Annotated in this window: 51 protein-coding genes and 11 pseudogenes (2 of these 62 running past the window's edge); 33 read left to right on the top strand and 29 right to left on the bottom strand. The window is 56.5% G+C overall.

Annotated features, from left to right (window positions below):
* The 3 genes from nifD to ACS4RR_RS25965 all read right to left on the bottom strand — a co-directional run.
* Nucleotides 1–893, bottom strand: partial view of a nitrogenase molybdenum-iron protein alpha chain gene (gene nifD / locus ACS4RR_RS25975; protein WP_456190219.1) — the 5' portion only. Its footprint begins 604 nt before the window's first position; only the first 893 of its 1,497 coding nucleotides appear in the window; its start codon is at nt 891–893; its stop codon lies off the left edge, out of view.
* A gap of 102 nt (nt 894–995) precedes the next feature.
* Nucleotides 996–1,889 carry a nitrogenase iron protein gene (gene nifH, locus ACS4RR_RS25970; RefSeq protein ID WP_011654205.1) on the bottom strand — a complete coding sequence of 298 codons (894 nt, stop codon included), beginning with the start codon at nt 1,887–1,889 and terminating at the stop codon, nt 996–998.
* A 589-nt stretch (nt 1,890–2,478) separates the two neighbouring features.
* Nucleotides 2,479–3,783, bottom strand: a complete 1,305-nt coding sequence (locus ACS4RR_RS25965; RefSeq protein WP_456190367.1) for an asparagine synthase-related protein — start codon at nt 3,781–3,783, stop codon at nt 2,479–2,481.
* On the opposite strand from ACS4RR_RS25965, the gene ACS4RR_RS25960 reads away from it, so the two are divergent.
* The 3 genes from ACS4RR_RS25960 (at nt 3,763) to ACS4RR_RS25950 (ending at nt 5,651) form a co-directional block, all read left to right on the top strand.
* Nucleotides 3,763–4,404 carry a RhiA family protein gene (locus tag ACS4RR_RS25960; protein ID WP_456190218.1) on the top strand — a complete coding sequence of 214 codons (642 nt, stop codon included), beginning with the start codon at nt 3,763–3,765 and terminating at the stop codon, nt 4,402–4,404. The two genes, ACS4RR_RS25965 and ACS4RR_RS25960, sit on opposite strands and share 21 nt — an antisense overlap.
* Before the next feature lie 49 nt (nt 4,405–4,453).
* The gene (locus ACS4RR_RS25955) at nt 4,454–5,113 is read left to right on the top strand and encodes a phage tail protein (protein WP_131604695.1); all 660 of its coding nucleotides are present in this window, start codon (nt 4,454–4,456) and stop codon (nt 5,111–5,113) included.
* Between the two features lie 88 nt (nt 5,114–5,201).
* Nucleotides 5,202–5,651 carry a protein rhiC gene (locus ACS4RR_RS25950; RefSeq protein ID WP_131664060.1) on the top strand — a complete coding sequence of 150 codons (450 nt, stop codon included), beginning with the start codon at nt 5,202–5,204 and terminating at the stop codon, nt 5,649–5,651.
* 218 nt (nt 5,652–5,869) lie between these two features.
* Here the strand turns inward: ACS4RR_RS25950 and ACS4RR_RS25945 are convergent, their stop codons facing one another.
* The gene (locus ACS4RR_RS25945) at nt 5,870–6,613 is read right to left on the bottom strand and encodes a helix-turn-helix transcriptional regulator (RefSeq protein ID WP_456190217.1); all 744 of its coding nucleotides are present in this window, start codon (nt 6,611–6,613) and stop codon (nt 5,870–5,872) included.
* A gap of 358 nt (nt 6,614–6,971) precedes the next feature.
* Here ACS4RR_RS25945 and ACS4RR_RS25940 point away from each other — a divergent pair.
* A pseudogene (locus ACS4RR_RS25940) lies at nt 6,972–7,114 on the top strand (IS6 family transposase); the annotation flags it as partial.
* Here the strand turns inward: ACS4RR_RS25940 and ACS4RR_RS25935 are convergent.
* The gene (locus ACS4RR_RS25935) at nt 7,111–7,761 is read right to left on the bottom strand and encodes an outer membrane protein (RefSeq protein ID WP_456190216.1); all 651 of its coding nucleotides are present in this window, start codon (nt 7,759–7,761) and stop codon (nt 7,111–7,113) included. The pseudogene ACS4RR_RS25940 and the gene ACS4RR_RS25935 sit on opposite strands and share 4 nt — an antisense overlap.
* Before the next feature lie 919 nt (nt 7,762–8,680).
* Here ACS4RR_RS25935 and ACS4RR_RS25930 point away from each other — a divergent pair.
* From ACS4RR_RS25930 to ACS4RR_RS25915, 4 genes and pseudogenes are all read left to right on the top strand, one after another.
* A pseudogene (locus ACS4RR_RS25930) lies at nt 8,681–8,873 on the top strand (SfnB family sulfur acquisition oxidoreductase); the annotation flags it as partial.
* 286 nt (nt 8,874–9,159) lie between these two features.
* Entirely contained in the window at nt 9,160–10,014 is an 855-nt protein-coding gene (locus ACS4RR_RS25925; protein WP_011654216.1) for a calcium-binding protein, read from the top strand.
* A 358-nt stretch (nt 10,015–10,372) separates the two neighbouring features.
* Nucleotides 10,373–10,717 carry a Mu transposase domain-containing protein gene (locus tag ACS4RR_RS25920; RefSeq protein WP_456190366.1) on the top strand — a complete coding sequence of 115 codons (345 nt, stop codon included), beginning with the start codon at nt 10,373–10,375 and terminating at the stop codon, nt 10,715–10,717.
* Nucleotides 10,638–11,034 (top strand): annotated as a pseudogene (locus ACS4RR_RS25915) (ATP-binding protein); the annotation flags it as partial. The gene ACS4RR_RS25920 and the pseudogene ACS4RR_RS25915, both read left to right, overlap by 80 nt.
* Nucleotides 11,035–11,168: 134 nt before the next feature.
* Here the strand turns inward: ACS4RR_RS25915 and ACS4RR_RS25910 are convergent.
* From ACS4RR_RS25910 to ACS4RR_RS25875, 8 genes and pseudogenes are all read right to left on the bottom strand, one after another.
* A pseudogene (locus ACS4RR_RS25910) lies at nt 11,169–11,485 on the bottom strand (IS110 family transposase); the annotation flags it as partial.
* A gap of 205 nt (nt 11,486–11,690) precedes the next feature.
* Nucleotides 11,691–13,139 carry an efflux transporter outer membrane subunit gene (locus tag ACS4RR_RS25905; protein WP_456190215.1) on the bottom strand — a complete coding sequence of 483 codons (1,449 nt, stop codon included), beginning with the start codon at nt 13,137–13,139 and terminating at the stop codon, nt 11,691–11,693.
* 167 nt (nt 13,140–13,306) lie between these two features.
* Nucleotides 13,307–13,792, bottom strand: coding sequence for a MaoC family dehydratase (locus tag ACS4RR_RS25900; RefSeq protein WP_011654219.1), 486 nt, complete (start codon nt 13,790–13,792; stop codon nt 13,307–13,309).
* A 77-nt stretch (nt 13,793–13,869) separates the two neighbouring features.
* Nucleotides 13,870–15,696 carry a glutamine--fructose-6-phosphate transaminase (isomerizing) gene (gene glmS / locus ACS4RR_RS25895; protein ID WP_456190214.1) on the bottom strand — a complete coding sequence of 609 codons (1,827 nt, stop codon included), beginning with the start codon at nt 15,694–15,696 and terminating at the stop codon, nt 13,870–13,872.
* A 571-nt stretch (nt 15,697–16,267) separates the two neighbouring features.
* Nucleotides 16,268–16,840, bottom strand: a complete 573-nt coding sequence (gene nodL / locus ACS4RR_RS25890; RefSeq protein ID WP_003551796.1) for a nodulation O-acetyltransferase NodL — start codon at nt 16,838–16,840, stop codon at nt 16,268–16,270.
* Between the two features lie 593 nt (nt 16,841–17,433).
* Nucleotides 17,434–18,645, bottom strand: coding sequence for a beta-ketoacyl-[acyl-carrier-protein] synthase family protein (locus ACS4RR_RS25885; protein WP_003551798.1), 1,212 nt, complete (start codon nt 18,643–18,645; stop codon nt 17,434–17,436).
* Nucleotides 18,646–18,924 (bottom strand): acyl carrier protein, encoded by a 279-nt coding sequence (locus ACS4RR_RS25880; RefSeq protein ID WP_011654221.1) that lies wholly within the window; start codon nt 18,922–18,924, stop codon nt 18,646–18,648. It lies immediately after the preceding gene.
* A gap of 645 nt (nt 18,925–19,569) precedes the next feature.
* The gene (locus tag ACS4RR_RS25875) at nt 19,570–20,502 is read right to left on the bottom strand and encodes a LysR family transcriptional regulator (protein ID WP_003551803.1); all 933 of its coding nucleotides are present in this window, start codon (nt 20,500–20,502) and stop codon (nt 19,570–19,572) included.
* 258 nt (nt 20,503–20,760) lie between these two features.
* Between ACS4RR_RS25875 and ACS4RR_RS25870 the strand changes: the two genes are divergently transcribed.
* From ACS4RR_RS25870 to ACS4RR_RS25820, 11 genes and pseudogenes are all read left to right on the top strand, one after another.
* Nucleotides 20,761–21,351 (top strand): NodA family N-acyltransferase, encoded by a 591-nt coding sequence (locus tag ACS4RR_RS25870; RefSeq protein ID WP_003551805.1) that lies wholly within the window; start codon nt 20,761–20,763, stop codon nt 21,349–21,351.
* Nucleotides 21,348–21,998, top strand: coding sequence for a chitooligosaccharide deacetylase NodB (gene nodB, locus ACS4RR_RS25865; RefSeq protein WP_011654222.1), 651 nt, complete (start codon nt 21,348–21,350; stop codon nt 21,996–21,998). Before ACS4RR_RS25870 ends, nodB begins: the two co-directional genes overlap by 4 nt.
* Before the next feature lie 22 nt (nt 21,999–22,020).
* Nucleotides 22,021–23,298, top strand: a complete 1,278-nt coding sequence (gene nodC / locus ACS4RR_RS25860) for a chitooligosaccharide synthase NodC (RefSeq protein ID WP_456190213.1) — start codon at nt 22,021–22,023, stop codon at nt 23,296–23,298.
* Nucleotides 23,299–23,335: 37 nt separating this feature from the next.
* Nucleotides 23,336–24,370, top strand: a complete 1,035-nt coding sequence (gene nodI, locus ACS4RR_RS25855) for a nodulation factor ABC transporter ATP-binding protein NodI (RefSeq protein ID WP_011654224.1) — start codon at nt 23,336–23,338, stop codon at nt 24,368–24,370.
* Between the two features lie 3 nt (nt 24,371–24,373).
* The gene (gene nodJ / locus ACS4RR_RS25850) at nt 24,374–25,153 is read left to right on the top strand and encodes a nodulation factor ABC transporter permease subunit NodJ (protein ID WP_131604687.1); all 780 of its coding nucleotides are present in this window, start codon (nt 24,374–24,376) and stop codon (nt 25,151–25,153) included.
* A gap of 7 nt (nt 25,154–25,160) precedes the next feature.
* Nucleotides 25,161–25,329, top strand: a pseudogene (locus tag ACS4RR_RS25845) (DUF982 domain-containing protein); the annotation flags it as partial.
* 70 nt (nt 25,330–25,399) lie between these two features.
* Nucleotides 25,400–25,831: an IS66-like element accessory protein TnpA gene (tnpA, locus tag ACS4RR_RS25840; RefSeq protein WP_204333213.1), complete on the top strand. Its 432-nt coding sequence runs from the start codon at nt 25,400–25,402 to the stop codon at nt 25,829–25,831.
* Nucleotides 25,828–26,184 carry an IS66 family insertion sequence element accessory protein TnpB gene (gene tnpB, locus ACS4RR_RS25835; RefSeq protein WP_456190212.1) on the top strand — a complete coding sequence of 119 codons (357 nt, stop codon included), beginning with the start codon at nt 25,828–25,830 and terminating at the stop codon, nt 26,182–26,184. The genes tnpA and tnpB overlap by 4 nt, the downstream gene beginning before the upstream one ends.
* A 71-nt stretch (nt 26,185–26,255) precedes the next feature.
* A pseudogene (gene tnpC, locus ACS4RR_RS25830) lies at nt 26,256–27,542 on the top strand (IS66 family transposase); the annotation flags it as partial.
* A 66-nt stretch (nt 27,543–27,608) separates the two neighbouring features.
* On the top strand, nt 27,609–27,836 hold the full coding sequence (locus ACS4RR_RS25825) for a hypothetical protein (protein ID WP_064697618.1): 228 nt from the start codon (nt 27,609–27,611) through the stop codon (nt 27,834–27,836).
* Between the two features lie 47 nt (nt 27,837–27,883).
* Nucleotides 27,884–28,019: pseudogene (locus ACS4RR_RS25820) on the top strand (DUF982 domain-containing protein); the annotation flags it as partial.
* A 96-nt stretch (nt 28,020–28,115) separates the two neighbouring features.
* Here the strand turns inward: ACS4RR_RS25820 and ACS4RR_RS25815 are convergent.
* The 9 genes and pseudogenes from ACS4RR_RS25815 to ACS4RR_RS25775 all read right to left on the bottom strand — a co-directional run bounded on the left by ACS4RR_RS25815 (nt 28,116) and on the right by ACS4RR_RS25775 (nt 36,583).
* Nucleotides 28,116–28,841, bottom strand: a pseudogene (locus tag ACS4RR_RS25815) (hypothetical protein).
* Nucleotides 28,842–28,977: 136 nt separating this feature from the next.
* Nucleotides 28,978–29,184: a putative nitrogen fixation protein NifT gene (gene nifT / locus ACS4RR_RS25810; protein WP_456190211.1), complete on the bottom strand. Its 207-nt coding sequence runs from the start codon at nt 29,182–29,184 to the stop codon at nt 28,978–28,980.
* A gap of 135 nt (nt 29,185–29,319) precedes the next feature.
* Nucleotides 29,320–29,514, bottom strand: coding sequence for a 4Fe-4S binding protein (locus ACS4RR_RS25805; RefSeq protein WP_003551816.1), 195 nt, complete (start codon nt 29,512–29,514; stop codon nt 29,320–29,322).
* Between the two features lie 15 nt (nt 29,515–29,529).
* On the bottom strand, nt 29,530–31,023 hold the full coding sequence (nifB, locus tag ACS4RR_RS25800; RefSeq protein ID WP_456190210.1) for a nitrogenase cofactor biosynthesis protein NifB: 1,494 nt from the start codon (nt 31,021–31,023) through the stop codon (nt 29,530–29,532).
* A gap of 197 nt (nt 31,024–31,220) precedes the next feature.
* On the bottom strand, nt 31,221–32,780 hold the full coding sequence (gene nifA / locus ACS4RR_RS25795) for a nif-specific transcriptional activator NifA (protein WP_456190365.1): 1,560 nt from the start codon (nt 32,778–32,780) through the stop codon (nt 31,221–31,223).
* Between the two features lie 195 nt (nt 32,781–32,975).
* Entirely contained in the window at nt 32,976–33,272 is a 297-nt protein-coding gene (locus ACS4RR_RS25790; RefSeq protein WP_011654233.1) for a ferredoxin family protein, read from the bottom strand.
* An 11-nt stretch (nt 33,273–33,283) separates the two neighbouring features.
* Nucleotides 33,284–34,591, bottom strand: coding sequence for an NAD(P)-binding protein (locus ACS4RR_RS25785; protein WP_456190209.1), 1,308 nt, complete (start codon nt 34,589–34,591; stop codon nt 33,284–33,286).
* Nucleotides 34,578–35,714, bottom strand: coding sequence for an electron transfer flavoprotein subunit alpha/FixB family protein (locus ACS4RR_RS25780; RefSeq protein WP_011654235.1), 1,137 nt, complete (start codon nt 35,712–35,714; stop codon nt 34,578–34,580). Before ACS4RR_RS25780 ends, ACS4RR_RS25785 begins: the two co-directional genes overlap by 14 nt.
* Before the next feature lie 17 nt (nt 35,715–35,731).
* On the bottom strand, nt 35,732–36,583 hold the full coding sequence (locus ACS4RR_RS25775; protein ID WP_456190208.1) for an electron transfer flavoprotein subunit beta/FixA family protein: 852 nt from the start codon (nt 36,581–36,583) through the stop codon (nt 35,732–35,734).
* A 1,062-nt stretch (nt 36,584–37,645) separates the two neighbouring features.
* Between ACS4RR_RS25775 and ACS4RR_RS25770 the strand changes: the two genes are divergently transcribed.
* The 13 genes and pseudogenes from ACS4RR_RS25770 (at nt 37,646) to ACS4RR_RS25710 (ending at nt 49,937) form a co-directional block, all read left to right on the top strand.
* Nucleotides 37,646–38,317 (top strand): hypothetical protein, encoded by a 672-nt coding sequence (locus ACS4RR_RS25770; RefSeq protein WP_011654237.1) that lies wholly within the window; start codon nt 37,646–37,648, stop codon nt 38,315–38,317.
* A gap of 3 nt (nt 38,318–38,320) precedes the next feature.
* The gene (locus ACS4RR_RS25765) at nt 38,321–39,154 is read left to right on the top strand and encodes a hypothetical protein (RefSeq protein ID WP_011654238.1); all 834 of its coding nucleotides are present in this window, start codon (nt 38,321–38,323) and stop codon (nt 39,152–39,154) included.
* Nucleotides 39,155–40,096: 942 nt separating this feature from the next.
* A pseudogene (locus tag ACS4RR_RS25760) lies at nt 40,097–40,580 on the top strand (IS5 family transposase); the annotation flags it as partial.
* A 401-nt stretch (nt 40,581–40,981) separates the two neighbouring features.
* Nucleotides 40,982–42,604: a cytochrome-c oxidase, cbb3-type subunit I gene (gene ccoN, locus ACS4RR_RS25755; protein ID WP_456190207.1), complete on the top strand. Its 1,623-nt coding sequence runs from the start codon at nt 40,982–40,984 to the stop codon at nt 42,602–42,604.
* 8 nt (nt 42,605–42,612) lie between these two features.
* Entirely contained in the window at nt 42,613–43,347 is a 735-nt protein-coding gene (gene ccoO, locus ACS4RR_RS25750; RefSeq protein WP_020048099.1) for a cytochrome-c oxidase, cbb3-type subunit II, read from the top strand.
* 8 nt (nt 43,348–43,355) lie between these two features.
* Nucleotides 43,356–43,508: a CcoQ/FixQ family Cbb3-type cytochrome c oxidase assembly chaperone gene (locus ACS4RR_RS25745; RefSeq protein WP_003568501.1), complete on the top strand. Its 153-nt coding sequence runs from the start codon at nt 43,356–43,358 to the stop codon at nt 43,506–43,508.
* 1 nt (nt 43,509) lies between these two features.
* A complete protein-coding gene (gene ccoP, locus ACS4RR_RS25740) occupies nt 43,510–44,373 on the top strand; it encodes a cytochrome-c oxidase, cbb3-type subunit III (protein WP_456190206.1) in 864 nt (287 codons plus the stop codon).
* An 11-nt stretch (nt 44,374–44,384) separates the two neighbouring features.
* On the top strand, nt 44,385–44,570 hold the full coding sequence (locus ACS4RR_RS25735) for a hypothetical protein (RefSeq protein WP_456190205.1): 186 nt from the start codon (nt 44,385–44,387) through the stop codon (nt 44,568–44,570).
* Nucleotides 44,571–44,743: 173 nt separating this feature from the next.
* Entirely contained in the window at nt 44,744–46,312 is a 1,569-nt protein-coding gene (gene ccoG / locus ACS4RR_RS25730) for a cytochrome c oxidase accessory protein CcoG (RefSeq protein WP_456190204.1), read from the top strand.
* On the top strand, nt 46,309–46,794 hold the full coding sequence (locus ACS4RR_RS25725) for a FixH family protein (protein ID WP_011654243.1): 486 nt from the start codon (nt 46,309–46,311) through the stop codon (nt 46,792–46,794). Before ccoG ends, ACS4RR_RS25725 begins: the two co-directional genes overlap by 4 nt.
* Nucleotides 46,791–49,076, top strand: coding sequence for a cation-translocating P-type ATPase (locus tag ACS4RR_RS25720; protein WP_131711129.1), 2,286 nt, complete (start codon nt 46,791–46,793; stop codon nt 49,074–49,076). Before ACS4RR_RS25725 ends, ACS4RR_RS25720 begins: the two co-directional genes overlap by 4 nt.
* On the top strand, nt 49,073–49,231 hold the full coding sequence (gene ccoS / locus ACS4RR_RS25715; protein WP_003549679.1) for a cbb3-type cytochrome oxidase assembly protein CcoS: 159 nt from the start codon (nt 49,073–49,075) through the stop codon (nt 49,229–49,231). The genes ACS4RR_RS25720 and ccoS overlap by 4 nt, the downstream gene beginning before the upstream one ends.
* A 34-nt stretch (nt 49,232–49,265) precedes the next feature.
* A complete protein-coding gene (locus tag ACS4RR_RS25710) occupies nt 49,266–49,937 on the top strand; it encodes a Crp/Fnr family transcriptional regulator (protein WP_011654245.1) in 672 nt (223 codons plus the stop codon).
* Between the two features lie 358 nt (nt 49,938–50,295).
* On the opposite strand, the gene ACS4RR_RS25705 is transcribed toward ACS4RR_RS25710, so the two are convergent.
* From ACS4RR_RS25705 to ACS4RR_RS25685, 5 genes and pseudogenes are all read right to left on the bottom strand, one after another.
* Nucleotides 50,296–51,009 carry a GntR family transcriptional regulator gene (locus ACS4RR_RS25705; protein WP_003549684.1) on the bottom strand — a complete coding sequence of 238 codons (714 nt, stop codon included), beginning with the start codon at nt 51,007–51,009 and terminating at the stop codon, nt 50,296–50,298.
* 618 nt (nt 51,010–51,627) lie between these two features.
* Nucleotides 51,628–51,996, bottom strand: a pseudogene (locus ACS4RR_RS25700) (IS66 family transposase); the annotation flags it as partial.
* Between the two features lie 318 nt (nt 51,997–52,314).
* Nucleotides 52,315–52,692 (bottom strand): DUF5615 family PIN-like protein, encoded by a 378-nt coding sequence (locus ACS4RR_RS25695; protein ID WP_131643049.1) that lies wholly within the window; start codon nt 52,690–52,692, stop codon nt 52,315–52,317.
* Complete coding sequence (locus ACS4RR_RS25690) at nt 52,689–53,321, bottom strand: DUF433 domain-containing protein (RefSeq protein ID WP_222351348.1); 633 nt, start codon at nt 53,319–53,321, stop codon at nt 52,689–52,691. The genes ACS4RR_RS25695 and ACS4RR_RS25690 overlap by 4 nt, the downstream gene beginning before the upstream one ends.
* A gap of 520 nt (nt 53,322–53,841) precedes the next feature.
* On the bottom strand, nt 53,842–54,543 hold the full coding sequence (locus tag ACS4RR_RS25685; RefSeq protein ID WP_456190203.1) for an acid phosphatase: 702 nt from the start codon (nt 54,541–54,543) through the stop codon (nt 53,842–53,844).
* 309 nt (nt 54,544–54,852) lie between these two features.
* On the opposite strand from ACS4RR_RS25685, the pseudogene ACS4RR_RS25680 reads away from it, so the two are divergent.
* Nucleotides 54,853–55,023 (top strand): annotated as a pseudogene (locus tag ACS4RR_RS25680) (hypothetical protein); the annotation flags it as partial.
* 471 nt (nt 55,024–55,494) lie between these two features.
* Here ACS4RR_RS25680 and ACS4RR_RS25675 read toward each other — a convergent pair.
* Nucleotides 55,495–55,800: a DUF982 domain-containing protein gene (locus ACS4RR_RS25675; protein WP_456190202.1), complete on the bottom strand. Its 306-nt coding sequence runs from the start codon at nt 55,798–55,800 to the stop codon at nt 55,495–55,497.
* 440 nt (nt 55,801–56,240) lie between these two features.
* A protein-coding gene (locus ACS4RR_RS25670) for a LysR family transcriptional regulator (RefSeq protein WP_456190201.1) crosses the window boundary here: on the bottom strand, nt 56,241–57,040 show its 3' portion. 103 nt of this gene lie beyond the right edge of the window; only the last 800 of its 903 coding nucleotides appear in the window; its start codon lies beyond the right edge, outside the window — the gene reads right to left on this strand; it ends in the stop codon at nt 56,241–56,243.

Raw genomic sequence — 57,040 nt, 5'->3', positions numbered from 1 at the left:
TATTTTTCCTCCATGTGCCTGGAGATATAATTCATCGACCGATAGCAGTGAATGAGGTTGAGTGCCGCTCTCGGCGCGCGCTCCACTTCGGCGAGAGTTGCATCTCCGGACCAGTTGCCGACCACGCGCAATCCGATCTCCTCGAGCAGGATGCGCGAGGCCCATGCGTCGCCGCCAATGTTATAGTCGCCTATGACATTTACGTCGTAGGGACCTGGATCGAATTTTATGTCTTTCTTGTCGAAGACCCAATCTCGAATTGCGTCGTTGGCGATGTGGTGGCCAAGCGATTGCGACACGCCACGGAAGCCTTCGCAGCGTACCGGCACGACGGTCGTCGCGTGTTCTTTGGCCTTTTTTCGCGCTACGGCCTCGATATCGTCGCCAATCAGGCCGATCGGACATTCTGATTGCAGGGTGACGCCATTGCTTAGCGGAAAAAGTTCAGCGATCTCATCGATGACCTTTTCCAATTTCTTGTCACCACCGAAAACAATGTCCTTTTCCTGAAAATCGGATGTAAATTGCATCGTTACGAACGTGTCGATGCCCGTCAGGCCGACGTAATAGTTGCGACGTTGCGACCAGGAATATTGACCGCAACCCACAGGCCCGTGTGAAATGTGAACCATATCCTTGATTGGTCCCCAGACGACACCTTTCGAACCGGCATAGGCGCAGCCGCGGATCGTCATCACGCCTGGAACAGACTTGATATTCGACTTTACCTCGCATTCGCTAATCGCGTTTGGGTCCTCGCCGGCGTCCTTTTCGCTCGTTGCCAGGCTAAGGTGTTTACTTCGGCGTTTCGCTGCTTTGTCCGGATATTGCGACAGCACATCCGCTATAAGCTTCGCATGTAAATCACTGTCATTGGCGTATTTGAAGGTCATTAACCCAACCCCTTGGAAAATCCGGCTGAAGCCACATCGGCGAAACCTCCCTCACGGGATGGCGGGTGCTTTGCGTGTCGCTGCGCGCTCGTGTCAGTGTGATCACTGGGCAGCTTTCAACTTGGCATCCCTGGCTTGAAGTTCGGCAAGCATCTGCTCGTCGGTCTTCATGATCCCGAAATCGAGAAGCATGTCCTCAAGCTCTTCCATGGTGATGGGGGTCGGGATGGTGCCTTTGCCAGAATTGTCATGTATTCTTTGGGCAAGTGTTCGGTACTCGGCCGCTTGCTGAGAGTCCGGCGCATATTGGATCACCGTCATCTTTCTAAGCTCGGCGTGTTGGACAATGTTGTCGCGTGGCACGAAATGGATGAGCTTGGAATTGAGTTTGGCAGCCAGCGCTTCGGCGAGGTCGAGTTCGCGATCGGTTTGACGCTCGTTACAAATGAGGCCGCCCAGGCGTACGCTGCCGCCTGCAGCATATTTCAGGATGCCCCTGGCGATATTGTTGGCCGCATACAGCGCCATCATCTCGCCGGACATGACGATATAAATTTCCTGAGCTTTGTTTTCACGGATCGGCATCGCGAAGCCGCCGCACACAACGTCACCGAGCACGTCATAAGACACGTAGTCGACATCGTTGTAGGCGCCGTTCTCCTCGAGAAAGTTGATCGACGTGATAACGCCACGTCCCGCGCAGCCGACGCCTGGCTCCGGGCCGCCAGACTCCACGCATTTGATACCTTTATAGCCTACCTTGAGCACGTCTTCGAGTTCAAGATCTTCAACCGAACCTCTCGTTGCAGCGAGATCAAGAACCGTATCCTGGGCCTTCGAGTTCAAGATCAGGCGCGTAGAATCGGCCTTAGGGTCACAGCCGACGATGAGGATCTTCTGCCCATGGTCCACAAGGGCGGCTAGCGTGTTTTGGGATGTAGTGGACTTGCCAATGCCGCCCTTTCCATAGAATGCGATCTGACGCAGAGCTGCCATGTTTGGCGTTCCTTCATGTGTTCGAGGCAATGCGGTTATCCCGCAACGTGGATGCGGAGGCCGTTCCGCTGCCTCGCAATAGCTCACAAGATTCGTGCCAAGCAGGCCGATAGAGATGACGAACAATAATTTACTGCGATTCCAGTTATGTGGGCGCAAAGATGCGGGATTGAGAACAGGAACGCTTGTCACGTAACCGACAAAGGTGATGACAATGTCGAATATCTGACCAGCCGACAGGATGTCTCATTTATCCATGTGTAGCTTCTAGGACCATTGTTCGAACAGCCTGTATCCCATCACCAGACCAGCAGTAACGAATTCTGATCACTTGCGGCAAAGGGCTGTTTCCGGCGATGATCAAGCGCCATGTCACTCGACTACGCCACGGCTAGCGATCCACTTCACGAGGAAGACGTCATTGACGCGGCGTCTGGGCGCGAGCGATGGCAAATGTTCATATAAGTCTCGCTCCAGAAGCACGACATTTCAAAGTGGCAGCGAACCCATCGGCCTCGTTCCGCGGCGATGCACGGGTTACCAATTGCAGGCGTGTTGAGGTCCCCGCTGCGTTAGCGGGTGATCTCCTTCAAGTTCCGTCAATTCGCCGAAGCATGTGTTCAACGTTAATTGCGTGGAAGATAAAGCCGAGCTCGCCAAGCGGAGAATCGTATCGGATGTCGTCTATTGTGGCGATCAGGCGGTCAGCATCGATCAGTCCCAGTTCATGCAGCAGGCAACGACGGGATAATTGACTAGTGATCTCGCTAGCACCGATAGTCAGCGAGCCGGTCAGATAGTGTTCGAAATTTTCTCTTATAGAAACTCCGAAGAACCGTTTTGGATATCCAAGCCGTTCCAACATCCGGCGATGCAGCGCCTTTTCGTGCCTCCAGGCCAAAGGCAAACTCCGATAAAATCGTACGGCTTCTGGCTGGGCGAATGGGCTAATTGGCCATATGCCATGGCTCGCAAACAAAGGAGCCCGCGCGGCGTGTGCCTCCAGTACCGAGATCGGCAGAATAGGAAAGGGTGCCCGATCGCAGCTTGCTGCATAGTCGGGCAATTGGTTTTTGAGCACCAGCGTCATGGCGGAGGGAAAGATCGCAGGAAGGAATGCATCGCTAACATTACGAGCGAACTGCTCGTGATTTTGCTCGAAAGCATGGGCCATTAGCAACTCATCACCGCCTGTACCGGTTGCGACCGCCCGCGGGGCTGAGGCAGTTGCGAGCGACTTCAATAGTTGATGGAGAGGCCGCTGCAGATCGGCATTGTAGGGAGCGGGGACGTAGTCGCTACTCACTTCGAACCCACACGGAACCATTGGTATCGTGTCAACACGCAGCGTTTGGTCGCGAAAGCCGAAGTGCTCGATTGCTATTTCGCGCCGCGAAGTCTGTTGACTACGAGCTGGTCCCTCGACCTCCAAGGCATAGGTTTGCAGGGCGTCAGGATGCTGCCCCGCCAAAATGGCGGCAACGACCGCCGAATCCAATCCTCCGCTGAATTCGCTAGCCGTGAGAGCGGGCGTGAGCGGCCAGCGACGCAGCAGGGTGTCGATCAAATGGCATGCTGCGGCGGCAACATCGGCCCCATCCACAAGTGGGGTCGGAATGAAATACGGTGCCGGAGGGGGATATTTCGTCTCCACGGCTCCCATCCTGTCGATGCAAAGTGACGCGCGCTCCGTCAGCATGAAAACACCGCGAAACATCGTGGTTGTTGCATAGGGGAGCGTCCCCACAAGACGCAGGCCAGCTCGGTCCGTGTCGACGTCGGCGAGAGTCATGCCCGAATAAAAGTCCGCTATCGACCAGGAGAGATCAATGCGCTCGCCGCTGACCTTAATATAAAGTGGCGCAACACCCCCATGTCCGGCGCTGAAGGTCACCGTGCCCAAGGAACGCAATATTCGTTATTGCTGAAGAATCAATCGGCGCAACCTTGGACCTTCTATGTCTATCAAAAGATGCCTCAACCTGTTGCCAATGTCTTCTCCTTGGCATGGTTCTGCTCTCCGTATCAAATTCGGGTTGGCAATCAAATCAAGTTCACTTGGGAGCTCGCCTATAATTTCGTCTGGAGCGACACGGGACAACTGATTCCTGGCGTGGACTTTTTTGCCTCCGGGGTGGAGGACTGCAGCCCCAGCGGGAGAAACACCACTACTTTTTCATTAAGCGATGGACCTGGCCTGACCGCGCCGATCAAGGGGGATCCTGCAGGATCACTGGTCATCAACGATGCTGGCAATGTGCCAAACAACCGGTTCTCCGTGGGCATCGGCATGTCCGGCACAGGGACTTATGTTGCACAAGCGGGCACCAATCTGCTCCACACGTTCACGCCAACTCCGAGCTATTGGATTGCGGCGGGAACGAATGTCACTATCGGGTCGGTGCTCAGCATCGACACGATCACCCAGACCAGGGAAGCCAAGTTTCCCTCTGCCGTCTTCAATCTCGTAGGCGTGCTCCAAGAGGACAACACCTGGGACGTCAACCCGGCTTGATGGCAGGGTGAATTGGCTTCAGCTCCGCCCGTCAGGGCGGAACTAATACATGGGAGTGCCTGTTGTTGCTGATAATTGGCACTCCTTTCCTCACACATCAATATTGCCCGAGGAACCAACGATGTTTGCAGGGCCTCCAATCGGTGCGATTTGTCCCTTTGCGGGGCAAGTTGCCCCTATCTCGAGCTCGGTCAATACGATCTGGAGCAACACACCCTGCGCAAGCTCTGGCGTGGCTGCGGGTACAAATGCGGAAGCTCCTATCAGCTACGTCGAAGCCCAAGGATGGATACTTTGCGATGGGCGCTATCTCAAGGCAGCCGCCTATCCAGAACTCTACGCCGTTCTCGGTGGACTCTATGGAGAGCGGAATTCTACGGCCGATCTGGAATTTCGGATTCCAGACTACCGTGGACTGTTCCTGCGCGGTTTCGATGCCGGTGCCGGTATGGACCCCGACGCGAAACGACGGCTGGATCCAACTGGCAACAATGTTGCAAATGTTGTTGGATCACTCCAATGCGATGCTCTGCAAATTCATTCGCATCCCTATGAGATAACGACGCCGTCGGGAATTTCGCAACAGGGCAGTGCCGCGGGAACTTCCATTTCAAGCAAATCGACAGGCTCGCCGGAAAGTCCGGCACGCACCGCTCTTGAGACGCGTCCCAAGAACGTGGCCGTGAACTACCTGATCAAGTTTCGGTAACTTGAAAGGGGCGCAGGTCCTTTCATTCGATTCAGAGACATCGGTCCGGAAGCGACATCTTGCCGGCCGGCAAAAGAGGAGAAGTTTAATGACTGCTACTTTGAGAGCTTTCGGATGCCTAGCTGCTTTCGCTCTGACGGTCACCTTCGCGCAGGCGGCCGCGGCTGAGGAGCATCAAAAAGGCAAGGTCGCAGCGAAGCCCGTAGAAACTGGCGTCGTGATCCGCGGCGTCACGCTTGCCGGTCCGGTTGGAAATCCGGGAACGTCAACCGGGAAAACATGCGACTTCAGCGGTGAGCCCGTGGATCCATCGGGGCGTTTGGAGGGGGCAAGCGTCAACTGCAGGCCAAATGGCAACCAGGCGAATACAACGCCAGGGCTACCCGCACGCTTTAACGCGTATTGCATGATAAATGCGCCGGTTAAAAGTGCGCGGCTGATCCAAGCTGCCCGACCAGAAAATGCCAACCACTGCGATCTGTCGGGGATCACCCCAAAAGACGCGACTGGTCAATTCGGGGGGGCCGTCTGGCGGTAGGGGGTCATTGGACGACTTCTGGGGAAACAAATTCAAAGCACGTCCTCGCAGCCCCCCAATCGATGCTGCCTGCTCGACCTACCGAAAACTGTGTTGCGCCTGTCTATCAATTCAGACGCAGATTTAGCTCTGCATTTCAACGGGGCTACTATCTGATCATGATGGCTGTCGTGATCCAACAGGCCCGATCTTTGAAGTGGCCGAAAACTCCATATGCTTCAGCGAATGATTCTGAGACGAAAGCTTTCGGCAATCATCTGAGGTGTATTAACCACATTGAGCTTTCGCTGGATGTTCAAAATGACATTTTGAATGGTTCGATGGGATCGTCCGAGAATCGTTGCGATCTCTATTGCTGTTTTGCCTGCGGCACACCAATGGATGATTTCGCGCTCTCGCGTTGTGATCATGGGTAAGGCCTGAATGTTTCGACTGGCATCATTCCCAATTTGGGCGCGGAGCAAGCTGTGCGCGTAAGCCGCCATCAGATAGAGCGCGCTTCGGTCGCAGGTTGAGAGCTCTACCTTTTCCGCTCCAAAACTGACAATCGATTGAAACCCAGCGGCAGTGTGTAAAGGAACGCTGAAGCCGTCAATCAACTTGAATTCGCGTGCCTCATCCATGACACGACGGCTCTGCCGATCGAGTTTTTGATCTCGCAGAGCTTCCGACCAAACAAATGCGTGATCGCATGTCTTGCTAAGATGCACTATGGGGTCGGCGTGGACATAATTGTTTTCACGATAACGATCAAACCACCCGACTGACCAATTGCCCAAAACGAAATAGGAATCAATTCGCTCGATAGGCGAGGGGATGCCGGATATCGCGAAATAACTAAACCCGAAATACTGCGAAATTTTTCCAAATAAGAGTAACACATCGTCTTTGCTCTTTGCGCTGGCTGACTCTGACAGGAAATCGAACACCAGATTCGAGACCGCTGAGGATTCTTCCTTCACGACAACCTCCCGGTTCGGTGCAAGATTAACTTCCTCACATCTAAGCAGTGAGTGTCCAGTTCCGTGGGCAGCTAAACTCTGAAAACCATATTATATACCCTTGATGCATACAACCAAAAAGCGCATCTTCAGGCGGGATCGTCCTCGGCAAACCGTTTGGCGCCGCTCGTCTGAAAAACAATTCGAGCCGTCAATTTTAACCGAGTGCGTCAGCCCGATCGCCATAGCTTCGCATTCACTCGGAACCGTACGGCAGACGACTGAGAACTTCAAAGCAGGGCCTGTCGCAAATTTTGGCGCTCAACGGTATGTTGACATGGGAAGATGATTGCCGTTCCGAAAGTTGTGGAGCGAGCCGATGATTCTGAATGCTATTGCCGAAAAGCTGAAGCGGCAATCGATGGATGGTTTCAAGCGCCGGAATTGTTCGAGGCATGGCTGATCGTGCGGGCGGTTGCCTTGTATTTGGGTTTTGCTCAAGGCTTCAGACGAATTCGTCAGAAGCGAAAGTTTAGGCCCGCCTCAATTACATTATCGTTGAGGTCGGACCTTGAGCTGATGCCTCCACTCGTGGTCGGGACGGCGTTGTTAATGACGTAGTTGTACTCGATCTTTGCCGACATGCCGCCCGAAAACGCGTGCTCGACGCCGCCACCAAAGAGGTAGCCCTGTTTCCAGCTATCCGGCCCGGATTTCCATTTGTCCGATCCGGATACGAGGCGGTGGCCCTCGAACTCGGTCGTTGTGACGCCCGCGGTGCCGTAGACGAAAGTGCGATCAAAGCCCAAGCCAGCCTTCGCTTTCGCGGCACCTCGGAAGCGGCTTTCCACGTTGCCGCCGGGCACACGTACTTCGTTGTTCAAGTAAGAGCCTTCCAGTTCTGCGCCGAAAACGCCCGATCCAGCCTGGAAATTGTAACCTACCTGAGCGCCCACCGCTGGGGCGCGACCATTGTTGAACGGGTTGAATTTGGAGGCCGCGACACCTCCATGAAGACCGGCGTAAGCCCCGGCCCACGAGAAGGTTCCCGGTGCGTCATAAGAGGGGGCGCTCGGAACGCTGTGGTCAGCTAGATCGGCCGCCGACGCGCCGCATGCCATTAGCATCGAGACGCCCACGGAGAAGATTTTTCTTTTAATTAGCGACATATGTAACTCGATAACGAACGAAACTAACATCCGGTGCTGGGCTGGACGCGCAAGGGTCTGCAAACCACGCCTTACTCGCGGAGAGGGCATCATGAGCTTCCATGAGAAAAGCCAAATCGCTCGACTGGATCAAGTTTCGCCTCGCGTCCGTTGGGTCTTGAGTCGACCCGACGCTCTTCGGGACATAGGAGGCGTTGTCCCTGCTGTGCTGGAGCCTTCCTCCTGGACCATAGCCCCCGACGTTCCTCCCTGCGACAGCCCTTGCCGTTGAATATTTCAGCATTGTCATACCTGCTTTCATAAGCAGACTCTCTACAATTACCTGATTTAAGACAAGAGATGCAGAGGATATATTTAATCGTATATTCGTTTATGTTATATCAAAAATCGGTAATGGATTGATACTTCGCCATTTAAAGCAAACTTATACGTCATATATTTTCAAATATATTATAGTTTATTTTCCAGCTGGTGGCACAAGCATTTGCCGCGCCAACAAATTTAGGCTCGCACAACGAAAGCGCGACTGTAGCTGAGCTTATGCCACGACAGAATTCACGACGCTCGTCCGGGCGGCCAGATCCGCAGAGCGTCCCTGCCACTCCTGGTCCAGGAGCCTGTAATCCGCAGTGATATGATCGTCGGTCAGCCAATGGGTGGGGCCGAGCGGCTGCCGACTCTGCGGTGCGATGCCCGATCCCGAGGCCGGTTCAGCCGTCTGGGCAACTCGCGAGTAATGGGTAAGCCGCCCGTCCGACTCCCACCCCGCCGTGTTGGGCTCACCGTTGGTGGAGAAGCGTGTCATAGGGAAGCGTCGGGTCGGCTTGAGGATATTCAGAACATTGACGGCGTCGTCGAGACCAGTATCTCGGCGCTGTTCCTGCTGGTGATCAGCATCGCAATTTGTTCTTCCTGAGCCGTTGCGGAAGCCCAGATCGTTACCGCCGAAGCGAAGATACTCAACGCGCTCGACCCTTGCAGAGCACGGGCTTGATCGCCACTGGCGCAACGCCCGCACCCATACTCTGCACGACCCCGTCCGCTGGAAGTACGCCATTTTGGGTAAGTATTTCCTGAACGGCGAGAAGCCACCGCTCCACGCCTGGAGCTGAGGTTTTCGATCTGCAAAGCACCCTGAGATCAGGTGCTCTGCAGATTTGTCTTCAGCGTATACGAGGGAAGAAGTTGTGGCCTTCGTCAACGGCCGCCGATCGTCATAGCCCCCAGTCGTTTTCATATCTGCCGGCCAACTACGAAGGGCGTGCCGTGCGGCCGAGATAAACATTTTCGCATCCGTCATTCAAATAGGTCATATCAAAACAATGGATTTCACTAATTCGCTCTTGGAAAAGATAAGGGGCACAGGCGGCGCCCGTTGCCTAATAAGGAGTATATGCGATGAATATCAAAGGCAGTGATAACGGCAGTTTTATCAAAGGATCCCCTGAAAACGACATAATCGATGGCGGCAAGAAGAACGACTGGATTGATGCCGGCAACGGCGATGATCGGATCAAAGCTGGTGACGGCCAAGACAGCATCACGGCCGGTCCGGGCCATGACATTGTCTGGGCCGGGAAAGGCTCAGACGTAATCCATGCCGACGGTGGTGACGATCTCTTGTACAGCGACGCCTCCTACCCCTTATACGTCACCGACCCTCACCGCGTAATACCGCATAGCGGCGAGGGCGATGACGTGCTCTACGCCGGCCCTGGCAGCGATATACTTGTGGCTGGTGACGGCGCAGATGTTCTGACTGGCGGCGACGACGGCGACGCCTTCGTGTTTCGGTTCCACGACCCTATGGTTGGAACAACGCACTGCTATACGAGTGTGATGGATTTCGACACGAAGCAGGACCGCTTTGTCCTGGACGCCGCAGATTTCGGTGGTGACCGGAATCTGTTTGATGCAAATTTCATCAATCATTCCAAGGGCTTTCCGGGCGAATTTGTGGACACCTTCTACAACGGCGCGGCCGAAGGCGCGCACGGCGAGCACGTCGTGGTAATCACTGATCGAGGCTTTGCGTCTGCCGCTGCCGCCGCGACTGCTATTGATCACGAAGCCCGCGGTGACATCATTGTCTTCCATGATCAAAAAACTCTCGGTCAAGATGGCGAAACTCACGGTGCGACACTAGCCTATGTCGATTCTGCGAACCACGCGCATGCCTTCGCTCATGTCGACAATCTGCACGACATGTCGGATCTTACCTCGCTTACGGCGGAAAATTTCGGCTTCATTTAATTCGATGATCCGAGGAGCGTTCCACCCTTGGGGCGCTTCTCTTTTCCAACATGGCGCAGGGAACTGAAAATAGAAACGACGTGATTTTATTGATCGACTGCACCAGTAAAGGTACGCCATTGAAACAAGTTCTCGTCGCCGATGACGACGCCGCCATGCGCCACCTGCATCCTGGGGCGGTTGCGCAAGCTGACTTTCTTCTCGCTGGCTGAGGCCAATGCCGCTATTGGCACTTGATCGCATCAACGATCACCTCATGCGTCGATTGGGTGTTTACCCGGCGGCAAGTATTTGAACGTGTCGAACGTGCTGCGCTCGCTAGCCTCCCGGGTGAAACTACGAATTCGCCGAATGGCGTCTGCTCCGTGTCTCGACCGATTATCACGTCGAGTTCAAAAGCTTCTTCTATTCCGTCCCTCATGCCCTCATTCGCCAGCAGGTCGATCTTAGAGCAACGGCGCGCACCATCGAGATCTTTTACCGCGGCAAGCGCATCGCCGTCCATCAGCGCCGCTATGGCGGCTGTCGTCATGGATCCGACCCAGATCACATGCCCAGTTCCCACCGGCGATACGCTGAGTGGACACCAGATCGCTTTCGGCGCTGGGCCGCATCCATCGGTCAAAGCATGCCGCGAGGATTTCTCCGTTGCATACCACCGCGTTCCCCGGCTGTTCGCCACGCTCGCGCTTGCAAGGGGTGACGGGCGATACGGCAGAATCCCCAAATCTATCGCCAAGACCGACCTGCTGATCCTCGATGACTAGGGACCGGAAAAACTCAACGATGATCAGCGCCGCGATCTTCTCGAGATCATCGAAGACCGCTACGAGCGTCGCTCGACGATCGTCACAAGCCAGGTGCCCCTGGATCGCTGGTGGGAAATTATTTCAAACCCAACGCCGCCGATGCGATACTGGATCGCCTCGTTCACAACGCCGAGGCATCGATCTCATTGGCGAAAGTATGCGCAAACAGCGTTCACCGATGGCGCTTGAAACACAGCAAAGCTTGACCTGACACAAAACCCGATCCAAACATCAAACAGACCCAGGATCAGCCCGAAAAATAGCCGGCTTCAAATCGGAATCGGTGGCCGGTTTCATCGGAATAGGCACCCAATGCAACATCTGAAGATCGACCTGATCGGCTTGCTTAATGCCAACGAAGCGCATCGTCGGTCGCCTTGCAGCTTCTGCGATCGCCGCAGCATCGATGATGTCATTCTTGTTCGATTTTGCGTAGACTTCACTGCGCCGGGATGATGCGGACGGAATGCCCCATCGTCTGCAACTTGGCGCAAGCCATTGGGAACCCGGACGGGATTCCATTCCGACAAGCGTTCTGTTCGCTCGTTCGAAGAACTGCAGTAGCGTCTCGCGCCGGAACTATCCAGGCCGACCACGTGGAAGAGGTTCTTTCCGATATCGATGCCGAAGACGGCGCATTGGCGCAGTTGGTTGCGATCCATAATTTCAGCCCTCCTTTGCCCACCTCCGTTATGCTCTCGGGAGACAGGGCGGACCATCCCATTAGCTCTAAGCCCTGCTCGTAAGCGGGAGGTGGTGAAGGGCATGTGCCGCGATTGGACGACCTCCCGGCCGGCGCCAATACAACTCAGGCGCTGGCGCGCTAATGACTTGATCAGGTTAAACCATCCCGCATCCAGCGCTCGGCTATTGCGAATGTGCGGATTGGATGTTTGCATTTGCGGCTGCAACCGTCGAGGCCTCCCTGGGTGACGCGACTTTGGGAGCCGCAAAACCACCGCGGATTGCTACATTCAACCGCACGTGATCCTTGGCCAGTTGCTGGATCGCCGCAGCGAGGCTCGCCTGAGCGCTGGACACCTGCCTTTGCGCTTCGAGAACATCGAGGAGAGAAGAGGCGCCATCCGTGTACGAGGCCGTCGAAAGCTTCAGTGCTTCTTCGATCGTTTCTACTTGCCTGCGACGTGAGTTCTCTGTGTGAACGTCGCGTCGGACGGCTGTCAAAGCGTCCTCGACTTCCTGCACAGCTGTCAGGACGGTTAATTTCCAGCTTATGTAGGCTGCTGCGGCGTCCGATTTAGAAGTCTCCACGTTTGCCCGCAAACGGCCGCCGTCCAGAATTGGGAGGTCAAGGCTCGGCCCGAAGGACCATTTCAAGATACCCCCGTGACGGCCGCGCTGCTTCATATAGGAAGGGGTGATCGAGCCGGAGAGCGTTATCGCGGGGTAAAGCTGTGCTTCCGCCACGCCGATCTGTGCAGTCGCGGCGGCGAGATCCCGTTCAGCCTGGCGAATATCAAATCGATTGCGAATAAGATCGGCGGGAATGCCGGCATTGATCTTTCCGCGATAGACCGGCTGCCCTTCACTTTTCTGCAGTTGCTTGATCACTGTTTCCGACGGCAAAGCGAGGAGGGCCGCAATGTGATGCGCCGACACGCGAAAATTCAGTTCTAGCCTTGGTATTTCGGCAATCGTCGATCGGACAAGTCCTTCGGCTTGCAAGACATCCAGCCGGGAAGCCGCTCCCGCTTCGACTTGAAAATTCGTGAAATCGTAGGTCTCCTGGCGGGACTTCAGGTTCGCTCGGGAAATCGAGACGCGCTGCTGGTAGTACCGGGCGTCGATGTAGGAGGAAACAAGATCTTTGATTAGAGCTAGCTTTGCGGCGTCGACAGCCGCATGCGCAGAATCAAGAGAAGCCAGTGCGCTTTCAGTGCTGCGCCGGTACTGACCGAATACGTCCAGCAGCCAGGTCAACGATAGTTGCACGCTGGAGATATTCTGTGTGCTCGTGACATCTCCCCCTTTGCCGATCTCGCCGCTTGTCGTGTGTGATGCCTTGGGAAGGCCCCCGGCGCCAGCGATGGTGACGTCCGCGGCGGCGGCATTAACCCTTTCGAGCGCCTGCTGAACACTGAGGTTCTCATCCAGGCCGGAGGCAACGTACTGGTTGAGCGTACGATCTGAAAACGAATCCCACCACGCCGACACCGCAACATCGCCGGCGCTCTGTTTTGCACCCTCGGAAAACTTCTCCGGCAAAGGCGTTTCCGGCGGTGCATGGTCGGGCCCGAGCATGCAAGATGACAAAAGTAGCGGCAACACCGCAGCGGCCAGACGGAACGAATGCAATCAATCAGCCTCCATTACAGCGAAATTCAACTCAAACCCGTTTCGCCTGCCCGAAGGATGATGCCAGCGCGCAATTGCCGACGCAGCAGATCGAGAATTCCGGCGTGACACTACGAAATCGCGTGCAGCCAAAACAACAAGTCGACACCCGCTGGCGCGAGCTGGCGTCAAATCCCTTTAGGCCTGTCGTTCGGATCAAACTGAATGATAGTGATCCAATTAGCAGTGAGTGCCGGTCGGTTCTCGTTCTCGATCTCCACCGTAACCTCGTAGGTAGTCACCAGCATGCTTGCGCCGCGAAATTGACATTCAGAGAGAACGAAGCGACCGCGCACACGGCTGCCGGTCTTAACTGGTGACATGAAACGCACCCGGTCTAAGCCGTAGTTAAGGCCCATGGTCTGCTCGCGGATCTTTGGCATGCCGCTGAAGTTCATCGCCGACAGAAGCGAGAGTGTCAGGAAGCCGTGAGCGATAGTGCCACCAAACGGGCTTTCGACTGCCGCGCGTTCCGGGTGCACGTGGATGAATTGATGATCGTGTGTCGCATCGGCAAAGAGATCGATTGTAGTTTGATCGACGGTGATCCATTCGGATTTACCGAGCTCCTGGCCAATTCGCGACGGCACGTCGGCGAGCGAAAGTTCGTGCATACGACCTCACTTTTTTGATGTCTGATCAAGTCCTGGATTTTCCGGGAGGCGATTTGCGATCTAACCAATCGTCACAATCATTCGACTGTGACCGATTTAGCCAGATTCCGCGGCTGGTCCACATCTGCCCCCATAACGACCGCGGTATGATACGCAAGAAGCTGCAGCGGCAGAGAGAAGATCATCGGCGCGATAATCTCCGCAACATCGGGTAATACGATAGTGTGCATGGTGGGAAGCTTTGACATCGAAGCTCCCGTTTCGTCGGTGATCAGAATGATGCGGCCGCCGCGGGCGGCCACTTCCTGCATATTGGAGACAGTTTTATCGAAGAACCGATCATGTGGCGCGATGACAATGACTGGCATATTTTCATCGATCAGGGCGATCGGACCGTGTTTTAATTCTCCTGCCGCATAACCTTCAGCATGGATATAGGAAACCTCCTTGAGCTTCAGCGCACCTTCCATGGCCAATGGGAAACTCGTGCCGCGGCCGAGATAGAGCACGTCGCGGTAATGCGACAATTCCCGAGACAAGAGTTCGATCTCCGGCGTGATGTCGTTCAGCACCTGTCGCATAACGCCCGGCAAGGTCGCCAAACTTTGGACGAGCACCTGTTCCTCGTCGTCTGTGATCGTGCCCCGCGCCTTGCCTGCGCCGATGGCTAGCGCAGCGAGAACAGCAAGCTGGCAAGTGAATGCCTTGGTAGAAGCAACGCCGATCTCTGGCCCGGCGAGGATCGGAAAGATGGCATCTGCCTCGCGGGCCATAGTTGATTCTCGCGTATTGACGACAGCGCCTATTCTCAGACCATGTGCTTTGCAATAGCGCAGCGATGCAAGCGTGTCAGCCGTCTCACCAGATTGAGAGATGAAGAGCGCTGCCGACCGCGGCGACAACGGGATTTCTCGATAACGGAATTCAGAGGCGACATCAATTTCAACGATTAAGCGTGCGTAGCGCTCGAACCAATATTTGCCAATTAGTCCCGCAATATATGCCGTGCCGCAGGCGGAGATCGCGAGGCTCTCAACCCCGGCGAAATCGATGTCGGTTGAAGTCGTTGTGACATGACTATCGTTGACATTGATGTAGTGACCAAGAGCACGGGCGATGACCTCCGGTTGCTCGTAGATTTCCTTCTCCATAAAATGCGGGTGATTGCCCTTGCCGACCAGGTCTGCGGTAGCAAGCGATATGTGCCGTGGGCGCGTAACGACATTGCCTTCGATATCGAAAACCTGGACACTCGTTTTGCCTACAACAGCCCAATCGCCATCGTTCAGATATGTGATGTCATTGGTGAACGGAGCAAGAGCGATCGCGTCGGAGCCTAGAAACATCTCACCATCGCCGTGGCCTATCACTAACGGTGGTCCATTGCGCGCCACCATTATGGTCGCGGGATCATCCTCAAACAGGATGGCAAGAGCGAAGGCGCCCTCGACGCACTTCAACATGGCATGCATTGCCTCAAGGCATCCCATGCCATCCCGGCGGAATTTTGTCAGGAGATGCGCAATCACCTCGGTGTCCGTGTCAGTCTGGAACTTGGCCCCTACCTCCGCCAATGCGTCCTTTAGCTTGGAGAAATTTTCGATGATGCCGTTATGAACAACGGCTACACCATCGGTAAAGTGCGGGTGAGCGTTGCATTCTGTCGGTGCGCCATGGGTCGCCCATCGTGTGTGGGCAATGCCGACAGTGCCGCTCAGGGGCGCTTCCTTCAATCTCGTTTTAAGGTTCCCGAGCTTGCCTTCCGCACGGCGCCGGTGCAATTCTCCTTCGAAGATCGTAGCAACGCCGGATGAATCATAGCCGCGATATTCCAGCCGCCCCAAGGCTTCGATCAGCCGCTCCGACACGGGCTTATGTCCCACTATGCCAACAATCCCACACATGCTCGTCACCCATGTCCCAAGAGCCCCCGACAGGTAATCAGGAGGCGGACGCCGCTCGGCGCGTGTCCTCCAGCGCGTGCTAATAAATCCAAACAGATTAGTAAAATTGATTGTTGGGATAGCTATCATCCACGATATGGATGTCGCCCACTCGGGTTGCGTCGATTAGACGCTGTAGGCAGCGCATGATGCCTTCTGCAAAGTGTCGACTGATAAGCTACGACCGGGGCGTGGGGCCTGCCTCTGAAAATGTTCGCGCCAACAGGAATTGTTATTTGCCGACGACATGCCGCCAATTGTTTTTCATCGGCGCACGGGCTGAAAGGCAATTCGTTTTTCTGCAGGTGAAGCGGTATGTGTCTGCGGGCTGACCCTAAGGCGTAGTTGCCCCTTTGCATGCAAACATGATCACGAATCGGTCAGCAGGACTGCGCAGCCGCATTTGCAAAGAGGTTGGCGTCAGAGTGAAAGTGCCGACAGTTGGAACCGAAAGGGCCATGGCGGCCAGAAGTCCGTTCGCAGAAGCAAAGAAACCAGCCCTTTACCGCCGGATTTACCCCAAGGCCTGCTTTTATGATTTCGGCAAGCGTCCACCAGCCTTGACCCGAGCTGGATTTCCCATGGCCGTGCTTCCTGCAGGAACATCTCGCGTGACCACACTACCAGCGCCAATGACAGCGTGATCGCCAATTGTCACGCCCGGGAGAATGATTGCTCCACCGCCAATCCAGGCGTGCCTGCCAATGCTGACAGGTCGTCCCAACTGCAGTCCAGCCTGGCGCTGCTCTGGATCATGTGGATGGTCCGCGGTGTAAATCTGCACAGCAGGGCCTATTGCGGTTCCGTCACCGATAGTTACCGCTGCCACGTCAAGAATGACGCAGTTGTAATTGATGTAAACCCAAGCTCCGATCCGGATGTTGAACCCGTAATCGCAGTGGAACGGAGGACGAATAACCGCTCCAAGCCCGACTGCTCCCAATCGTTCTAAAAGGAGCCCATTCCACCGCTCGGCGGAGTCGCCCAGCGTGTCATTATACCGCTTCAACCAAGCCCCGGTGAGGAGCAACTCGGCTTGGATCTCGGGGTCCGCTGCGTTGTACATTTCGCCTGCTAGCATCTTCTCTTTTTGGCTGCGTGTCATCGTATCTTCTCAGATCTTGTTCGTGGGGGTGGTCGGTGATTGCCGCTGGAATTCAACTAATAACGGCAGAGCTCACAGAGGAGTAAACAGCAATCTTTCCCCTTTGGCGGCCGGTTGAAGTCGTCTGCTCAAGCGAGGCAAATCCTGCACAAGGGGCTGACGGCACCAGCGACCTTGCGTTTCACCAGCTCGGGGAGGGCACAATCAGATGTGCGGATTCAACTTGGCAGGTTCCGTACACAGCGGCAAGCGCCCCAAAAACACCGGACCAGCGACTAATTCGCGATCAAGCTGGCACCTGGCGGGATATCGGGTGAAGGCAGAGGTGGAATCGAAAGCAACACTCCTTATTCGCGGGCAGAAAAGGTGAGGCCTAAACTTTGGTCGCCGGCGAGCCGCGTGAGAGCTCCCGGCGTCGAAAAATAGCGGGCTCCAGCTCCCCGCGACACGTGGTGAATTCGGTGTAGCGTGAGCTTTCAGATGCCTGAGTATCTGCGGAATTGCAGCGAAGCCTTGCTGAAGGGAATCGGCGGCGCCTGGTTCAGGCATTTGCTGCTGGCCCTACAAGGGGTTCAATCGTGACGGTCTTAACTTCATGGCACCTGCTTGAACGCAAGGACAGCATTCATGCCGCCCATGGCGAAGGCGTTGCTCATGGCCACGCGCACCTTTCGCTCCCGGGGCACATTAGGGGTCACATCCAGGTCACAATCGGGGTCTGGCTCGCGATAGTTGGCGGTGGGCGGCACGACACCTTCTTGGATCGCCATCACGCAGGCTATCATTTCGAGCGCACTTGCTGCCCCGAGGCAGTGCGCGTGAGTGGATTTGGTAGAAGAGATGGACATCGATCGAGCATGGTCACCAAAGACGCGCTTAATCGCCGTCGTTTCGATCTGATCGTTGGCCTTGGTGCCGGTGCCATGGGCGTTGAGGTAGTCTACATCCTCGGCATTTAAACTCGCATCAACAAGGCAGGCGCGCATCGCCGCCTCCGGCCCATGCACAGCTGGTGCAGCGATGTGGTAGGCATCGGCGGAAAGGCCGATGCCGGCGACCTCGGCAAGCATCGTTGCACCGCGGGCGGCGGCATGCTCATAGCTTTCCAGCACGGCCATGCCCGCACCCTCGCCCAAAACTAGTCCTTTCCTGTCGGCCGAGAATGGCCGGCAAGTATCTGGAGCGAGTACGCGCATTGCTTCCCATGCCTTAAGCACGATCCACACGAGTGGCGCGTCGCTTCCTCCAGCTAGCATAACGTCCGCCCTACCGAGCTTGATCTGATCTACCGCTGAAGCGATCGCATGGTTGGCCGAGGCGCAGGCAGAGGTGGCACCGAAGACTGGCCCCCGCAGCCCGAGGTTCATGCTTACCTGACAGGCAGCCGCGCTAGGCATTGCCTTTACCCCAGTGAATAGCTCAGTGCGAGTCGCGCCGCCCAATAGGAGGGTGCGGTAGGCCTTCTCGGTAGCGTCCCAGCCGCCAAAGCCAACGCCCACTGTCGCGCCGAAACGGTGGGCATTTCCTTCATTGCACGAAAGGCCGGCCTGTAGCATGGCTTGTTTAGCTGCAAGCACGGCTAGCAGGCTGAAGCGGTCCATGGAGATGAGCTGTTTGCGATCAATGTCGTGTTGAGGCAGCACCTTGATCTCGGTCCCGATCATCCCCTTCAGCTCATGAATCTCTGAGTTTGAGATCGGGCCGATGGCGGAGCGGCCTTCGCGCATCTCCGTCCAGATAGAGGAAGCATCGGTGCCCAGTCCGCACAGTCCGCCCAATCCGGTGATAACGACGCGCCTGTCCATTCAGACCTCCTTGGTGAGCAAGCCACGGACGGCTTCCACCACGTCGCCGATATTGTTGAGGTTCGACCAGGCATCGGCCGTATTCATCTCGATCTTAATGCCGTAGAGCTGCTCCAGATCCCAAAGGACATCGGCCAAACCCAGCGAATCGATGCCAAGTGAAGTCAACTCAGTGTCAGTCGTTATTTCGCCGAGGGCTACGCTCGTTCTTTCGCCGTTTTCAGCTTTGACGAGCTTATTGATCGCACTGATAATTTCCAGTGTGAGTTGATCAGCCATTTGTATTCCTCTCCATCATGCCTAATTTCGACAAGCCGACGGCCTTGCGAGAAGGCTCGATCTAATTGCTGCGAACATCGGAAGATGTTCCGGCTCGTCTGCGAAGTGACGACAGAAACCAATAAAACTTACCGGAATCTCGCCGCGCGGCTGCCCTGCTATGGATCATATGGCATCATTGGTAAAATTGATTGTGTGGATCAAAAGCATCCACACTATGGATTGTGGCTCGACATATTGCCGCGGCTAACTTCTCGCGCCGGCGCCGTTGCAAATCCTCAAGAACAAGTATTGCGGGATCGAAAGTAGAGCTTCGGCTACTATCCCGGGTCGGCGCGTTGCTCAATTTCGCGCAGAAGCGCATGTGCGGAAGGTCGGGGAAGTCGCCGCAGCTGGATGCTGGTTTCCGCGATGGGCCGAACATAAGTTACAGGAATAAAGTTTTGAATCACTTTTGCATGAGGCCAGGGAAAGCATTACGAATCGCACCTTCTCAGATAGAAACGATCGCTCTCGGCAATAGCTTCGATTGCTAGCTGAGCTGAGGCGGCGGGGGGCCGCCTGTAACGTAATACCTCCTTTGGGAACACAGCCAATGCGTATGGATCTAATTACTGGGGCTGTGAAATGAGCCGACGGTGCCGCTTACGACGTACAACTTTCCATCTCAGATTCCATGCGCAAAGCCTCTTGGATCATAATCTCGCGCATCCAGATGTTTCCAGGATCAGTGTTGTGAAGAGCCGGCCATTGGACAGCCTCAGTGAACGAAACAAGCGGCAAAGGATGCTCAATGATTCTTAGTGGGATAGTTCGTTCGTAATGTTTGACCAGCCGCAGGGGGATGGTTGCTATTCGATTAGTGCCAGACAGCAATGGCGGGATCAAGTTAAACCCCGGGACGACGAGCTCAATACGCCTCTTGAGGCCGTGCTGCATCAATAGCCATTGCTCTACGGAAGGCTTGAGACCACGTCCGAACTTAGCCGCAACATGTCCCATGGACATATATTGCTCCAAGGAGAGCTGCCCTTGTAACTGCTCGTTCGTAGGGCAGCCGACGCACACCAGTCTCTCTTCGAAAAGCCTTGCCTTCGGATGGGCGCCGGACATGAATAAGTCCGGGAGGATCAGAAAATCGACATCACCACGGCGGAGAAGCTCCTCCGGATCGTCGTCAAGTGGCAGCAACTCGAAGCTGACTCCTGGCGCCTCCCGAGCTAAGCGCAGTATTATCTTGTCGAAGAAGACCAGTGCCATGAAGTCTGAGAGGATAATTCTGAATCGGCGGTCGGACTCCGCTGGGTTTATTGGATCCCAAGCGATAACGGAGAGCTGAATATGCAAGAGGGCTTCGCGAACAGCGGGGGCAAGTGCCTCTGCACGCGGGGTCGGAACTAGCTCCCGTCTCTGCATGATAAAAAGGTCGTCGCGGAAATAGTCGCGCAACCTAGAGATGGCAGCGCTCATGGCGGGTTGGCTGAGGTTGATGCTGCGCGCCGCTGCTGTGAGCTTGCGCTCGGTCATTAGAGCGTCGAGTGCTACAAGAAGGTTTAGATCTAGGCCTTTAAAACGCATGGGTTGAATATCCATTCCATAGATGATTGCCATCCAAACAATCAATTTTACCAATCTTTCGGATCACTTATAGAAAACCCGGAACTTGATCAATATCAGGACCAGGAACTAAAAAACGAAGCGCCGGGCAGGGGCCCGATTTGAGACTCTTACATCTCTTAACCGCTCGATTGCCTAACCGGCAATCCAACAAGTATGCGCAACAATATCGCGCAGCTCTGATCGTGGTTGGGCGAAGAAACAACTTGGAGCTTTTGCATGTCTTCTGAAGTGCGATGGAAAATATGCTGGGAAAATGAGCTGGAAGCTTCCGACCACGCGGAACTCGCCGATTTTTTTTGCAAGACCTATGGGCCGACGGGAGCGTTCAATGCCAAGCCGTTCGAGACTGGCCGAAGCTGGGGTGGTGCGAGGCCCGAACGCCGCGCAATCGCATATGACTCGCACGGCGTCGCTAGCCACATGGGCTTGTTACGCCGCTTCATAAAAGTCGGTACGACTGATTTGCTTGTGGCCGAGCTAGGCCTGTACGGAGTGCGACCGGATCTAGAAGGATTAGGCATCGCTCACTCGGTCCGCGCTATGTTTCCGATTCTGCGCGAGTTGAGCGTTCCATTTGCTTTCGGAACAGTTCGCCACGCCATGCGGAATCATATGGAAAGATACTGCCGAGACGGTACCGCAAATATCATGACCGGGCTGCGTGTGCGCTCGACGCTTCCAGACGCGCATTCCGACCTGCCAGCCACGCGCACTGAAGATGTCCTCGTATTGGTGGTTCCCGTCGACCGTCCAATGACTGAGTGGCCCGCGGGCTCGTTGATTGAACGAAACGGGTCGGAACTATGAAGCGGCCCGCATATATGAGCGAAGTACCGGTCAATCACACAAGCGGCCAGGAAGCTCGCTGCGTTTACTTGACGTTCGACGACGGTCCTAATCCATTCTGCACGCCGCAAATCCTGGATGTTCTAGCTGAGCACCGCGTTCCGGCGACATTTTTTGCCATCGGCTCATACGTGAAGGATCACCCCGAACTCATTCGGCGTCTTGTGGCGGAAGGTCATGATGTCGCCAATCATACCATGACGCATCCCGACCTCGCCACCTGCGATCCCAAGGATGTGAAACGTGAAATAGACGAGGCGCATCAAGCTATTGTCTCGGCCTGTCCCCAAGCCTTGGTCCGGCACTTACGAGCGCCTTACGGGGTTTGGACTGAAGACGTCCTTTCAGCATCGGTGAGGGCTGGACTTGGAGCCGTTCACTGGTCGGCCGACCCTAGAGACTGGTCTTGCCCGGGCGTCGACGTGATCGTTGATGAGGTGCTTGCTGCTGCTCGGCCTGGGGCAATCGTGCTTTTGCACGACGGGTGTCCTCCCGATGAGGTGGAGCAATGCTCGCTTGCCGGACTCCGTGACCAGACGCTCATAGCACTCTCTCGAATTATTCCGGCACTGCATAGCCGCGGATTCGAGATTCGTTCACTTCCCTGAAACACTGGACAAACGAGAAACCATGACCCTGCTCGCAACAACCAGCATCGCCGCCATCTCGCTTTATGCAATGCTCTCCACCGTTTACAAGAGCGCGCAGGTCTTTCATGCTAGGCGGACAACGATCTCAACAATACCTGCGAAAGACATTGAAACCAACCCCGTGCCAAGCGTTGATGTCATCGTGCCGTGCTTCAACGAGGACCCAATCGTTCTTTCGGAATGCCTCGCGTCGCTTGCGGAGCAAGATTATGCCGGAAAATTGCGCATCTATGTAGTCGACGACGGTTCCAAAAATCGCGACGCGGTTGTGGCTCAGCGCGCTGCCTATGCAGACGATGAGAGATTCAACTTCACAATTCTCCCTAAAAATGTTGGAAAGCGCAAAGCGCAAATCGCCGCTATAACCCAGTCCTCTGGGGATCTCATTTTGAATGTGGACTCAGACACCACGATCGCCCCCGACGTCGTATCTAAGCTTGCCCACAAAATGCGGGATCCAGCAGTCGGTGCGGCGATGGGCCAAATGAAAGCCAGTAACCAGGCGGACACCTGGCTAACTCGCTTGATTGACATGGAGTACTGGCTTGCCTGCAACGAGGAGCGCGCGGCACAAGCTCGCTTCGGTGCAGTTATGTGTTGCTGCGGCCCATGTGCGATGTACCGTCGGTCTGCTATGCTTTCGCTGCTCGATCAGTACGAGACGCAGCTTTATCGCGGCAAGCCGAGTGACTTCGGCGAAGATCGCCATTTGACGATTCTCATGCTGAGCGCAGGCTTTCGAACTGAGTATGTTCCGAGCGCCATCGCGGCGACAGTCGTTCCAGACACGATGGGTGTTTATCTACGCCAACAACTACGGTGGGCACGCAGCACCTTTCGGGATACTTTGCTTGCGCTTCCTGTACTGCCTGGTCTCGATCGGTATCTCACGCTGGACGCAATCGGGCAAAATGTCGGCCTGCTACTTCTTGCGCTGTCGGTATTGACAGGAATTGGCCAGTTTGCGCTGACCGCCACACTGCCCTGGTGGACGATCCTGGTCATTGGATCCATGACTCTTGTACGCTGTAGCGTGGCTGCCTATCGCGCCCGCGAACTTAGGTTTTTGGGTTTTGCTCTCCACACGCTCGTGAACATCTTTCTCTTAATTCCCTTGAAGGCCTATGCCCTTTGTACCCTATCCAATAGTGACTGGCTGTCGCGCGGATCAGTCGCGATTGCGCCCACTGTTGGGCAGCAGGGCGCTACCAAAATGCCAGGGCGGGCTGCATCTGAAATTGCCTATAGTGGCGAGTGATGAACGCGTCACTGCAGCTCAAAATCTGGGACAAGAAATGAACGGGCAATTAACGAATTTGAAGACGACGATCGCTGATCGGCACCAGGATCATCTCATCCTATCGGAGCGGCAGCACCAATGGAAATTTAAGGCAATGGATTCGCCTTCTGGCTCATTGTCCCCAGTCGCAATCGACCTGGCCGGCGTTTCGAAATCATATGGTGGTAAAATCGTCGTCAATGACTTGTCGTTTACTATCGCCGCAGGAGAATGTTTTGGTCTTTTAGGACCGAACGGCGCAGGTAAAAGCACGATCACCCGTATGATCCTAGGAATGACGTCGCCGAGTGTAGGCAAGATCACTGTACTCGGAGCGCAGGAGCCGGGCCAGGTTCGCTTGGCGCGCGCGAAAATCGGGATCGTGTCTCAGTTCGATAATCTCGACCTGGAATTCACGGTCCGTGAGAACCTTTTGGTATACGGCCGCTACTTCCGCATGAGCACCCGAGAAATCGAAACGGTCATCCCATCGCTGCTTGAATTTGCGCGACTTGAAAGCAAGGCGAATACGCGTGTGGCAGACCTATCGGGAGGAATGAAGCGGCGCCTCACTTTGGCGCGTGCGCTCATTAATGACCCGCAGCTACTCATTTTGGACGAGCCGACCACCGGTCTCGACCCACACGCGCGCCACTTGATCTGGGAACGACTTCGATCGCTTTTGGCACGCGGCAAGACAATTCTTCTGACGACCCATATCATGGAAGAGGCGGAGCGCTTGTGCGACCGGCTGTGCGTGCTTGAAGCTGGCCGAAAGATCGCCGAAGGCCGACCGCATGCCCTGATCGAGGAGCAGATTGGCTGTCCCGTGATCGAAATTTATGGTGGCGATCCGCAGGAGCTAAGTCTTTTGATCAGGCCAAATGCTAGGCGACTGGAAATCAGCGGAGAGACCCTGTTCTGCTACACGCCTGATCCAGAGCAGGTGCGCGCGCAACTGCGTGCATATTCGAACCTGCGCTTGCTGGAGCGTCCACCAAATCTAGAGGATGTCTTCTTGCGGTTAACCGGACGCGAGATGGAGAAGTAGACGATGGGCGTAGCAACATTACCCGCCGGCGGTTTGAACTGGCTCGCAGTTTGGCGCAGAAACTATCTGGCTTGGAAAAAAGCGGCGCTGGCATCCATTCTCGGAAATCTAGCCGATCCCATAATATACCTATTCGGGCTCGGCGCTGGATTGGGAGTGATGGTCGGGCGCGTTGACGGCGTATCGTACACTGCATTTTTGGCGGCTGGAATGATCGCGACAAGCGCGATGACTGCTGCAACCTTCGAGACTATCTATGCGGCCTTTGGCCGAATGCAGGGCCAGCGCACCTGGGAAGCAATGTTGTACACACAGCTCACGCTAGGGGATATCGTCGTTGGGGAAATGGCGTGGGCAGCAACCAAGGCGTCGCTCGCAGGCACCGGTATTGGTATCGTCGCCGCCATGTTGGGATACACTCACTGGCTGGCTCTTCTCTATGCTCTTCCGGTCATCGCCATCACGGGCTTAGCCTTTGCGAGCCTTGGAATGGTCGTCACGGCCCTCGCGCCCAGCTACGATTATTTCATATTTTATCAAACGCTGGTCATCACACCGATGTTGTTCTTATCAGGCGCGGTCTTTCCCATAGACCAATTGCCTGTAGCGTTCCAGCAGCTAGCGGCCTTCTTGCCCTTGGCACATTCGATAGATGTTATCCGCCCGACGATGCTGGGCCAACCAATAACCAATGCCTGCCTGCATATCGGTGTTCTCTGCATCTACATAGTTGTGCCATTCTTCATGTCGACCGCATTGCTTCGGCGGCGACTAATGCGGTGACGGATGCTGCTTCACATCATCATCAGCACTCACGCCGGTTTTGGGGGCGAGGCCCGGCATCCCGCAAGATCGCATGGACGCTGGGCGACACGGCGCGTCTTCTGATCAACGCATGGCCTTGCGATGACGGCGAGGAATACGTGGTTGCTATCAAAGCTAGCGCATTGAGCGGTAAGCGCCGTTTTCCTCCCACCTCTCGGGTCGCCGGCTGATCGTTGATGTTGTGCCCGAACAGGGCTTCGACATATGACGATTACAGGGTTTACGCGTAGCACCAAGGCCGATGAGATGGTGCAGCGGTTTGAGGTTTTCACTGGATCAGGTCGCCGCCGCGAATGGAGCGACGAGGAGAAGCTTCAGATTGTTGCCGAAAGTCATAGCGGCGAGATGTCGGTCAGCGCTGTTGCGCGGCGGCACGGTTTGTCGCCCGGTCAGTTGTTCACCTGGCGGCGGCAGTCGCGGAGCCCATCGGAGCAGACGTCAACGCCGATGTTCGTGCCAGCGGTGATGGATCAGCCTGCAGAGATGCCTTTGAGACGGCGAAAGACGATGGCTAGGAGCACGCCGCTAGCAGTCGCCATCGAGCTGGAGATTGACGGTGCGATACTCAGGATCGCATCTGGCACGGACAGCGCGACCATCGCAGCGGTCATCCAAGCCATGAAGGCATCGTCGTGATTGGCCCGTCTGGTGCGGTGAAAGTCATGATCGCCACCAAGCCCGTCGACTTCCGCAAAGGCGCAGGGGGATTGGCCGCATTGGTGAAGGCCGAGATGGGTGCCGATCCGTTCTCCGGCACAATCTATGTGTTCCGGGCCAAGCGAACCGACCGCATCAAACTGATATTCTGGGATGGCAGTGGCGTATGCCTGGTCGCCAAGCGGCTTGAGGATGGCGAGTTCCATTGGCCCCGAATGCAGGGCGGCGCGATGCATCTGACGGCCGCGCAATTCTCGGCTTTGTTCGAGGGACTCGATTGTAAACGCGTGCATGCGCCAATCGAAACGCGCACCCCCGTTAAGGCCGGATAGCGGCCGCGACCAATTGAATCAGCCGCATCCAATAGCTCGTTTTGCGAGGCCAGATATGCTGTTCTTGTCCCATGACGACAAGGGCGGACGAGCTTCCGGATGACCTGAACGCGCTGAAAGCGATGGTGCTTTCGCGCGAGGCGGAGAATGCCCGCTTGCGGCAGATCATCAAGGAATTGCAGCGCCACCGGTTCGGTCGCCGAGCCGAAACGCTTCCCGAAGATCAGCTACTTTTGGGCTTGGAAGAGGCCGAGCAGGTCGAAGCGGATGGTCTCGAAGCGAAGGAAGAGGCTTCGGTCGCTGAACGCCGGGCACGTGTTGCCAAACGGCGGACGAACCGGGGTTCATTGCCAGCTCACCTGCCACGCATTGAGATGGTCGTCGATATCGATGATCACGCCTGCCCAGGGTGTCGCCATGATCTGCATCGGATTGGCGAAGACGTCAGTGAAAAGCTCGACGTCGTTCCGGCCCAGTTCCGTGTGCTGGTCGTGCGCCGCCCGAACTATGCCTGCCGGGCCTGTGAGGATGTCGTGGTTCAGGCTCCGGCTCCGTCCCGGCTGATCGAAGGCGGTATTCCGACCGAAGCAACCGTCGCCCAGGTCCTGGTCTCCAAGTATGCCGATCACCTGCCGCTCTATCGTCAAGCGTAAATCTACAAGCGGCAAGGGATCGATCTCGACCGATCAACACTCGCGGATTGGGTCGGCCGCGCCGCCTGGCATCTGCGACCTGTTCATCAAAGGTTGCTCGACCTTTTGAAGACATCATCCAAGCTCTTCGCCGACGAAACGACAGCACCCGTGCTCGATCCGGGACGGGGCAGGACCAAGACCGGCCAGCTCTGGGCGTATGCCCGCGATGACAGGCCTTGGCAGGGAACCGATCCGCCCGGCGTCGTCTATGTCTACGCGCCGGATCGCAAAGCCGAGCGTCCGATGGCCCATCTCGACGGTTTCGTCGGCATTCTTCAGGTAGACGGCTATAGCGGCTATCGCCCGTTGGCTGCCAAGAACACCGTATCTCTGGCATTTTGCTGGTCGCATGTCCGTCGGCGCTTTTACGAGCTGGCAGCCGCCGGTCCCGCACCCATTGCCACCGAGGCACTCAGACGCGTTGCCGAACTCTACAAGATCGAAGATGAGATACGTGGTCGCACGCACAAAGAGCGCAGCACCGCTCGGCAGGAAAGTAGCCGTCCGATCACCGATAGCCTCGCTCCCTGGCTACGCGAACAGCTTGGCCTCATCAGCTAGAAGACAAAACTGGCCGAGGCGATCCGTTATGCCCTGTCACGCTGGGATGGGCTGACAAGATTTATCGACGATGGCCGGATCGAGATCGACTCCAACACTGTCGTGTTGCCGTGGTCATACAGGACCGATAAAATGCTCCCAATAGAAGAACAGACGGTGGAGCATGCCATGACAGAGCAGAGCATCTCGTGGGAGCAGGACGGCATCGACACCGGCTGGTTCTTTGCGAAAAATATCGGCTCAGTGAGAAGCAGCACCAGTTATCGATCTGGAGGCTGGTGGTTCCTTCCAAAGTGGCTACCTGACACGGCAGAAAACGATATCGGTCCTTTCAAAAGCAAAACTGCCGCGTTGGCAGAAGCAGAAAGGCTAGCTGCTCAGCAGCTCACAAAATAGCTGGAGGCATCGACGTCTGCTCCCGTGGCCCCACAACAGCGCTTACATTGAGCGGGAAGATTGCCTCGGAACAATTCCCCGAATCGCTTCTGCGTGCGGCCAATGAGGCGGGTATCGCCCGCTCTTTCGCTCGTCCAGCAGGGAGTTGGAGAGCGACCACCGAATCTACCTCAAGCGTGCAAAGATAGTCCGAATTTCAAGGGCTATCCGCTTTTCGGCGTCATGTTTGCACCGAGAACCTGCACATCTGGCTGGACCCCGACGCGCCACTCCTTCTCATCAGGTCGCCTCGAGAACCATGTTGAGGGGCGTGGGCTGAGCGCCGGACATGAGTGAAACCGCGCGACCGGATCACCTCCGTCAATCGCTTCTCTCCCGCTTGCGCACCAAGCGCGAGCCCTGTCTCTTGTGCGATGGAGGTCGGAACGCAGATCATCGTCGAGGCTGAGTAGTAAAGCCCCTCAACCGGATTGATGTTTTCTCCGTCGGCAACCGTGGCACCGGTTTTCCGCTTGTCGATCACACCATCGAGCCCCGGCAGCCACTCCAGGACGAGGGCATCGACGTAACCAGGGCGGAACAGCCGCGCGACGGCGCAGAACATGCAGCGAGTTTGGTCGCCCCAGGCAACCCCCGGTCGTTTTGAAGGCGGCTTGCAGTTGGTTCTCGACCATCGCGGCAGCCGTATCGAACGCGCCAATCAGGTTGACCGGGCTGCCCGGCTCGGCGAACACGTGGGCCCGCTCGGGTGCCAGCGAGAACAATCCTCGCTCCTGGTGCACACAGCCTGAGGCGGCCCGTGCCGCCAGCCACTCCCGCACATAACGAGTGCGCATCCGAGGCATCGGCAAGTTCGTCGGCCTTCACCGGCCCGACTGCCTTCAGCGTCCTGTATAGCCCGTGAGCATCTCCGATCCGCACCAGCGGCACGCTGACAGCTCCGCCAATATCGCTAAGGATGGGGACCACGGGGTCCTTGAGCGTTGTTTCGTTGAATTGCATCATATCGGATTCCTGCTGATTTACTGGCGGCCTCTTGCCGATGGCCGCCTTCAAGGGATCGGGAACTCCATGCCCTCTATTTGGGTTGTATGCCCGCTTGCGCTTGGCATCGACGCTCATCTATCAACCTGCGCACGCCCTAACTGGATAGCCTCCTCGCGTCGACAGTAACCGGCAGGCGCCTGTTCTGCGATAGGTCGGGGAGGGCTATCCGCCATCCATTCTTCAGCAAAATAAAGCCGCCCCATAGGTTTTTGTCTTCAACCGAAATGATCGGTTCCTCAAGGTCTTTCTTGTGAATATAGGCCGATAAACCGACGTCAGTTCTGCTGATTGTCACTCTCATGCATGTCCCTTCTCGCTGCGGCGGCTTTGGAGCTCCGGAAGTCGAGCGCTATCAAAGCCTGCTATTTTAGTACGACATATGCGCAGGCCGATATCTCCGGCGTGGCTCTGTCTTTGCGCTTTAGTCCGGTGGCGATCAGGCAGGGACGCAGGTCTTCGGCATCGGACACACCGAAGCGCATTGTTGCGTGTCAAACTCACCCCTGCACTCGGTACATTTTTTTGGATCCACAACATATCCCTCACCTTTGAAACTGATCGCATCTGAGGGACATTCAAATTCGCAAGCGCCGCACTGGGTGCATTGGGATACAATGATCTTGAAGGCCATGTTTTAGCTCCTGATTCAATTAGAGGGGCCTAAAGCCGTCGGCATTGCCGGTTTGCCGCCAAACTCGGCGGCGTATAGCGCGCCAATCGCAGTCTCGATGTAATCATAGGAAAATGCGTCACTGGCTCGCACGCCAGTTTCTGCCAACCGCTTTTTTGGGCAATCGCCGATTTTGGAAGAAAGCAGAATGTCGATGCCGTCGAGTGCAACGATGGTGTGATCGAGAGTGGCCTTCTCGCCTATACCACCGAGGCAATACTGCTCGACCTTGCGGTGTCCCACCAAGTTGATCCCCTTTCGTGAGACTGCATACACTTGGAGTTCCCTTGCCTGACCGAAATGTTCGTTGATCCGGCCGCCACCTTTAGTCGCCACGGCAACTGCAAGGGTTCCGGAAGAACCCAGTGACTTGGCTGCTTTGTTCGCGTCCAATTTTGCTGCCAGTTGATCCCCTCGCTCATGCTGGACCAGCTTGCGATAGGCCTCGCGCTTGCTGGTGTCGAATTCAACTTTGGTGGAGATCTGGTCGAGGGCAAACTCTCGCTCGCGATCATCGCCCAGCAAACCGATGGCGTCGGCCCGGCATTGTTGGCAGTGGCGCATAAGCTTAATGTTGCCATCGAGACAGTCTTGAAGTGCCTTCAGTTCGAACGGCTCCGGGCAACGTTGACCCGTAAGACCGTAATAAGTACCATGCGAAGGCTTGGAAATCAGGGGCACCACATTGTGCATGAATGCGCCGCGGTCTCTGATCCATCGGTTAACTTCGACGAGGTGCGTGTCATTGACGCCTGGAATCATAACCGAATTGATTTTGGTGAGGATGCCGCGCTTGGTCAGCAATTCCAAACCCAACATTTGGCGCTCGTGAAGGATCCCGGCAGCTGCTATGCCAGTGTATCGACGATGTCCGTGAATTATCCATGGATAGATCTTCGCCCCTATCTCCGGATCCACCATGTTGATAGTGATCGTCACGTGATCGATATTCATGTCAGCTAGCTCATCGACATGATCCGGAAGCGCCAATCCATTGGTGGAGATGCATAGTTTCATGTCAGGTATTTCTCTCGCAACTCCTTCAAACGTCGCGACTGTTTTCCTCCAGTCGTAACAAGCGTCGCCCGGTCCGGCAACGCCGATTACGGAAAGCTCCGGCACTTTACTGGCGACGGCAAGCACCTTGCGTAGTGCCTGGTCGGGAGTTAGCTTTACTGATGCGACCCCGGGACGGCTTTCGTTGGTGCAGTCATATTTGCGATTGCAGTAGTTGCACTGGATGTTACAGGCTGGCGCGACCGCGACATGCATGCGAGCGAAATAGTGGTGGGCTTGCTCTGAAAAGCAGGGATGGTCTTTGATTCTCTCCCAGATCCGCGCATCTATGTCATCCGTCACCGAAAGGCCATGGGACGAACATGCGCGGCCACCGGGCATAGAGGGAGCCATCGGCGCCCGGTCGAAGAGGGCACTGCTGGTCTTCCCGACCTTTATCTCCGGTTCCGACATTGCACTGTTCCACTGGTGAGGAAAGGTTAGATCTCCAAAAGCAAGAGAGATTTCGAGCGATGAGATATTATTGTTTCAGCTCTTATGTCGCCTTACCGCCCGTTTCTCCGCTTGCTGCAGGAGATGTCTTGTAGAAATGAAAATAGCTCGCCCCCGAAGTCGTTGTGCCACGCTTACGGAGCTCTTGGCGATCGCGGTCACTCCTTCTTCACATCGATACGAAACCGGCGTAGCGCATAGCCGACCTGCCGCGGCGTTTTACCCAGGATACGAGCTGCTTTGGCCTGCACCCAACCAGCCTTCACCATTGCATTGATCAGTCGATCACGCTCAGTGAGACCCGGTGCCTCCATTGTGGCTGTGGCACCGCTGGGGGTACCTGCGTAGAGCCCCAGTCCGCTCGACATTGTATCTCGCGGGTTGAGACTATGCACCGCGTCGTTGTCAATGCCGTCGCGGCCGTCTTTCCAGAGGAGCGCCGAAGAACACTGGCCTTGCTGGCAGGCAAAATCTGATGAAGCGATCGTATTCGAACTGGCGAGAGTAGCGGTCCTTTGTACGCAGTTGTCCAGCTCGCGAACATTGCCGGGGAAGGCGCATTTCGACATAATGCCTATTGCCGACGGCGCGAAGTCGAAATTTCGATCATTTGCCTTGTTGAATTGCTCGAGGAACACTTGCGCTAGAAGCGAAATGTCACCGTCGCGCTGCCGAAGTGGCGGCAAAATGATGGGCACCACATTGATCCGGTAATAGAGGTCGGCTCTGAACTCACCTCGAAGGACAGCCACTTCAAGGTTTTTGTTGGTGGCGCATATGACTCGAACGTCTACTTTCAATGTCTTCGTTCCGCCGAGACGTTCGAATTCGCCTTCCTGTAACACGCGCAATAACTTTGCCTGGAATTGTGGCGATACATCGCCAATTTCATCAAGCAACAGCGTTCCGCCATTGGCCAGTTCGAAACGTCCAGCTCGTTGAAGGAGAGCGCCAGTGAAAGCGCCCTTCTCATGGCCAAACAATTCGGATTCCAGAACGGTCTCCGACAGCGCGGCGCAATTCAACTTAATAAACGCCTTGCTTTTCCGTATCGATAACGCGTGTATTGCTCTTGCAAAGCATTCCTTGCCAGTGCCGCTCTCTCCTCTCAAGAGCACCGCGGAGTTCGTCGCGGCCACGATCTTGGTGGTAGCTAATACCCTCTTGAGCGCGAGGCTCTCCCCAACGATCCAGTCGATTTTATCGACTTGGGTGGGATGAGACTTCGGCTTGATTTTCGGAATCTGTCCTGCTTGTTGTTCCTCGGCGACTGAGCCGCCATCGCTGCACAATTCGCGATAGCGCTGGCAGGCTAAGCCGATCAGGACGGCAATCATTGCCAGAAGGCTTTCGTCCTGAGCTCCGCTTTGCTGAGCGAAATCTATCCATAATGCGCCGATTGCTTTCCGGTTCACTTTAACGGGGAGAACGACAGAATTTTTCCCAAAGTGCTTTTCCCCGCTAGCGATGACACGATTTATTGTGTCCGCCTGTTCAATCGTAAGAGAACGTGAGCGAACGTCGTGCCCAATGGGAGCCCGTACGTTTATCCAGGGCTCTCCTCCGGAGCCGTGAATCACGATTCCGCCATCGCGCAATCGCAGATGCTCGGCGAGGGCGTTCATCGCAGCCTTCAGGACGTTGTCTAGAGGAAAAGAAGAGATAAGCTCTTTGGATATGTCGTAGAGTATATGGAGCCGCGCCTCTGGTTTAATCATGCCTACAAACAGGGGAGGGTGCACTGCTTTTTACCCTGGTGCACGAAATATGCCAACGCATATTCCTAAGTTAAAAATACGTGTTATCGACGGCGCAAAAATTAGCCTTTCGAAAGGTTGAGTGGATGCACATTCAATCGCCGCCGCTAATGCAGCTGGATCGGTCGCTGCTATCCCGCCGGAGGTAGGGACTCCTCATCCGAATTTGAAGAGGACCCCGAACCCGCCCCGGGGATAATTCCACTTTATGTCGCCACTAGCTTCGCACAACACTCTGCATGTGCCGCATTCCAAGCAGCCATCGGGAACAATCGCCACCTGACCAATTTCGTTCAGCTCGTAGCATTTGGCCGGACAGATTTGCGTCAAGGCGAGCAGGTTCGGGCTTGGCGACCGGTGCGGTCGCACTGTTATATGCGGACGTCCAGTGTCGACGAGATATCGGTTTTGGTACAGCTTGTCCTCAATGCGCTCAATGATGGTCGCCTTCATCGAATTTTCCTTTAACGCCAAGATACGGCGGAGCGGACCGCGTCGCTAATCAACCCCCAACGGGATCGTGCCTTGATAAAGGAGGCGGCTGTGGCCTTCTCCCTGTTGATTTTAGGTTCACCGTCGACGCGCACAAAATTTTGCGCTGCCTGAGATATAAGCGTTGGATACGTCATGAAAAAATTGTGACTGTCAGTGTGGAGGAGGCTTGGAAGATCTTTGTGTTTTATCAGGTCTTTCATGGCGAACGACTTGTCCAGCATGCCCTTATAGAGAGAGAGATTGCGCTTCGTCATCAAGCCGCCACGGCTCTTTATCTGACAGATCGCTTCGCCGGCCATGAGGCCTGATGTCATCGCGAGGTTTGATCCCTCCCTATGCACGGCATTGTTTAGTTGCGCCGCATCGCCCACGACCACCCACCCGTCGCCAAAGAGTTGCGGGATTGCCTTGAAGCCCCCTTCGGGAATAAGATGCGCGGCGTATTCTTTTATCTCTGATCCGGCCAGTAATGGTCGGATCGAGGGATGTCGCTTGAAGGCGTCAAGAAGGCGGTACGGATTTTCCATGCCTCCCGCTAAACCGGAGACGAGGCAGCCGATCCCCACCGAGATCGACTCCTTGTTGGTATAAAGGAAGCCCAGTCCGGCCATTCCGCGTGAGATCGTGCCGCCGGCTTCGATCACACAGCCTTCGCTACCGTTGAGGCCGAAGCGCTCTGCGATGACCTCTTCCGGCATGAAATGCATTTCCTTGACAGCGAGGGCCACATTTTCTGGCCTCGGTATATCGCGTAAGCCGGCTCGAGTTCCAAGCAGTCCGTTTACGCCCTCAGCGAGGACGACCACGTCCGCGAGGATCACACCGCCCTCCCGGTCCGTGTGAACGCCTACTACTTTACCTCTCAGGTTCCGAGCGAGCCTAGTCGCTGTCGTTTCACAAAGGATTGTGCCGCCGGCATCGCGCACCTTGGATGAGAACCACTTGTCAAACTGGGCGCGGATGATCGTATACCGGTTTGGCTTCAGTTCGTTAAAGTCATCAGAGCGATAGTGCACGCCCGTGTGCGACGAGTCATCCATTAGCCAGAATCGTTGCTCTACCAGATGCCGTTCAAGAGGAGCGTCATCGCGGAAGTTTGGGATAATCGCCTCCAACATGTTGGCGTACAATATAGCCCCTTGAACATTTTTAGAGCCTGAATGTTCTCCGCGCTCCAGCTGCAGCACTTTTAGACCGCGACTAGCCATCGAATACGCTGCGGCGTTGCCGGACATACCGGCGCCAATGACTATCGCGTCGAACTTACCCTTGGTCATCTAGCCTTCCTCGGTCCATAACCTTGATAGAGTTGTGCGGTGGCATTCGCTTGGCGAAAGCTTCTGTCAACGCCGGCAAGAACTCCAGCGCGCATGCGACAACGCCGATGTGGGCGAAGTCAAAGATCGGAGCGTTCTCGTCAAGGTTGATAGCCACAATCAGATCGGCTCCTTCGACGCCAACGCGATGTTGGACCGCGCCAGATATTCCCGCCGCGATGTAGAGCTTGGGTCTAATGGTATGGCCGGACTGACCAATTTGTCGATCAGCAGGCATCCAGCCTTTTTGGACCAGTGGGCGCGAGCACCCGACTCCCCCGCCGATCGTCGTTGCCAGGTTTCTCAAGTATTGAAGGTTTCCTGCAGCGCCGAGGCCGAGTCCGCCCCCAACCACGATGTCGGAGTTGGCCAGATCGGATTGCTCAGACCCGCTGTTACAAAGGAACGCGAGCACTTTGGTGACGATCTCCTCCTCAACCATCAGGAGTTGATGTTGGATAACGCGTCCAATTGGCTTATCCGAGCGTTGTGGCGTCGCCATGACCCTGGACCGCACCGTTGCCATTTGCGGCCGGCTGTTCAGCGTGTAGATCGTGCACAACAAGGACCCGCCGAAAGTTGGCCGCGTCGCTGCGAGTGAACCATCTCCATCAACATCCAGCTCGGTGCAATCAGCCGTGAGCCCTGTTTGTAAGGTCGTTGCAACAGCACCGGCGAGGTCGCGGCCGAGCGTAGTCGCGCCGAGAAGGAGAATTTCTGGTTTGTGAGTAGTGACCAGATCCGTCAAAGCCTTGGTGAAGGGTTCGTTTCGATAGTTGGCGAGGAGGGGCGACTCTACCAGATAGGCGACATCAGCTCCGTAAGCGAAGGCCTCTTCGATCGCCGGCTTGGTGCCCACGCCTTCAGACGAACCGAGGATTACCCCGGCCAGTTGGACACCCAGTTTGTCAGCTAGTCTGCGGCCTTCGCCGAGGAGTTCAATCGATACGGGATGAACATTGCCGCCCTCAAGTTCCATGAAGACCCAGACGTGCCGGTGATCTTCGAAACACTTAAGCAGCTTTTTCCCTGAGCTGGCGCGGCCGACCGCGTTTGACGGCGTTTCATTTTTTCTAGCGACCAAAATCTACTCCTCGCTGCTCACCGATTGCCATGGGACGTGAGCTTGCGTTCCAAAACGGGCTGGCGGGCAAAAATTGCAACGACCGTGTCCGCGGCGACCTCGGCCAACGTTTTGTCGTTAATGTCCACTTGCATAGCTTTTTCGGCGCGCGGACCAGGAGCGAATACTCGCTTCACGACCGTCGGCGATCCTCGTAGGCCGCATTTGGTCAACTCCCCAATGCCGGCGTCAGCGGCCCCCCATTTAAGACCCTGGCTTCGCGCTGCACGGAAAGCATCATCGAGAGAGCCCCGGCGGATAGCATTGACACCTTCCAGCACGGTGATGAGACATGGCAACGTGCTCTTCAGCATCTGCGTGCCGCTCTCCGCGTGCCGTTCAACCATGAGCTCGCGCGAAGTGGGATCAATGGAGACAATCTTCGTTACGTAAGTCAGTTGCTGGAGGTTCAGCCTCTTTGCAATTCCGGGTCCGACCTGGGCCGTGTCGCCGTCAATTGTCTGCTTTCCCGTAAAGACGATATCAGGCCCCCCATAGCTCTCGCCAATCTTCGCTACTGCTTGAGAAAGAGCATACGAGGTCGCCAGCGTGTCAGATCCGGCAAAGTGGCGGTCGGTCAGAAGCACTGCGCGATCTGCGCCGTGGGTAAGGGCTTTGCGTAGCGCTTGGTCAGCCATGGGCGGTCCCATCGTTAGAACGGTCACCTCGCCCCCATAGCGGTCACGAACCTGAAGTGCCTCTTCGAGAGCAAACAGGTCGTATGGGTTAATGATGGTCGGTACGCCTTGGCGCATGATCGTATTTGTCACCGGGTGGACGCGTATCTGCGCTGAGTCCGGCACTTGTTTGATACAGACCACGATGTGCATCGTCGTTTAAGCTCCCAATCGGATTCGGGCTTTAGGGACCCGGCTAACTCTGAGCACTGCTCGTGCCAATCAGGTTGCGCCGGTAAGCCTTCGAGATTGCACATGTTTCGTTGTCGCTATGCGAAGGGGTTTTGTAGGGTTGCCGACATGTCGTGTCGCAATCCGCCCCGATCACCACCGCGAGTGGAGGGGCGGTTCGATAGCCTTCAGGTCGGACAAGTCCATGATAGCTGCGCCACGAGTTGGAAGATTTCAACGCCGGATAATCCCCCGGGAGATAGCACGGGGACTGAAGCTCTGGTGCGGTGGGCGTGTATCGCGCTTCGGTTTGCCGTTGATAATCTGACTAGCGACACCGTATGCGCGATCAGAAGCACAGCGATCGAGAAAATAACGCTGCGGGCGCCTAGTGAGGCTTGGACAAGCGGTTTAGCTGATGTTGCGGGCGTGAACAGGATGATTGCCAGAAGCGTCGAGTAACCCTTGCTGGAAATATCAATCGAAAGCCGTCCATAAAAGCTGCTGCAGCCCGTCGAGGTCTTGGCTTTTCTCCGCCTCAATCGTTACATCAACGCCGTTCTGATCGGTTGGGCGAGCTACCGCATAACCAAAGCCGAAGCCACTTGATCTGACGCGCCTTACTGCTGAGCCAGCGCCAGCTTGTGGTCCTTCAGACGCATACAACAATTTGCGACATTGTCATCACCTTTGTCGTTTACGTGACAAGCGTTCCTGTTCTCAATCGCGCATTTTGCGCCCACATAACTGGAATCGCAGTAAATATTGTTCGTCATCTCTATCGGCCTGCTTGGCACGAATCTTGTGAGCTATTGCGAGGCAGCGGAACGGCTTTCGCATCCGCGTTGCGGGACCGGTTCGAACACGTGGAGGAAAATAAATGAGAAGGAGGATCGGGTGCGGCATTTAACACCCCACAGCACCTGAAACGTGTCGCAGATCAAACAACAGGAACGAAACATGCCACGCCGACCAGCCGTGAGTATCTCACAAATCGACTGTTGCACGTAAGTGCAAAATCCCTCAGGCAGAAGGGTTGCCGACATGTCTACAATGCTGACCATCAACGTGAAAAATTGCGAACCCCAGACGCAAACCTTCTACTTCTTCCAGCAGCCGGCCATTTATACCGGCGGGGGGAGAGTCTATTCGAATAGCCTTTTCTCGCAATCGCTCGGCAACTATGACAACACGGGCGCGATCCTGACCTTCCAGGTTAACCTGCAATATTATGCCGGCATCCAGCCGGCGAACACACAGCCGCAAATCGGCGCCTCTTCCGGCTACTCGTCAGCCAGCCGCGCCATCGATCTTGCTACGAGTTCCGGTAGCAGCGGCAAACCGAACGATTGGACGACCGCGACGGTTAATCCGCTCGGACTATCCTCGCCGATCTACGGGGAGGGTGTGCAGCCTGGCGCCTTCCGCATCACCACGCCGGTCTTCAACGCGCCGCCCTATTTCAATGTCGGCTCGGCGGTTGCCGTCAATGGCGGCATCGTGCTCTCCAACTTCGTGCAGGCAAACCCCGCCAGCAATACCGATTGCCAGCCGATCCTTAAATATTATGTCCAGACCGGCGCCTACACGCCAGGTGTCGTGATGAACTTCACGCAATCGAGCGTGAACGCGGCGCTTTCCGATTTCACTGGCGGCTATTCCGTCTGCAACGTCAGCCTGAAATCTGACGGCACCTGGACCACGCAGCTCCAGTAAGCCTTGGCACCCATGCAGGTGAAGAACCGTCCCCTCTTCACCTGCGCACCATCCTCGCGGTTGCCGCCGCCGCCCGGGCGCGGGCAGGCTGGATCTCTAAGGGGATTGTCACACGCAATGACCAGTTCGTCCTACCAGATCATCGTTCGGAACTTTTCGCAGACGACGCAATATTTCTATGTGTTCCAGAAGCAGGCCGCATTTCCGTTGCTGCCGAGCCCTGGTCTCGTCTTCAGCGGCAGTCTCGGCTGCCAAAGCATCGGCAATTACGCAAGTTCGGGAGCGCAAGTCAATTTCGGTTTGGACAGTCAGGTCTATGCAGGTGCATTCAGCACCAAACAGGCGGCGTCGCCCTCGCAGCTGATCGCGCTTCTCTCGCTCAATGCCGCCACACTATCCGTGGTCGGTAGCACATCGGCGTTCCGACCGGTTACGCTCACCACGGTTGACGGTTCGCCGGACAACTGCACGACCTTGACGCTCGATCCGCTCGGACTTTCCGCGCCCGCCAATCAAGCCGGAATTGCGATCGGAGGGTTTGGCATGAACGTGCCTTCCTATACCCCGTTGCCGCATCCCGAACTCTATTGCGGCGTCGTCGCCCTGAACAACAATCAGGCGGTTATACTCTCGAGCTTTGTCGCTCCTGTCCCCAACGCCGTCATGAACTGCATACCGAAGCAGATCTTTTTCGTGAAGATGGGCTACCAGCCGGTCGGAAGCACCGTCGCTTATGACGAGAGCAACTCGGCATGCTGCGATTTCACCATGGGCTACGCGGCCTACACCGTGACTTACAAAGCTGACGGAACCTTTTCGGCGACAGGAGGACCATAGACCCAGAGATCCGGATCATCAATGACGCTTGAGCAAGCCAATAAACCCTTGAACAAAAGGAATATAGCAACGTTACGTATTACATTGAAATCCGCTGGCCAAACAGCACGTCGCGGTAAAATCGCTGCCGGGCTTGCCATTGCCACCGTCTCTATCCTCGCAACAGCGCTGCCCGACGCGGCACAACTCGTATTTTCGTCCGATTCCCGGAACTAGCAGGCCATTGCGGTCGCACCGCCGAACGATGCGATCCTGTTCACCAAGCAGCCGGTGCCCCATCCGAATGGAACGGCCTCCGTCTTTGCGATCGTCGGAGCGGACACCTATGTCATTCCGGCTGGGGCCAACTCCTGCATCGTCGCCGCACCTCCCGCCGATGAATTACTGCTTCATTGTCCGTAACGACAACACGATCGACGGCGTCGGTTTTGCCGCCATTCGAAATCCGGGCGGCCTGACCGCCTGCCAGTAAGCGGTTTCCTACACCCACAATTCTCTTCTGGTCTTGCGCGAAGGTTGAGGCGGAAAGTCGAATATCCACCTCCGCCCGCTGTCGCGCGCTCGTCACCCTGAGGCCCCAATTCTGCACGCTACGAAGCAATCGGCGGATGAAAGAAACTGCAGCTAATGAGCAGTTCATAGGCGGTGGCCGGCGTGCATGTAATCTTGCCTGCTCCGAGGGTCTTGTTTACGGCGGCCGCGACAGCGGCCTCCGTCGGTCAACCAGCCCTTCGTCATGCGCGCCGCCCAGACGCTGACGATTTGCATTCCCGCCAGCATTGGGCGGCCATAAAGCTTAGAAAAGAATAAAGCTGGCAGTGATTTGAGTAAAAGTTCTCATAAGAACATTGTAAGGATCTCTAAGAGCCTGACCGAAAAAGAGTTGAGTGAAATCAGCCAGTTGTGATTCTGTTTGTTTGCTTAGGACGAACGGAGACCACAATGGGCTGGACTGATTTCACCCGTCGGCAATATGCCCGACGCGCAATGCGGTATGCAAGCGATCTGACGGACCGGGAATGGGGATTGATCTCGCCTTGCCTGCCCGAACCGAGGCGGCTGGGCAGGCCGCGCAGTACCGATCTTCGCGAGGTCGTGAATGCGTTGCTTTACATCGCCACGACTGGGTGCCAATGGCGGATGATGCCCAAGGATTTTCCGCCTTTTACAACTGTGCAGTCCTATTTCTATGAATGGCGAGCGACAGGGTTATGGGGTCGGATCAACCATCATCTTGTGATGGAGGCGCGTGAATTGGAAGGCCGGGAAGCCTCGCCGTCTGCGGGCGTGATCGACAGTCAAAGCGTAAAAACCACGGAAAGCGGCGGCATTTGACGCGGGCAAGAAGATCAAGGGACGCAAGCGTCATATCGTCGTCGACACGCTTGGACTGATGGTCGGCCTGGTGGTTCACAGCGCCGATATTCTAGGTGAAACATAAAGACGACCATTGTCAAATTCGGAGAGTCGAGTTTTCGAGATCTTTGTCATTACGCTCGAGTTGTTCGGCATTTAGCTGAGTTGCGGTGCAGGAAGAAATAAGATTATCGCCGTGGTCAGCGCAATGTCTGGAATGACCGACAAGCTGAAAGCAACATGCTTCCGGCAATCCAGAGAACTGATCCACCAGCAAAACGCGAGATCGAACCAAGAACACCCTGGGTGACGGTATGACAGTCGGAATGTGCCAACGACTTAAGACGCGTAGCGCTGTCCCATTTACCGGCCCTCTCGTTGACGCAGATCAAGGCGCAATTTGCCGCTTCATGACAGTCCTGGCGAGAAAGACGGCCGCGACGCGGTCGTCGGCGTACTGGGGACGACATCATGAATTACACAACGGAAACGATGGTGATCGCGGTCGCGGCGTTTCTAGCGCTGCTACTAGCCGCATTCGCGCATGATCATCTCTTTGCGGTCCATATGGGGATACTTTGCTTCTGCCTTGCCGCGGGCGCTGCTCTGCTGGTCAGGAACGTTGATTTTTCGCCGGCAGGCCAACGGCGGAAAGTCGACATATCAGGCTATTTCGACGAGGTGATACGGTATGGCCTGATCGCCACGGTATTCTGGGGCGTTGTCGGCTTCCTGGTTGGCGTGGTCATCGCGCTGCAACTGGCCTTTCCCGACCTCAACATCGCCCCTTATCTCAATTTCGGAAGGCTGCGGCCCGTTCACACATCGGCGGTCATCTTCGCCTTTGGCGGCAATGCGCTGATCATGACGTCGTTCTACGTGGTGCAACGCACCTGTCGCGCACGTCTTTTCGGCGGTAGCCTGGCCTGGTTCGTATTCTGGGGTTACCAGCTTTTCATCGTGATGGCTGCGACCGGATACGTTCTCGGAATCACCCAGGCCCGTGAATATGCCGAGCCCGAGTGGTACGTCGACCTCTGGCTGACCATCGTCTGGGTCGCCTATCTCGCCGTGTATCTTGGAACGATCCTGAAGCGCAAAGAGCCGCACATCTACGTGGCAAACTGGTTCTACCTCGCCTTCATCGTCACCATCGCGATGCTGCACGTGGTCAACAATCTTGCAGTGCCCGTCTCGTTCCTGGGATCGAAGAGCTATTCTGTCTTCTCGGGCGTTCAGGACGCGCTGACCCAATGGTGGTATGGCCACAACGCCGTCGGCTTCTTCCTCACCGCCGGCTTCCTGGGTATGATGTACTACTTCGTGCCGAAGCAGGCCAACCGACCCGTCTATTCATACCGGCTCTCGATTATCCACTTCTGGGCGCTGATCTTCATGTACATCTGGGCCGGTCCGCACCATCTGCATTACACGGCGCTGCCCGACTGGGCCCAGACCCTCGGCATGGTCTTCTCGATCATGCTCTGGATGCCCTCCTGGGGCGGCATGATCAACGGTCTCATGACCCTTTCGGGCGCCTGGGACAAGATCCGCACCGATCCGATCATCCGGATGATGATTGTCGCCATCGCCTTTTACGGGATGTCGACCTTCGAAGGCCCGATGATGTCGGTGAAAACCGTCAATTCGCTCAGCCACTATACCGAATGGACGATCGGCCACGTGCATTCCGGCGCCCTCGGCTGGGTGGGTATGATCACCTTCGGGGCGATCTACTATCTGACGCCGAAGCTATGGGGACGCGAGCGTCTCTACAGCCTGCGGATGGTCAACTGGCACTTCTGGCTCGCGACCCTCGGGATCGTCGTCTACGCCGCCGTGCTTTGGGTTGCCGGCATCCAGCAGGGGCTGATGTGGCGCGAGTACAATTCCCAGGGCTTCCTCGTCTATTCCTTCGCGGAGACGGTCGCGGCGATGTTCCCCTACTACGTGCTGCGCGCGGTCGGCGGAACGCTTTACCTGGCGGGCGGTCTCGTCATGACCTGGAACGTGTTCATGACGATCCGCGGCCACCTGCGCGACGAAGCTGCAATCCCAACCACTTTCGTGCCCCAACCACAGCCTGCCGAATGAGGTGAGACATGGCATCGATACTAGATAAACATCAGATCCTCGAGAAGAACGCGACGCTTCTTCTCGTCGGCTCGCTGCTCGTCGTGAGCATCGGCGGCATCGTCGAAATCGCACCGCTGTTCTACCTGCAGAATACGATTGAAAAGGTGGAAGGCATGCGGCCGTATACGCCGCTCGAATTGGCCGGCCGGAACATCTACATCCGCGAAGGCTGCTACCTCTGCCACAGCCAGATGATCAGGCCGTTCCGCGACGAGGTCGAACGCTACGGCCATTATTCGCTCGCGGCCGAGTCCATGTACGATCATCCTTTCCAATGGGGATCCAAGCGAACCGGGCCGGATCTGGCGCGTGTCGGGGCACGTTACTCCAACGAATGGCATGTCCAGCATCTTGCGGATCCACGGGCGGTCGTGCCGGAGTCGATCATGCCGAGTTACGCCTTCCTCAAAGAGCAGAGGGTGACGGTCAAGGACGTGGGAATGGACCTGAAGGCCAATGAGGACGTGGGCGTGCCTTACAACGACGACATGCTGGCGAATGCGGAGGCCGACATGAAGGCCCAAGCCGATCCGAACGCAGATACGACGGCCCTGCTTTCCCGCTATCCGAAGGCGAAGACCGGCGATTTCGACGGCGATCCTGCTGCGCTGACCGAAATGGATGCCCTGGTGTCCTACCTGCAGATGCTCGGAACGTTGGTCGATTTCTCGACCTACGACGACGCGACCGGCTACCGATGAGGTGATCCATGGAAACCTACACTGCAATGAGACACTTCGCCGACAGCTGGGGCCTTTTGGCAATGGCGGCATTCTTCGTCGGCGCGGTTGTGTTCACCCTTCGCCCAGGCAGCAAGCAGACGGCGAAAGAAGCCGCCGATATTCCCTTGAAGGACGATTGAGATGTCGGAAAAACACATCGATGAATTTAGCGGCGTCGAAACGACCGGACATGAATGGGACGGCATCCGCGAACTCAACAATCCGATGCCCCGCTGGTGGGTGTGGACCTTCTACGCCACCATCGTCTGGGCCTTGGGTTATGCGATCGCATATCCCGCGATCCCGATGGTTACCGACGCCACGAAGGGCATGCTGGGTTTCTCCAGCCGCGCCGAGTTGCAGCAGAACCTGGATCAGGCCAAAGCATCGCAGACGACGCTGCGTGATCTGATCGCCGCCAAGACGGTGCACGAGATCGATTCCGATTCCGCTCTTCGCGAATTCGCGGTCGCCGGCGGCGCATCTGCATTCAAGGTGAACTGCGCGCCGTGCCATGGCTCGGGAGCAAGCGGCGGCCCGGGATTTCCGAACCTCAACGACGACGATTGGCTGTGGGGTGGAGACCTGGATGCCATCCAGGCGACGATCGCGCATGGAATTCGCTTCGACGAGGATACGAACACTCATGCTTCCGAGATGCCGCCCTTTGCCGATGTTCTGGATCCCCTCCAGACAAGGCAGGTCGCGGCTTACGTCTGGGGACTGACCAATACACCGTCGGACCCCGGCCTCGCAGAGGCCGGAAAACAGGTCTTCGTCGATAACTGTGCCGCATGTCACGGCGACGACGCCAAAGGAAAAGCGGAAATGGGCGCGCCGGATCTCGCCGATGCGATCTGGCTGAAGGCACGCGGCGAGGATGCGATCATCCGTCAGGTGGCTGCTCCCAAGCATGGCGTCATGCCTGCCTGGACAGGGCGTCTCGGCGATACGACCGTCAAGGAACTTACCATTTTCGTGCATTCGCTTGGCGGCGGGACGTGAGGAGAAAAGCCATGGCAGTTCACGGCCACAACCCGATCCTCGATCTCTATGGCACGCCGCGCGCCACCATACGATCGCGAGTGTCGGCGCGCGCCAAGGCCACACCGCCACCGTCCGATCAGGACGACCCGGCAAAGATCGGCAGTTCGATCGTCAGTTTGAGCTGCCTCAAAGACCACGAGCAGACAAGCCGCTAGCAGCCTCGTCGAGGACGTCCCAGCGGTAGTTGTTCCCCCGCAGCTCCTGCAGGCCGCGCCCTCTGTCCAGGGCGTGGCCTTTTCCTTTCGCGGGAAGGCCTTGTCTCTTGATCTGCATCAAGGAACGGATGCGCGGCAGATGGGACAAAGGCGGGTGAAATCGGACAGGTCCCATGAACCTCTACACTGCACCATATCCCGATAACATCGAGCGGCTCAATGTCGAGCCGGTCAATGCCCGTCGCAACCGGCAACCTCTCTACGCACCTCGGAGGAAGGTCTTTCCCAAGCGTGCAGAGGGACGATTCCGTCGGTTCAAGTGGATCGTCATGCTGGTTACGCTCGGCATCTACTATCTCGCGCCATGGATTAGCTGGGATCGCGGTCCTTACGCGCCTGACCAGGCAATCCTCATCGACCTTTCCTCACGGCGCTTCTTCTTTTTCTTCATCGAAATCTGGCCTCAGGAATTTTATTATGTAGCGGGCCTGCTCGTCATGGCGGGGTTCGGGCTGTTTCTCGTCACTTCCGCGGTTGGCCGCGCATGGTGCGGCTACACTTGTCCGCAGACGGTCTGGGTTGATCTTTTTCTCGTCGTCGAACGTGCGATAGAAGGCGATCGAAACGCGCGAATGAAGCTTGACGCTAGCCCTATGAGCTTTGCCAAGCTGAGGAAGCGTGTCGTCAAACACTCGATCTGGCTGCTGATCGGCATCGTCACAGGCGGAGCGTGGATCTTTTATTTTGCCGACGCGCCGAGTCTGCTTGTTTCGCTGTTCACCGGCCACGCTCCTGCAGCCGCCTACACCACCGTCGCCATCCTTACTGCGACGACCTATGTGCTCGGCGGTCTCATGCGAGAGCAGGTGTGCACCTATATGTGCCCGTGGCCACGCATCCAGGGTGCGATGCTCGACGAAAATTCTCTCGTCGTCACCTACAATGACTGGCGGGGCGAGCAGCGGTCGCGTCACGCCAAGAAGGCTTTAGTCAATGGCCTATCGGTCGGGGATTGCGTGGATTGCAATGCCTGCGTGGCGGTGTGTCCGATGGGAATCGACATTCGCGACGGACAGCAGATGGAGTGCATCACATGCGCTCTCTGCATTGACGCCTGCGACGGTGTCATGGATAAGCTCGGAAAGCCTCGCGGCCTGATCGCCTACGCCACGCTGAGCGAATACTCAAGCAACATGTCGCTTGCCACCGACGAAGGACGAACGGCCGTCCAACCCTCCAGAGTTCGAAACGAGGATGGGACCTTCATTCCGGCGATCCGGCATTTCAACTGGCGGATCATCTTTCGTCCGAGAACCGTGTTTTACGCAGTCGCCTGGGCGTCGGTCGGCGTGGCCATGCTCGTCCATCTCACCTTTCGGGAGCGCCTTGAACTCAACGTCGTTCACGACCGAAACCCCCAATATGTTCTGGAAAGCGACGGCTCGCTGCGGAATGGCTACACGCTTCGTATCCTGAACATGGTGCCGACGCCTAGGGATGTGAACATAAGCCTGGTCGGGCTGGAGGGGGCGACGATGCGCATTCCCGAGTTCGGCAAGGAAGACGCTCGCAGCTTTACAGTCCATGCCGAACCCGACGCCGCCACGACGCTGAAGGTCTTCGTTACGCGCAAGCCTACCGGAGCCGCGATCAATGAATTTCTGTTCGTTATCGAAGATACCGAGCATGCCGACCGGGCAACCTACCGCGCGGCGTTCAATGCACCGGGAGACATCAAATGAAGACCTCCGCTCAAGGTTTTACAGGCTTGCACATGCTGCTTTCGACCTCGGCATTCTTTGGCGTGGTGATCGCGGTGAACGTCACCATGGCCTTCTATGCCTCTTCCAGCTGGAGCGGTCTGGTCGTGGAAAACACCTATGTCGCCAGTCAGGAGTTCAACCGCAAAGCGGCGGCGATGAAGGCAATGGCCGCTTCCGGCATCGAGGGCAACCTCTCCATAAAGGGGCACGAGATCCGCTACGATATTCACGACAAGAGCGGATCGCCTGCGATCGTCGACGACGTCATTCTGAATTTCAAACGTCCGGTCGGAGACCACGAGGACTTCCTCCTTACGCTCAGGAAGACAGCCGCGGGGCGGTTCGAAGCGGAGCATGATCTAGCCGACGGTGACTGGATCGTCGAGGCCATCTCGCGAAACGGCGGCGTGGTCGTCATGCATGAGGCAAAACGCATCGATACCGCGGAGTTAGGCCAGTGAGCTGCTGTACCATGGACGCAGAAAGCGTGCTTGCCCTCAGCACGACATCATTCAGTGCCGAAGAGGTTCGCCTTGCCAGCCAGCCGCTCGGCGAAGGATTGCGCCAGCTGGACCTGAGCGTCCCCGACGCCCACTGCGGTGGCTGCATTTCGACCATCGAAAGGGCGTTGTTGGCGCTTTCCTTCGTCAAGACAGCGCGAGTCAATCTCACGGCTCGAAGGGTGAGCTGCGTCTACCAGGAGGAGATAGAGACACGCGCAACCGATCCGTCCAAGATCCTGGCAGCGATCAACTCGGCCGGATATCGCGCGCATCTCTTCACGCCCTCAGCTCCCGAGAACGACAAGACCAGAAATCAACTTCTCCTCGCGATCGGCGTGTCCGGTTTTGCCGCTGCCAACATCATGTTGCTCTCGGTATCGGTCTGGTCGGGTGCAGATGCTGCGACGCGCGACATGTTTCATTGGATCTCGGCGATGATAGCAGCGCCCGCGCTGGTCTATGCGGGGCGCTTCTTCTTCAAATCGGCCTGGAATGCGCTGCGACATCGGCGCACCAACATGGACGTTCCGATTTCGCTCGCCGTGACGCTCTCCTATGCCGTTTCATTGTGGGAGACCGTCCATCACGGCGAGCATGCGTGGTTCGACGCTTCGGTCTCGCTGCTCTTCTTCCTGCTGATCGGCAGAACCCTCGATCATGTCATGCGCGAAAAGGCTCGGGCGGCGATCAACGGACTCGCAAGACTGGCGCCGCGCGGATCATTGCTGATCAATCCGGACGGGTCGCGACGCTACATTGCGGTAGATGAGATCGCGGCGGGGGATGAAATCTCGATAGCCGCAGGCGAACGGGTTCCCGTCGATGGCATAGTCGTCAGCGGAGAGAGCGACCTGGACCTCTCCATCGTCACCGGCGAGAGCAGCCCGGTCGCCGTCGCCAGCAACAGCGAAGTGAGTTCCGGGGCGATGAATCTGACCGGCTCCCTCGTGCTGCGGGCGACAAGAATTGCCAAGGATTCGCTTCTCTCGGAGATCATCGGCCTCATGGAAGCCGCCGAGGGCGGAAGAGCTCGCTATCGAAGGATCGCCGATCGCGCTGCGACGCTCTATTCTCCGGTCGTGCATCTGCTGGCGCTGGTCTCCTTCCTTGCCTGGGGCCTCCTGGGCGGAGACTGGAAACAGGCCATGCTGGTCGCCGTTGCGGTGCTGATCATTACCTGCCCATGCGCATTGGGTCTTGCCGTACCTGTGGTCCAGGTCGTCGCCACGGGCGAACTTTTCCGGAAGGGCATCATGGTGAAGGACGGCTCAGCACTCGAAAGACTGGCCGAAACCGACACCGTGGCCTTTGACAAGACGGGCACCTTGACGATCGGCAGTTCGCGCCTTGTCAGAGTGGATGCCATGGACGAGAGCGCCACCGCGATCGCCCGTGGATTGGCAGCGCATTCACGGCATCCCCTTTCTCGGGCCCTGGTACGGGACACCGAAACCGACCTCATGTCCTTCGACATCGTCACGGAAATCCCCGGCGGGGGACTGGAAGCCAGGAACGGAGCAGATGTCTATCGATTGGGCAACTTGGCGTTTGCCTGCGGAACCAGCATCGTGCCCCGCACCGCCGACAGTCCGTTCTCGGAAGTGGTCCTGTCGAAGAATGGTGTCGATCTTGCTCGCTTCTTCTTCGATGACACGCTTCGTCCGGGTGCTTGCGAGGCAATCGACCGGCTCGATGCAGCCGGCCTTGAAACGCTGATCGTGTCCGGAGACAGGCAGACCGTCGTCGACAATACGGCGCATGCCCTGGGTATCGACAGGGCTTTGGGCTCTCTGACGCCGAAACAGAAGGTCGAGGAATGCCAGAGGCTGAATGGCGAAGGTCGTCGCGTGCTCATGGTTGGCGACGGGATCAACGACGCCCCGGCACTTGCAGCCGCGCATGTCTCGATGGCGCCGGCCACAGCCTCCGATATCGGAAGACAGGCGGCCGACCTGGTTTTCTTCAACGATCGCCTTGACGCTGTTCCGGAAGCGATCGCCGTTGCGCGACGATCCGCCAGCCTCATCCGGCAGAACTTCGCTCTCGCCATCGGTTACAACGTTCTGGCAGTGCCGATCGCCATCGCCGGATTGGCGACGCCGCTGATAGCGGCGGTGGCAATGTCGACATCCTCGATCATCGTCGTGACGAACGCCCTGCGCCTGAACGCCTTCGGCAAGCGTCGGGATATGCACATTCGAGGGCGGATCGGCAGGAGTGAGGAGGTCAAAGCCGCATGAACATGTTGATCTATCTCATACCGATCGCGCTGTTGATGGGAGGAATAGGGCTCCTGGCATTCCTTTGGTCGCTAAAGAGCGGCCAGTATGACGACCTTCAAGGCGCCGCCTGGCGGATCCTCGCCGAGGACGAAACCGATCAACGAGAACCCTGACCGCAGACTGGGTCCAAACACGAAAGGAAGATGGATGCTTGCGAAAAATTCTATGCTTCTGCAGTCTGACCTGTTTGCTGGCTTGGATCAGGCGACTGTGGAGCAATTCACCGGAACGGCTGAGTTTCGAACCTTCGCCGCTGACGAGAAGATCGTAGCCGAGGGCCAGCAGGAATCGTTCGTCTACTGCGTCATGAACGGGTTTGTGCGACTTTCAAAATCGGAATCCGCCGGGCGCGAAGCGGATATCTGCGTGTGCGAGCCGGGCGACACCTTTGGAGAATATCTACTCGCGGGGGGCGGCTCCTACGCTTATAGCGCGCGGTCCGCCGACGGGGCCGAGGTCGCGCTGTTTGCGCTTGCGGAGTTGCAGGCGTTCGCCGACCAACATCCGGTCGTACACAGGAACGTCATGCGCATCATGGGCAGGCACCTGCTGGGCGCGATGGATTGTATTGCCGGAGACCGCTTGCTCACAGCCGCGCAACGGGTGGCAAACTACCTTATGAGCCGCTGCCCCGCCTCGGCGGCCACCTCGCGGGTTACGTTCCGCCTTCCTTACCGAAAGCGAATCCTGGCCGGCAAACTGGGACTGGCGCCGGAAGCCCTTTCCCGCGCGTTTGCGGCGCTCGCCCCGTCGGGGGTCGAAGTCAGAGGCAAGGTCGTCCTCGTCGATAGCGTCGACCTGCTGCGGGAGGCATGTTAACCGTTGGATCACCGGGCCACATGTTGAAGTTCGCCGCGCTGTTCCTGCCATTAACTACCATGTCAATGGGGTACCTGTTCGCCGCAGACTCAAGCCTCTCAAGGCCTCCACACACTACGAGTTCATTTGCAAAGCATGGGCTTCATAACCCGAGCGCTTCACCAGATTCGCTCTATCTAATGCCAGGTCTAAACATCCAGCGCGTGCCAATCATTTTATTATCTATCGCGGAGTTCGGGGAACCGGAAGAATCCGACTAGCCCAATAGTGTCGATCCTATTAGTAACGCAATGATGCGGGCATTTATTCCGACATAGGCTTTAAATGCTCGAGCCGAGTGCTTCAGATTACGGCGATATCACAAGCTTTTCGCGTGCCCAGGAAGCCCTGTTAACCCACGTTCGTTCACCTCTTGTACGACCCTTGGGACGGCATCGCGTTCTAGGTCAAGGTGGTTCATCAACGCGGACTCCACCAAGTTTGTCGCGGCGCCTAGTTCAGACATTGCGGCAATTAATTTCTCGAGGCTTTCGACAAATGCGGGCCTAAGTTCCGACGCAGTTATTTCCATTCGTAGAGGGTGAGTGCAAAAACAGAATCGTTGAACGATTTTACATGCCTCGCAATTCGATGCTTCTTCGGCGATTCTAGTAAATATCGCTTCTGCCGTTAGGGCGAGTTCGTCGGGGGACAATTTATCTGCCACGGCCCAGCTCTCTGGGATCTGCGGCCGCTTTCGATTCAACGCCGAGATTAGCGTCTCACTTCCAACAACATAAAAATCTAACAGAGTACCCTCCAACATCGGCCTGGTGAAAAAGCCCTTCTGAGGGATGTATTGGATCTTCCCTTCAGCTGCTAGTCGCTGAAGTGCTTCGCGAATTGGTGTTCGACCAAGATCAAGATTAGACGCCAGATCCTGTTCCCTGAGATGTTGCCCCGGCACACGGCCGTTATTGTGGAGAATTCGTCGAATAGCATCGTAGGCAATATCGGCCTTTGCAGGTTCTGGTTCAGTAGAAAAGTTTGTGTCAGCCCCACGCTGTGGGGGCGCGTTCTTGCAACACCGCATTTGATGGTTTTCCTCTGTCGATGTCCTTCGGGGACCCTACAGGAGCTTATTCATTGATATCGGGCGGCGTTCCGATTCAAGCCCGAATTAATTGGCCTCACCATATCGGCACGCGTTTTAACCCAGGCGAGATTCGGGGACCTTTATAACAGCCGCGGCCGCAGCTGGCCGCTATCGCACTCTCTCGCCGCTGAGTTCAACGGAATGGGGCAAGAGGAAGCTGTCACGTTCTCCATCTAAGAGGGCGATCTTCATCTCTGGCCTGTCGGATCTGATTTTGTCTGGGTGCATGTTGTCACGTCGGTTCACCTAAGCCTCCCGTCGCTGACCGGGGTAGACCCCCGTGCCGCTTGTTGACCAGATCTAGACGGCGCTCCGCGATATATCAACACATAACATTGATATTTTTTTTGATATATTTTGGCCTATCGCGCCACCTTAACGTTTTGTTTTTTCTGCTGTTGGCAAAGAACTCAGGCAGCGTCTAATTTGTGACGCATTATCCAGCCCGCTGAAAGGTTTGCGCGGATTTCCGAGTTGGCGATTCCGGCTGGCGGATCGAAAAAGCTCTGGGTGTTTAGTCCCGGCATTTGATGGTGGATTATTTTCGTTAGAATGGAGGGAGGCACTATGGGCCCTAGTAGCCGAGACGAGAGGAGCTAGCAGACTGGATGCGCGACCGACCCAGTCAGCCATTACGGATCGCGAGATGTCTATCCCTAACCGCTCGTACATCTCGGATAGGCGATAGAGGGGAATGTGATCGTCGAATTTAGCGATCATGATATGGGCGAGCAGTCCCGGCCCGGGTTTGCCGCGCTCGATCGGCAGGGTCGGCATCTCGCCAGCTACCGTCGTATCGCCATCCCTGCAGATCATGCGCTTTTCGACATGGCGGACAATCTTAACCGACGCCGGCACGTGCTCCAACACCTGGACCACCCTGTCGGCCGCCTTCAGGAACGATGCGCCACCCCAGGTCGGGCAGATGTCGACGTTCCGCGTCACTTCACAGCGGCGTCACCGTCGGCTTCGTTTTGTTTCTGTTGATTGAAAAAGAATCGTGATCGCCCGCACTTCCTACCAGCCAAACCGCCATGCATACCGCATTGTCGGGGAACAACCTAGTTCCATAAATAACGGTTATCCAACTCGAACTGTGTAGCGACTATTTAGTAATGCGACAGTTGGGCCAGTTAGAGATGCGACAGTTGTCGCCACTTCATCGACTCGAGCGGAAACCCCGTCGGCAGAGAATACTTGTCGAGGATACGGTCTGAAGACCGGGGCGTTGCGGGGGCGCGACTAAGCCTCCGGAAGCGAATAGCGCGTGAGAACCGCGTCCTCGCCATCGAGGCTCACTTCGACGACCTCGTTCACCATATCCTGTGCCCCTGCCAAGTCCTGCAAGATGAGCGCAAACAGATCTCGTTGCAGCGCAGGTAGCACCTGGGGAACTATTATCACCAGACCCGCATGCAACGCCTCTTTTGCGTAGAGCTTCCGGAAGTCGCGCGCATTGTTCGTTACGAACGTGAAATCCTCTGCTACGATGCGAGGCATCAGATCCCAGTCGGTCTCGCCGCTCAGCCCCAGCCAATTCACATGAAAGCAATCGTGACCGTGCACTTGCGCCACGGCGACGAGGGACGTGTGAAGGCATTCATCAATAAGAAACTTCACGAAGGTGAGCCGGAGGGTTTAGCAGCACTTTCGCTGCGAATTCGCAGACGCTTCTCAGACTTCACCTTCAGGCCCTGCTCGGAGAGCTTCCGCGGCCGTCCCCTGGCGGGATGGGCCACAGCCCAGATCTCGGCAAGCTCCACCATGCGCTCGGTGAGCGAAGGGTAACCCTCGACAATTTCCGCGGTGCTTGCGCCCTGGGTCTTCATCGCGGCAATCGTTCGCACTGGAACACGGGTTCGCTTGAACACCGGCTCGCCGCCCACGACGCCCTTCACACTCTGGATCATTCGTTCAGCTTCTCGAAGAGCCTCGGCACGTGCGGCCAGTTGCTCCCTTGCCCGCGCGACATCGACGATAAGATAGTCGTCCGCCCTAACGGTATCGGCATTCGGGTTCTGGTCTATGGTATCAAAAAGACGTTTGCGGCGCTCGGCGGACAAGATCGATCCGACGCCATACCAGAGCTTCAACCGAAGCAGATCCTCATCAGTAAGCGCTCTACCCTTGCCGCCGATGAGATGAGTCGCGATGATCCGCTTGTCGATCGCATTGTGCACCGACTTCACAGCGATCCCGCTGACTGCTGCGGCCTCGGCGGGCGTGTAGGCGTACGATGCGTTGGCCATAATCATTCTCCTTGAGGAGAATATATAATGCAGGTGCCGTCCCCGGTAAAGCTCGACCGAGCGTTTCGATCTCGCTTCTAATCAGCTTATTGGTGGGCACTTCTTCTCAAGCGGCCGTTCGGTCACACGAAACAGTGTTTCCGCCCAGGCGAGGGACTTGCTTGCGCCGGATCGTCACTTGGATGCCTTGAAGATCAAGAGCCGGGAATTTCACAAGATTGGCTCTCGCTGAGTGTTGTAATTGCAGGGCTATCGGTTCTGCTGTCATCAAGGCGAGGGATGGCGACAATGGTCGGCAGCGACTGAAATGTATCAAGTCGTTAGGTACTCAACGACGACTGCGCTGAAGCCACCAAAGGTAACCTCCGCGGGGTCTAGCTGCCGTTCGGCATAAATTGCCGGAAACGTTAATTGAAGGCAGTAAACTCTAACGCGAGGTCATCCAAGGGCGACCATGCCTGAAAGCACAGAACCGCCGGATTTCTCGCCGGCGGTTCAAATGGATATTCGGTCAATCGGCTCAGACGTGGGACAGACCAAGGACGGATCGCAGTTCCTCCTTGGCGGCTTCAAATTCAGCTTTGTAGTCGTCATGGGTGCGGATCGTTTCGGCAATGACGGTGCCGGCGATGCGGCCAGCCTCGACGTCCGAAGCATAGTGAATGCCGCCGACAATACGGTTATGACCATATTCCCACGCGCGTGCCATCAGCTCGGTCCTTTTCTCCGGCACCATGTTGGAAAGGACGATGCCCATCAGCGTGCCGACGGTGGTGTGACCCGACGGATAAGCACCCGACTTCGAGAGGGGAACAATCGGCTTGACCAGGTCGCTGTAGAGGTGAGGCCGCGGACGCTTCCAGAAATCTTTGGCCGGATCGACAACAGCGCCTTCTGTGGCGACGACGCGGTCGAAGAAGGCGGCGAACTTCGGCAGGTTTTCCTTGCTGAACTTGGGATTGTCGATCACATCGGCGAAGCGCCAGACATCTTCATCCGCATCGGCGACGGCACGTGCGGCCATCTCAGGTGTGCGGGTAACCTGGATCGTTAGTATTTCAGCGAGTTCGGCCTGCATCTGCGGCGAATTATTGCCGGGCGGTGTCGGCAACAGCGAAACGAGGTCGATTTCCTTGGCATCGGAAAATGGCTTGGCATCTTCTGCTAAAACCGAAGAAGCAAGGCCGATGACGAGGGCGAGCGACAGGGCTAGATTGCGCATGGTAACTCCTTTTGAACAGCGATGCCGACGCTAGCACCCCGATATTCCGCTCGTGTGACAGTAACTTCACCAATCCGTATGAAATGGATACAGCGTGGCGCAAACCTCCGAGCCTTCTCGCTCTCACGCCACCGCGCGCTGCATTTCCTCATTCCGGTCAAGGAAGCCCTGATTCATCTCGCAATGCGGACATTACTCTGGGCGGAATATGCGAATGACCTGGTCTGTAAACGGCTTGACGAGAAAGGACGGCGGCGTACGCTCTTCTGGTTTGACGAAAGCCTCGACGGGCATTCCCGGCTGCGCTTCATTCTGGCGGTCGCACTGGTCTGGCAGTTTGCGCAGAGGAAATATGTTCCCGCCGCCTATTGGCTTTCCGTGGTGCTGATCAGCATTGTTGGCACATTAATTACCGACAATCTGGTCGACAACTTCCATGTGCCACTGATGGCTACGACGATTGCTTTCTCGATCGCCCTTGACCTTGCCCACAAGGAAGCGCGAAGCGGCTATCTCGTCTACCGCTTCGCAGAGAGGAGTGCCCAAGCACGACGTATCTTCTGAAGCCGCGAGGAAATCTGCTGCGGTGGAGGGGCAGATATTCCATTGCGAAAATCAGCCAAGGCCTGAGCCTCCAGCCTCGTTCTCTCGCTTGACAATTGCTGGTCAACTATTGGCTTGCCGGTCTGGTGATCTATGACCGCCCACGACCCGTTCTCGAGTGCTTGTATCTGGTAGCGCTGCATTCTCAAGCCATAGATTTGGATGCGCCTACATCAGCCTGAAATCTCTTTGAAATCAACAGGGAGGGAATGCTGCTTCACAGATACTTTGGTTAGATGGTGAACCTCCGGTTACCGTGGGCGAGCGGCAACCTCCATTCAGCTCGCATGCGGACAATGATCTGATTCCGGGATGTCGATCTGCCTGCGTGTGCGTGCCATGCAAAAATTATGCACTAATATGTAGTTGCGAGTCGGTTTTCATTGTTGTCTTGGTGACGATAGTTATCGCTGCGATGCCCGCTTCATCGGCCGCACGCAGAAACGCATCCCGAAATTGCTCCGGAGCGATCTGACCGCTGATCGCATCGACGCAAGCCTTCACCGCAGTGACATATTCTTCGCCGTCATCGGAAGGCCAGTCCTTGAGCAGCATATATGCAGCGTCGCCGAGGGTTCGGATGATCCTGTGAACTGGCTGGCCGCGCAGAGCCAGCCCGACGGGTGTGAAAGCAGAGCTTGCGTCCCAATCCATTGTCCTCGATCCCTCCGGGCAGCGATCGTAATCGTCGAAGTTCTAATATACGCGTGTATTCCAAAACCGTAATTGACGATTGGTTACCCGGCGTGACCGGATGTGAAGGTAGGCGCCGGGGGATGACTGCGTCTCACGCGAGATCGCCATGATATCTGCCTCCGCTATCGCAAATTCAGCGGAGCAGCGATGCCAAAGCCCCCATTGCTCGTGGGTTGGTCGCCGTGATTATGTCCTGCATCTGACGCCGTGCAGCGGGAATACGGCTAAGACAGCCGCGTGCGGCGACGAAAGGCATTGCCCGCAATCGCTAACGCCGTCCTCCCGAAATTGTCCTGTATGACGGACACAAGGCCCAGGTGAGTTGGCACAATGCTGCTCGCCGTCGAAAGGCGATGGACCAGTCCTGAAGGGTAGGGGCTTCAGACGAGCACCCGCAGCTAGGCCAGTTCGATCAACATGTTCAGGAAGGCGCGAACGGACGGGTTGGTACGGCGGCTCTCGGGCCAGACGGCCGTAATGTTATGGCGGTCCACTGCAAACTCGGACAGAACCGGGATCAACTCGCCGCGCTTGATCCACGGCGCAGCCGTAAAACTCGTGCCCATTCCGACGCCTGCGCCCGCAGCAATTGCAGCAACAACAGCTTCGCTTGCATCGACGACAACACCGGAAGAAGGCACGATCTCGATCTCCCGTTCGCCAATCCGGAAAGGCCACCGAAACAGTTGGCCAGTGCTTTGGTAGCGCATATTGACCGTCTCGTGCCCCTCAAGGTCATCGGGATGCTCCGGGGTGCCGCGCGTAGCAAGATACTCGGGCGACGCGTAGCAACAGAGCCGGTGCGGCGAAAGCCGGCGTGACAGAAGGCGCGAGTCACCGAGCTCACCGATACGGACAGCCAAATCGATACCCTCTTCGATGAGGTCGACCATTTGGTCGCTCAGCCGCAAATCGATCGTCACCTTCGGGTGCAGCTGCCGGAATGCGGCAAGCGCAGGCGCAATGACATGCAGGCCGATCGGCAGCGACGCTGCAATTCGCAGGGTGCCGGAGGGCTCTGCCCGCGCCGCCTTGGCCACCTGCTCGATTTCTTCCGCATCGCGCAACAGACGCAAGGCGCGCTCATGCAGGTCGCGCCCCTCGGCGGTCAAGGTCAGCGAGCGCGTCGTCCGCATGAACAGCGAGACGCCGAGATGCTGCTCAAGCCGCTGAACGCTTTTGCTGATCGCCGAGGGAG

The organism is Rhizobium zaerense, assembly GCF_051810725.1.
In the GTDB taxonomy this organism is placed as follows: domain Bacteria; phylum Pseudomonadota; class Alphaproteobacteria; order Rhizobiales; family Rhizobiaceae; genus Rhizobium; species Rhizobium leguminosarum_I.
This window is presented reverse-complemented; position numbering and strand designations above follow the sequence as displayed.

What these genes read in the sequence shown, in the direction of transcription:
- nifH (WP_011654205.1), bottom strand. Translation starts at nt 1,889, where the DNA reads ATGGCAGCTCTGCGTCAGATCGCATTCTATGGAAAGGGCGGCATTGGC.
- ACS4RR_RS25960 (WP_456190218.1), top strand. Translation starts at nt 3,763, where the DNA reads ATGTCCGGCGCTGAAGGTCACCGTGCCCAAGGAACGCAATATTCGTTA.
- ACS4RR_RS25955 (WP_131604695.1), top strand. Translation starts at nt 4,454, where the DNA reads ATGGGAGTGCCTGTTGTTGCTGATAATTGGCACTCCTTTCCTCACACA.
- ACS4RR_RS25950 (WP_131664060.1), top strand. Translation starts at nt 5,202, where the DNA reads ATGACTGCTACTTTGAGAGCTTTCGGATGCCTAGCTGCTTTCGCTCTG.
- ACS4RR_RS25935 (WP_456190216.1), bottom strand. Translation starts at nt 7,761, where the DNA reads ATGTCGCTAATTAAAAGAAAAATCTTCTCCGTGGGCGTCTCGATGCTA.
- ACS4RR_RS25925 (WP_011654216.1), top strand. Translation starts at nt 9,160, where the DNA reads ATGAATATCAAAGGCAGTGATAACGGCAGTTTTATCAAAGGATCCCCT.
- ACS4RR_RS25900 (WP_011654219.1), bottom strand. Translation starts at nt 13,792, where the DNA reads ATGCACGAACTTTCGCTCGCCGACGTGCCGTCGCGAATTGGCCAGGAG.
- glmS (WP_456190214.1), bottom strand. Translation starts at nt 15,696, where the DNA reads ATGTGTGGGATTGTTGGCATAGTGGGACATAAGCCCGTGTCGGAGCGG.
- nodL (WP_003551796.1), bottom strand. Translation starts at nt 16,840, where the DNA reads ATGACACGCAGCCAAAAAGAGAAGATGCTAGCAGGCGAAATGTACAAC.
- ACS4RR_RS25885 (WP_003551798.1), bottom strand. Translation starts at nt 18,645, where the DNA reads ATGGACAGGCGCGTCGTTATCACCGGATTGGGCGGACTGTGCGGACTG.
- ACS4RR_RS25880 (WP_011654221.1), bottom strand. Translation starts at nt 18,924, where the DNA reads ATGGCTGATCAACTCACACTGGAAATTATCAGTGCGATCAATAAGCTC.
- ACS4RR_RS25875 (WP_003551803.1), bottom strand. Translation starts at nt 20,502, where the DNA reads ATGCGTTTTAAAGGCCTAGATCTAAACCTTCTTGTAGCACTCGACGCT.
- ACS4RR_RS25870 (WP_003551805.1), top strand. Translation starts at nt 20,761, where the DNA reads ATGTCTTCTGAAGTGCGATGGAAAATATGCTGGGAAAATGAGCTGGAA.
- nodB (WP_011654222.1), top strand. Translation starts at nt 21,348, where the DNA reads ATGAAGCGGCCCGCATATATGAGCGAAGTACCGGTCAATCACACAAGC.
- nodC (WP_456190213.1), top strand. Translation starts at nt 22,021, where the DNA reads ATGACCCTGCTCGCAACAACCAGCATCGCCGCCATCTCGCTTTATGCA.
- nodI (WP_011654224.1), top strand. Translation starts at nt 23,336, where the DNA reads ATGAACGGGCAATTAACGAATTTGAAGACGACGATCGCTGATCGGCAC.
- nodJ (WP_131604687.1), top strand. Translation starts at nt 24,374, where the DNA reads ATGGGCGTAGCAACATTACCCGCCGGCGGTTTGAACTGGCTCGCAGTT.
- tnpA (WP_204333213.1), top strand. Translation starts at nt 25,400, where the DNA reads ATGACGATTACAGGGTTTACGCGTAGCACCAAGGCCGATGAGATGGTG.
- ACS4RR_RS25825 (WP_064697618.1), top strand. Translation starts at nt 27,609, where the DNA reads ATGACAGAGCAGAGCATCTCGTGGGAGCAGGACGGCATCGACACCGGC.
- nifT (WP_456190211.1), bottom strand. Translation starts at nt 29,184, where the DNA reads ATGAGAGTGACAATCAGCAGAACTGACGTCGGTTTATCGGCCTATATT.
- ACS4RR_RS25805 (WP_003551816.1), bottom strand. Translation starts at nt 29,514, where the DNA reads ATGGCCTTCAAGATCATTGTATCCCAATGCACCCAGTGCGGCGCTTGC.
- nifB (WP_456190210.1), bottom strand. Translation starts at nt 31,023, where the DNA reads ATGTCGGAACCGGAGATAAAGGTCGGGAAGACCAGCAGTGCCCTCTTC.
- nifA (WP_456190365.1), bottom strand. Translation starts at nt 32,780, where the DNA reads ATGATTAAACCAGAGGCGCGGCTCCATATACTCTACGACATATCCAAA.
- ACS4RR_RS25790 (WP_011654233.1), bottom strand. Translation starts at nt 33,272, where the DNA reads ATGAAGGCGACCATCATTGAGCGCATTGAGGACAAGCTGTACCAAAAC.
- ACS4RR_RS25785 (WP_456190209.1), bottom strand. Translation starts at nt 34,591, where the DNA reads ATGACCAAGGGTAAGTTCGACGCGATAGTCATTGGCGCCGGTATGTCC.
- ACS4RR_RS25775 (WP_456190208.1), bottom strand. Translation starts at nt 36,583, where the DNA reads ATGCACATCGTGGTCTGTATCAAACAAGTGCCGGACTCAGCGCAGATA.
- ACS4RR_RS25770 (WP_011654237.1), top strand. Translation starts at nt 37,646, where the DNA reads ATGTCTACAATGCTGACCATCAACGTGAAAAATTGCGAACCCCAGACG.
- ccoN (WP_456190207.1), top strand. Translation starts at nt 40,982, where the DNA reads ATGAATTACACAACGGAAACGATGGTGATCGCGGTCGCGGCGTTTCTA.
- ccoO (WP_020048099.1), top strand. Translation starts at nt 42,613, where the DNA reads ATGGCATCGATACTAGATAAACATCAGATCCTCGAGAAGAACGCGACG.
- ACS4RR_RS25745 (WP_003568501.1), top strand. Translation starts at nt 43,356, where the DNA reads ATGGAAACCTACACTGCAATGAGACACTTCGCCGACAGCTGGGGCCTT.
- ccoP (WP_456190206.1), top strand. Translation starts at nt 43,510, where the DNA reads ATGTCGGAAAAACACATCGATGAATTTAGCGGCGTCGAAACGACCGGA.
- ACS4RR_RS25735 (WP_456190205.1), top strand. Translation starts at nt 44,385, where the DNA reads ATGGCAGTTCACGGCCACAACCCGATCCTCGATCTCTATGGCACGCCG.
- ccoG (WP_456190204.1), top strand. Translation starts at nt 44,744, where the DNA reads ATGAACCTCTACACTGCACCATATCCCGATAACATCGAGCGGCTCAAT.
- ACS4RR_RS25725 (WP_011654243.1), top strand. Translation starts at nt 46,309, where the DNA reads ATGAAGACCTCCGCTCAAGGTTTTACAGGCTTGCACATGCTGCTTTCG.
- ccoS (WP_003549679.1), top strand. Translation starts at nt 49,073, where the DNA reads ATGAACATGTTGATCTATCTCATACCGATCGCGCTGTTGATGGGAGGA.
- ACS4RR_RS25710 (WP_011654245.1), top strand. Translation starts at nt 49,266, where the DNA reads ATGCTTGCGAAAAATTCTATGCTTCTGCAGTCTGACCTGTTTGCTGGC.
- ACS4RR_RS25705 (WP_003549684.1), bottom strand. Translation starts at nt 51,009, where the DNA reads ATGCGGTGTTGCAAGAACGCGCCCCCACAGCGTGGGGCTGACACAAAC.
- ACS4RR_RS25690 (WP_222351348.1), bottom strand. Translation starts at nt 53,321, where the DNA reads ATGGCCAACGCATCGTACGCCTACACGCCCGCCGAGGCCGCAGCAGTC.
- ACS4RR_RS25685 (WP_456190203.1), bottom strand. Translation starts at nt 54,543, where the DNA reads ATGCGCAATCTAGCCCTGTCGCTCGCCCTCGTCATCGGCCTTGCTTCT.
- ACS4RR_RS25675 (WP_456190202.1), bottom strand. Translation starts at nt 55,800, where the DNA reads ATGGATTGGGACGCAAGCTCTGCTTTCACACCCGTCGGGCTGGCTCTG.